We start from the raw sequence: 57671 nt of genomic DNA, 5'->3' as shown, positions 1-57671 counted from the left end.
CCTGATATTTTGCAGTTTTCGCATATAAATGCTGTATTTTCATTTTTTCCACTCACATCTTGTACCGGCCACTGTATCACGGCTGTCAAAATGGGAGCCATCATCCACTGGTAAGTGTCACTAGATTGTCACTGGCAAGTCGGTATCGTCCCCAACTAAACGCAAGTATTTTTAAGTGTTGATTTAACATAAAACCTCCTTTTATCAGTGTATCACGCCCTAAATATTAGGTGGATTTAAAGAACGATTAAAATCGAATATTATCATTTGATTGATAAAACGATTCTTTATACACAAATGGTAGGATAAATGTTGAAATTGGGCATAATAGGTAAAAATATTATTGTATAATGAATACATCAACACGCTTCATCACGCAGCCGTTATTTAACAAATGACATACACACTACAAAGTTGAGGACCGAAATGAGAAATATCATACTAGAAGATTTTTTAGATTTTGAAACGCATTTTGTCGAGTTTGTTAAACGCACTTCTTTTTTTCTTGATATCACCGATCCAAGGTTTTGCATTTTCAACGATTCAGGGTCAGAGATAACCTATACCTTTGGGAGTAGTCAGTTCTCTGAAATCACAATTGATGAGTATAGGAATCACATCAAGAACACAAGAGTGATACAGAAAGATAACATCGCCGAATTGCGCAAAAGTAATGGAAAGCTTCTAGCAAATAACCCGACTTATATGATAAACATCTTTCATCCTAGCCTAGAAAGAAATGTTATTCTCGGGAGTTTGATTTTTGACACCTCAAAACCGGCACTAAATCTTGATGACCATCGTAATTTCAATGTCCATTATTTTCAGCAGCTGGTGTATCACATACAAACTGTAATCTCAAACTACGAGAGGATTTATTTCTTGATCGATACCTTCACTGAGCTTATGGTGGCAAGAGACATCTTCATGCCTTACCATATGACAAATGTGGCGAATATCTGCATCAAATTAACCGCTCATCTGAACCTAGCCCCGAAAGATCAGATGATACTTTATTTTTCGGCACTCCTACACGATACCGGCAAGCTCTTTGTATCTGAAAACATCATTAATAAACCTGGTCAATTGACCGATGACGAGTTCGAACTTATCAAACTTCATTCACGCAAGGGCTCGGAACTAGTTTCGAACACCCTACATGGAATGACACTACTGCATAACATTCCTCAGACCATTAAACATCATCATGAACGTTATGATGGAAACGGATATCCTGATGGACTTATCGGCAAGTCGATCCCCTATCTGAGCAGGGTGCTAGGGGTGGCTGATGCCGTCGATGCCATGTCATCTAAACGCGCTTATAAGGATCTGGAATCACAAGAAAGAATCATCGCCGTATTGAGGGACCAAAGCGGCCAGCAGTTCGATCCAGAAATAGCACGCGCAATGGTCGATATCTTGATTCACGATACAAAACTGACCACCCCTGACCGATACGACTCAAACCTATTCATACCTAAAGGCTCGTTCAGCTTTAAATATCAGGTGGGAAATGTGATAAAATCACTCTCTGGTAATCTTCTTCTTACAAATAGACAAGGAAAGTTTATCATTCATGACGCCGATTCAACCATCTATTCTGTAAAGGCGATGCAAAAGGCGACAATCAGTTATTTTGAGCAGAATGATTTGATTGAATACCGGGTAACTGTCAAGCATTATGAAAACGGAACCTATTACTTGGACAACATCACCTACTTGCCTACCGACAAGACTTTTTCCATGGTTTGGGCTAGTAGCGCACAAATTTTTAATAAGGAGACGTTGGAGTTATTTGAGGCTCAAGTCATCAAACTTGGTGGTGATTCAATCGTATTTCAGCTAAATGCCATAGAAGGTCAAAAATATATCGATAACAGCCAGGCGGTGCATCAGGTTAAAATCGACGAGACTGTCGAAGCCGTATCCCTGCAAATGGTGCTGACGATCAAAGTAGTCAATTACTACAAGACCGATTTCGGATTTGCCTTCATTTGCCGTTACCAGGACATACAACCCGGTCAAAAGGATAGGATGCTAAGACTATTGTTCCGGAAGCAATCCATGCAAAAGCGCAGTAAAATGAATTCATAACACAGTTTAAAAGCCAAAATCTATTCGCGAATACGGAATATGACTTTTGGCTTTTTTTTGAAAACATCATTCTTTCAAATCGTGCCAGGCACGATTTGGGTCCTATTTCATATAAAGACCGATCAGCTTCATATTTTTATCATACGAGAGTGTGAATATCACCTTCTTATTCTCGTACTTGGCTTCAATGATGGCAACTGCGAAATCCTCATCCTCTTTCTTTTGACCGATAACCGTTGTTTTATTGATCGCTGTAAACTCGCCTGCGTCACCGTATGTCATTTCAACTGCATCTGCGATTTTTTGAGCGTTCAGTCTATCCTGCAAATCTTCTCTCAACATTGCCACAACGCTGTCATAGTCCTTGGCATTCAGTGCATCGACAACCCCTTGGGCACTGGATTCGACCACTGCGCTATCAAAATCACTCGACAGTTCAGTTGAAGTGCAAGCTGTTAGCAGCGCAAAAGTAAGTGTGACAATTATGATCATTATAACCATTTTATTCATATTCTAATCCTCCATAGAGTAAAGTTTAATTCCAAAGATGAGTGTAAAAATCGCCATAACGGCAAGATATGCTTCAAGTTGTAGGATACCGGCACCAAAAACCGCAGGTAGAATTACAATCATGCTGTCCAGCAGTAAGTGCAGGAGAACCGCATAGGTTGTAAAGCGAACCTGTTTTTGAACTCGAATACCGTAAAGTACAATCAGAGAAGCACCTATGTGAAAAATCATAGCAAGTACCCGCTCAAGTCCGCCCAGTAGAATCATCGTGGCGCTTTGACTTGATAAGTCGATGGTCCCTATAGGATAAAGCACCATTAAAACGAGGCTGTTAAGCCCCACAAGAAGCATAGCCTCTATTCCGCCATGACCAAATCCAAAGCTAATGCCTTCAATTAGCCCATTATTCCTATTAGATACGCTCTTTAGGGCGATAAGTCTACCAACCTCTTCAAAAACACTAGCAGTCAATCCTAGAAAAATTCCGTATAGCCACGGATTCGTTTGCATTACAGCATACCATGTGAATTGAGGAAGCACATAGCTGATTATAGGAATCCTAATCAGAATCTGACTTACGATAAAAGTAAGCATTCCGACAGAAAAAAACAGCATCTTGCCACCAAATCTTCGTTTCAGTATAAAGAGGGCTCCAAGGGGAACTCCAAAACTAATGATGACATTAGCCAGTAAGCATGACTCGCGTAATAAAATGAGCATCCCTCCATTCAAACTGCACATCTCCTTTATACGCCTCGACTACCCTTTTGACATTCTTCAGGCCAAGACCTTCATGATGAGGCTTCGTAGTAAGGAAGTCATCGTCTTTCTTTAAAGGTTTCTCAGCTGATGTATTTTTGAGCGTGATCGTGACAAAATCGTGCACGTGCGAGACCCTCAAATGAATTTTCTTTTCGTCACTCACAAGTGCCGCTTCAATCGCGTTGTCTAGAATATTCGAAAAGAGTGTCGTCATATCCACATTGCGGATAAAACTTAAGTCCACATCAGCAATCTTGATGTCTTCACTGATTCCCTGCGCACGCATGGTCTGTACTTTATCATTCAAGATGATATTGAGCATCTTATTGCTTGTATAGTAGTTCTGACCTAGTCGATTGAGCATCTCATGAATATCTCGGGTATACTGGCAAACCTAAGGCTGCTTCTCCATTTCATAAAGCTGTTGCATCGACTGTATGTGATTTCTAATATCGTGGACCAGACTTCGTGATGTATCGTACTTTTGCTCCAAAGCCTCATAGTAGCGCACTTGAATCTCCTGCTGCTGGTGATGAAGATTTAGTTCATTCTTAAGACGGTTGTTTCGGCTGATGGTGTCAAAGACACTCGTAAAATAAAGGTTTATGCAGATCAGCAGTCCGATATTGATAATTAATAGCGCAAAACGGTCCTCCGTGACAAAAATATCCATCAAATACATCAAGCTAAAAAGGTTCACAATACTGAAAGCAGGTAAGATAAAATAACTAAGCATTTGCTTCTTGCTGATAACACCATGCTTCATCCGCCTAATAATGCCGGTCAGAATTCTAAGTATGCTAAACTCGACAAACCGTATAGTAAATATAACGCCAATGATGGTTAGGTGCTCATTAGCAAAATAGAGGACACCACTGCTGAACAGATAAGTCAGACCAAATGCGGATAGCGCATCCACCAGATAAATGACAACGACAAACAGTACATAAAAGATAATATACTGCCGCTCACTATTGTAGTAGTAATGCCCGATCAACGGTATCAAAAACATCACAATTAGGTTAAGCACTCCACTGCCAAGAAAAGACACTACAATAGTAAGCAGAATGTACACGCAAACCACGACAGCCCTACTGGATAGGAACGACAGCGTCTGTTGACTTGATCGGATCTCCCTATTGGTTCCAATCTGGTTCATGCTGTAAAAGATCGCGCCCAGCATGAATACGCTCCCGAGAACAGGTAAAACAAAATAGGTCATGATATCCATCATCGTCTTATCGCCCTCCATCTGAGAGATAGTAATTCAACGCTTTTCGAAACGCCATCGATTTTTTTTGCGAGAGCGGGACGATCGACTCATCGACCAGATGAATGTCATACCCCTTAATCGTCTTGACCGCATATAGATTTACGATAAAGCTCTTATGTGGCATGCAAAATCCATTTTCTCTGAGCTCGGCTTCCAAATCCGAAATTCTTCGCTTTAACTCATACGTATGGGTCAGGGTACGCATCGACACTTTTCTGTTAGCGTACTCAAAGCAAAGGATCTCTCTCTGATCTAACCGCAAGACACCTTCGTTCGTAATAAACTCTAAAGGCTTTGACGCTGTGACTTTCATATATTCAAAAGCTTCGTCAAGTTGCTTGTAAAGCACCTCTGCTTTTAACGGCTTTAAAATATAGGCAAAGGCATGCACAGAAAATGCAAAGGTCGTATAATCGCTATAATTTGTAATATAAATGATTTTGACCTTCTTATCGCGTTTTCGAATGAGACCTGCAGTCTCAATGCCGTTCATACCGGACATATCGATATCAAGCAAGATAATCTCGTAGTTTTCTTCACTGGCAACCAGGTCTTCTCCACTTGTGAACAAATCGACTTTAAACTCCGCAGGGTATGCCTTCAGATAGCTTTTGGTTTGATGCAAAGTCGTCACTTCGTCATCGCATATCGCAATCCTAATCAAACGGTTCCTCCTTGTTAATAAATTCCAACAACGTTGTCTTTCCTAATTATAGTAAAAGGACGAAAAATATCAATACTCATAGCGCAAGGTAAGGCAAACTGTGCACAACTTACATCATCATGACACAAGACCCAGTCATAAAAACCCCAAATCGAATTCACAATGATTAACACATTGCGTTGCGATTTGAGGTTTGTATAAATCATCTATTTTCAATAAAACTCATCCAATTCAGCAATCACGGTTTACCCTCTAATGTCATCGCCTTTTTTCCTGATCATCCTTAATGCAGTCTACGGCAATCATAATTGCGACAATCAAATCCTGCTTGCTTTCATCATTGATAGTAAGCACGAATGTATCACCCCAAGTGAAGTATTCTTCTGTGATAGAACCTATTTGCGTATTGTTTTCATAAAGCGAAAAATTATGGTCAAAGAAATCGCCTTTTAAGAAGAGCTTTAGTCCGTCAGGATCAATATCTATTTCCTTATTGAATAGCGTAAACCTGCTTTTAAGAACCACTTCATTACCATTTGCAAATCGAACCACAAATCTCGGCAAGAGCGTAAATACTTCTTTGCTGACAACAAATAGTTCACTGCCATATTTATCACTGACCCGAACCGTGTTTCCGATCAGCTTGAAGTCCTGATCCACCTGATAAATTGTCTCTTGATTCTCATCGGTAATCGGATAATGGTCAGTGATTTTAAATACCTTTTGCTTGATAAAAAGTTTTTTCATTTTGACTCCTTTCAAAATAGGACATCTTCATTTCTCTTCGCTATAAACGCATATAAAAATACACCGTTCATCACGATAATCCTGAATACCTCAGACAAGTTCCCTGAATATAACTCACCGATGACAGGAACAAAGAGGATAAATAATCCTCGAAGCAGCACGACACCAATGAAGGCCTGTCCCACAGTAGCTCGTTTTATCGTGGCACCGCCTAAAATAAGTGCTGCTGCAGATAATAGTCCGACACCCATATGAGACCCGTATGTGCTTAAGACGCCAGTATTTTGTAAAAATATAATCTGCCCCCACGAAGCCAGTATTGTAGACATCACAATAGCCATGATCCTGACTTTTGATGCGTTCATATCGGTACCTTCTGAATTTTGCTTCTTCAAAGCGACAGCAATGAATTCTCGTCCCAGTTTAGTACGCATGAACCATAGAATAGATATCGCAGCTGCTCCAATCATCGCGCCTGTGATCAGTGGAAACCCTATGTTTTTAAGCATAGCGATCTCATTTGGGAGCCCGTCCGCATACATGACCACAGCACTTACCAAGACGACTAAAGTGGGCAGGATCATTCTTAGATAAGTTCTTAGCTTATCGCTTTCAACTTTACCTTTGTAAAACTGATAGGCCTTTATAATCAAATAAAGAACACTTATGATGATAAGCAGAACGAAAAATGGAACTTCAAGCAAACCGTCAACCGATTGAAACAGAGTATCACTAAGATCAATGCTGTTCCTTAGTCCCACACCGCCACTCAAAAGCAGTTGCTCAGCCCTAATCGGGATAACAGTTCCTATCAGAGCGAACAAAACCAGCTGGTATATGCCGTTTACGAAATATCCGATAAACAACGAGGTCACCATCTCATGCCCACGCGCCTTATCAATCAATACCCCCGCAAATAGCCCAAACAGAATTGCAAAACAGGTACCAAAAAAAGCTGCGAAGATAAAACTATAGAATCCTGTTAGACCCCAGTTTACTGCCATGATAATACCGATCTGACCTGCAATGGCTCCTACTACAATACTAAAGTTCAACCCCATCCCTGCCATAATCGGTAGTATGAGCGCAAGTGCAAGAAGGGAGTACTGCATGACGCTTTGCATAAGATTATTCAAATTATAAAATGGTTCCTGCTTAGAGATGAAGACACCAATTATGACAATCAACGTAAAAATCATCGTGATTTTATTACTTAAACCTTTATTATTCCTATCCACAGCTCCATCCCTTCTATATTCCATTTAACCTAACAAAACTTACACAAGCAGTTTTCTTGATTATACTAAAAAACACCAACAAAATTGGTGTTTTAAGGTAATTGTAATATTGTTTTTCGTTCACCGAACAGTACTGTCGTAAATCATTTCAGTTACACCGATTACTAAATACAGATCATTTTCTTATACTTTTCTGATGTATTGATGTACTGGACATTGAAGAAACTATTTGTGTTCAATAAAATAAAAAAAAGCGAGCCCTTACCCATTATTAATATGTCTATTCTTTAGTATTTAGTGAAACTACAAGAGTATTCTATGCTGGCGTTTCCATAGCAATTTTTAACAACTCCTAAAATAATGATCTAATTGATTCTTACTAGCCGAGATCGATTTTGAATTGTCTAGTTTGATATCAGCAATATTTCTTAACTTATCAATCCCTAATTTCCTCTTTTTAATGTCCTTACTTTTAAATTCATCAAGACTATCTAGTGAGCGTTTCTTCCTTTGATCTTCATCAACATCTATATATATCAACTTGTATTTGTCTTTCAACAAATCAGAAAACAAGCAATGAATCCTTTCAGAATAAATGCTCTCAATGACTAGTGACTGTTTAAAATAATGGTAACATGAAAATTCAAGCATCAATTGAATAGTTATAACTTCTAATAAGGGGGATATTGAGTGATCAACCAAACATTTAGCGACTTCAATGAAAGACCTAATCTTCAAATTCCACATATTGTACGTCAAATCTAAGTGATTGGCAAAATATGACTTTCCACTTTCAGTCATGCCTGTAACTCCATAAAAAAAGCAAGATGAATAAACAGTATTCTCCATCACTTTCTTCTGATACAACTCAGATACTTTGTTCATGACTTCCTTGTAAATATCCTCTATCTGCATAGTTTCAATCGCGATATGATTACTATCTATAGTTTTATTTTCATCGTCAGCACAGGTGACTAGCTTAATTTCTTCTACAAAATCACTTGATTCTGGTTCTACATCTCTGATAAGTACAATTTTATACGCTGAATTAGTAACACTGGCTGCTTGATACTTATCCATTATCGCAATGCCTGGATTGTTTCTCTGAATTAAATTCACACAATCATCAATAATTTTTCTGCTTTGACATCGGATAGAAAAGTAAAGTGATTCCATTTTAAATTTATTGATTCTTAAAAAATAATTTAGTAATTGGCTTAAGGCAGTTTTATCAACACCTGTGATTGTTTTTAGATTTTCTAAGTCAACCCACTCAAAATTCGTCAAATCACTACAATCTGCATTTAATAGCAAAACAATGTAATCTTCACTCTTTGCTATGGTACTTAAGTCAGATTTTATAAGCTTAAAACCAATAGTTTCTGATAAATGTGCCTGTAAAATAGTGAAGTAATCCTTATCTTCATCACACTTGATACTTACAAGATTTAACTCATTTTCATTATGTCGAATCAATACCTTGTTCATTGATTCATCGTATATAACACATATAATTTGCATGATTTTCTCCATATTTTAAAAGTATGCTCTTTGTTTTTTCCAAGTTGTGTCGGAAGGACTTGCTGCCAGATAATCACATCACAAATCGATTAATGTAAGTGTTTTATTACTTTTCCACAACCCAATAAAGAAACAGTGGTATCTTATTCAACCATGCAATAGGAACAGATTTATCCGCTTCTTCTCTCGTCGGACGAGCTTCATTTAAGTCAGTAATATTTAAACCATGTTTCACAAAAGGCTTCACATACTCTTCTAGTGTTCGATGTCTCCAAACAACTTCAATATTGCCACCCGGCAATGTTTGATTATATACTGCTGGATTAAAGTAGTCTTCAACTATTACTTTTCTGTCAATTCCTTTACCTTCTCTTCCAATATTCTTGCCTGTAAAACAAGGATGCAACACACTTGCAAATAACTTACCCTTAGGCTTTAATACTCTACTGATTTCTTTGATTGTTCCATCTAGGTCTTCACAGTCCATTAACATCATTGAACATAATACGATATCAAAATCACAACTTTCAATTCCATCAAGATCACTGCTGTTCTTTGTATAGTATTGTATGCCTAGTCCTTCTTCTAGTGATTGTTTCTTTGCGAATTCAATGGAATAGGCAGCACAGTCAATTCCAACAACTTGCGCACCCCTACGGGTAAGTTCTCGAGAGAAGCCACCTTCACCGCAGCCAAGATCCAATATCCTTTTACCAGAAACATCTCCCATTAACCTGAGCATATATGGCATAATAAAATATTGTCTTGTTTCATCAATGGGTGCTATTTCACACCATTCTTCACTAATAACATTCCAACTATGAGTAGAGCTATCTTGTATCATTTGACTCCTCCTTACGGGCACAACTTATCAACTGCTAAGTATTCATTTGCTCAAGTATTATAGCATAATTCCACAATAAAATACTGTAGTTACATTTTTAGGTGGGTTCTGATTGCTATCACGCTATGTTAAAAAACTCCTTCAATAACTGAAGGAGTTTGATTGATTTACGACACTCTAGTCTTCTTTACTTGATCAACTAAATCATTTCTAGGACTTTTTTGTCTTTGGGAACATCTCGGGATTCCTTTTCATTATCATAAAAATAACACCCCAAATTAAGAGTTGAGCAAATACAGCGGTTTTATACGAATCGAGTATCAGCATTCCTGCTATCAGTGGTATTGTATTGCTTGTCGCATGTAAAAAAACTGAAAACAAAACACTCTTGGTTTTAATAAAGAAGTAACTATGCACAACCGACATTGCTACAATACCGACACTAAACCCTACAAATGAAAAGAGCATTGCAAACATTGGCATTCCCTGTAGATAGAAGATATACATGACTATTGGCGTGTGCCATACAGCCCAAACTAGCCCTGTTTTAAAACTTGCTGTCCATACATCGTTTTCTTTTAAAAACTCGGGCAACATCAAGCCACGCCAGCCAAATTCTTCTGTACCTGAAGTCACTAGCTGTATTAGGAAAAACGTTATTAGGTAGAGTAAAATAGTACTGATCGGCGTTGAAGTAAAACCTTCAATGAAGATAAGCGGTATGGCTGGAATAAATCCTATTGCTAAAAATATGCCAATCACATGAAGATAGGGTTTACTAGATTTATAGATGAACAACCTTTGCTTAAATTCCTCTTTAAACACTGGATCAATAAGAGAAACTACACCTGCACCAACTAATGGACCAAGTGAGGCCAACAAGGCTATGACAGAGATTATCGCCACCTTGCCTGTTAAGACATTGGAATAAAGGGCTTCAACAAATCCTTCGTTCAAATAGATTTTCATTTGGCTATTTAGAGCTATTCCTATCGCTGTAAGCCACAAGCTATAAGACCATGCAAATGCAATACCTGTATAAATCAATACGTTCTTTTTATTCATTCACTTTAACTCCTTTCATAGGATAAGGATCGAATAACACTCATCTGTCTCTTTGATTATAGCAAATTTTGCAATTGTCACAAACGACTCATTATAAGTTATCTTACCAAAACACACTAATTGTTGAAGCAATCCAGAATTAAACAGATGAGAGTGCCTAACACCATCTAGTTCTCTAGTGCAGATAAAAAACCATTTAAGACAAAAAACCTAAATAAGACCAACTTTTATGTTCCGCTGAGCCAAATCGGATATAGAGTGGATATCCATTCCGATGCTTTTTGTCTGGTTTCAAATGCGACATATCCTTTGTAGCCATAATTATACTCTATTTTCCACTTGTTCTCTTCTACTTCTTTTTCTTTTAATAGTAGTTTCATAGAATTACAATTTTCGTCATTCATCAACTTTCTCTTTCCAGCAATGTAGACCAGATCAGATAATGACAGGAAATAGCTCTGCGGGAATGTAATATCCGTTATGTGTTTACTGATAGGTTCTGGCTTTGACAGTTGTTGAAACATTTTATGCATCAGCAAATAGTCAGTTCCTTCATTAATCAGGTTTTCAATTTCATGATCGTCATGATTTATAAATTCGCTGTAAGTAATAAGTGCCCTGACAGTTTTCCCGATTCCAATATAACAAGGTGTTTTTCCAAGACAACCGCCATGTTTACAAATTCCCTTATGTTGCCAAGTTGTTGTATGATTACGCTTAAAAAGTTGAAATTGTTTTATCCAATTTAATGCGTCCTGGGCTTCTTTACTTTCTCCAAGTCCTAGACGACAGTATGCTTCAAATAACATTGCATTATAACATGGAACAATTTCCTCTACCCCGCCCAAACAAGAGAAGCCCTGGCCAGTAGCCAACTTCTGATTGGCATAGTCAATCATTTTTTGAGTATAGGATAACGATTCAGCACAAGGAATTTCACTCAACCCCATCATACGAAATACTACAAACAAGGGGTTGTTCACAAAATCTTTTGTAAGTTTATTGACTAGCTTAGATGAGTGAAGCAGTTGAGAAACCACTTCTTTATCAAGTGTGTTTTTTTCTTCAAAAGCAATCCTAACCCTTAATGCTGTATCCACTTTGTACCCCCCTCAAATGAAGTAAAACTAGAATAATTTGTACCTATAAAACTTATACTAACTGCTTTAGTAGCAACACCGTGAAAATCTTAAATTACCATTCTTCATTACCTTCAATATGATCAGTAGTTCTTAGATAATCCGTAATGACAGGTATGCATTTTCCAACATAATACGCAGGTGGAACTAAGAAAAAGACCAAGACCGATAAGAGGAATGACACTTTCATATAAAGTAGTATGATGAAAATAGGAACCGAAACCAAGCCTATAGTAGCCCCTAATACCTCGGCCAACCAATTAGAAGTTTCCGCACTGCGTCCGAAAGACTCTCGAACCCTTTCTATGAAGGTCAGTGTGGCTACACCCTCTACTAATTCAGCATCGGCCAAAATCAAGCCGTTAATCAAGTCATCCACTGAGAACTCCAATAAATCTGAAAGCATTTTCATATTCTGTAAATCCGGTAAAGCTTCATTTCTTTCCCATTTTGAGATGGCTTGCCTAGTCACCTTCAAATAATTTGCCACCTCGTCCTGTGACATGCCTTTTCTTTTTCTTAATGTAGCAAGCGGTTGCCCAATTCTAATAGATTCGTAAGTCATAGATTCTCCTTGAACTTTTTCAATCATTCAGCATCTTATGCCTTATTATGACACTTTTCCGCTTCATTAAAAAGCAACACACCATTGCTCAGCGCAACAATGCGTTGCTACTCAATTTTATCAAATAAGATACGGACTATCTTCCTTTTAAGATAAACGTAATAATGTGATTCACTTTTAAGCCAATTAGAACTTGCTATTTGTACACAAATGCCTTCTCATTTTGCAATAACAAGGCTGAACAGGTTTCAATAACCGTGTATGAGGGTACATAAATAAGAGGAGGCGATGCTATGAAGAATATTAAATTAAAGTACAAAATATCTTTACTTGCTGTATTCATAATTCTAGTTTTTACTGCCTTAATCATGTTTTATATCATACCCAAGGCAAACAACGTTATTGAGGAGCGTACAATTGTAAAATAGCAACAATTGGTTGATATTCCATATTCAGAGATCACTCGCCAATACAAGCTCTACCAAGATGGAGTGAAGACCGAGGAAGAAGCACAAAATGATGCCTTAAGAGCCATAGAGAATTATAGATATTCAGAAGTTGAATACTTTTGGGTACACGACCATGAAACAGGCATCATGCTCATGCACCCCATTGCAACAGCCCTAAACGGCACAGATGCAACTGGACTTAAAGACCCAGACGGCGTCTTTCTGTTCCAGGAAATGATTAAAGTTGTCAAAAAAGACGGTGAAGGTGTTGTAAGGTACCAGTGGCCAAAGCCTAATGAGGATCCCGAAAAATCCTTTCCTAAGATCTCCTTTGTCAAGGGGTTTGATGAATGGAACTGGACAGCTGGAACAGGAATCTACGTAGACGACTTAGAGGAAATCAAGCAAGAGATATTCACTCAGGTGGTAATCTTTTCATTGCTAATCATTGCTGTATCCGTAGGTTTCATTTTGCTAATCGTCATACCGCTTAATAGCACTTTGAAGGCGATCATAAAAAGTACAGAACAGTATAAGGAGCTAGACTTTACAAGTCAGATAGATGTCAACTCAAAAGATGAGCTTGGAATGATTTCTGACGCCTTTAACAAAGTACGTAGTGGACTTCGAGAGTTACTATCAAGTATGATTAATACATCCAAGGAATTATCTGAAGAATCCCTAAACATGCTCAAAGACATGCAGGTTCTTGGCGAGAACATGAGTAAAACTAAGGACTCCACAGTTGAAATTACCGGCGTTATTGAAAATACGACTCAATCTACTCAAAATGTCGCCCTTACCATAGCTGAAATTCAGGATGCCATCTCAGAAGTTGCTGAAAAGGCTTCTGAAGGCGCGATGAAGGCGACCGATATCAATAGCAAAGCTATTAAACTAAAAACAGATGCGGTCAAGTCCAGTAGCAACGCCAATGATATCTACTTAAATGTTAAAAGTCGTTTGCAAACAGCCATAGAACGGGCAACCGAGGTTGAAAAAATCAGTAGCCTCCTAGATGGCATACTGAGCATTACCTCTCAAACCAACTTGTTAGCCCTTAATGCATCAATTGAAGCTGCTAGAGCTGGAGAAGCTGGTAAAGGTTTTGCAGTTGTAGCAAGTGAAGTCGGCACTCTTGCATCAGAATCAGAAAACTTAGTTGAAAATATCAAAGTCACCGTTTCAGACATTCAAAATTCAGTCCACCAACTCATTGACGATTCAAATGGCATATTGAACTTTATTGAAGACAATGTACTTAAAGATTATGACAAGTTATCAGATATCAGCGACCAATACAACCAAGACGCCGATATATTTAGCAATATCATGTTAGAACTCAGTGCTATTTCTGAGGAACTGACAGGCTCTATCAATACAATTTCAGTAAATATGGACTCAGTAAAAGAGTCATCCATCATTGAAGCACATGGTGTAGAAGATATACTTGAAATGACCAAGTCCGTTACAGAAAAGACCCAGCACGTCGACAGTATTATTAAAGAAAACATCAAGTTGGTTAAGGCCCTAGATGAATTGATCAACAAGTTTAAAATCTAGACAAATAAATGCCTTCCAGATTGGACTGCCATATGTCACATATCAACTATATAACCACTTGGATGTACCTTCAATATTTCAATCGGTTCAGCTGTCGCTGAAGTGGGTAAAGGAAGCAATTAGATAAACATGAAAAGACCAACGACTTGAGTACTGATCGTTGGTCTTTATTTTTGTGCCATATGTTCATTACACGGTTCATCCTATACTATACCAGGCACACATACCCTACAATTTAGTCTTAACTTAATGACCTTGCCCCATGGGTGGTTTAATCAACCCTTCTAACAGAATCCCTCTCAATAAGTTCCACCGGAATCCGAACAAGTTCTTCCGGTAGGTCTTTTTTAAAAATCAGTTTATAACGTGTATCTGCAAGGGTCATAACATCTGAACATACGAAGAGTCCTGTTGAAGGGTGTCCTTATCAAAGCAGTCAATATTAAGTTTACAGATCCGTTCATTGCCAGATGATGATACCTACTTTCGATTAAATAGTTACTCCGTAAGTCGTTTTACCATTTTGAGGACTTTTATGCCTTGACCTATTCTTAACTTTTTATTTATTAATTTGCTTGAAGCATCTAAAGTTCTAAAACTTAAAGAACCCTCTTCTACCAACTCGATTTCGGTGCCCGATACAGCCAGTCACACTGTTTTTAGACGCTTATTTTGTATCAAATACAATATAGCAAATAATTATTAGTGATACAAATTGAAAACCTGCCCAATGTAAGTCTTTAATCAAAAGTGCCCCATTTACGATCGTTAACAATACTAATGCAATTACAAATCGAAGTTGCTTGTTTGGAAATCGTTTAATAAACATATTCTTTAATTGAAGTTTCTCTTCAAAATATCTATCATAAATTACAATCGATATTATTGTTACAGTAATCAAAATTAGCATAGTAAACATTTTTTCCTCCTTATTCATCTAACTATTTCAATAGACTGTTTTTATCGAATTTATTGAAATAGTAGTTATTTATTATTCATGAGTTACTCTAAGTAATAAAAAATTAATAGCAAAATAGTACAAGTACTGTTAAATTGAGTACTTGCACTATTCTTATAGGTGTTTATTTCCTTAATCACCATATTAATTACAGAACTACAAAAGAGCTTTAGTCTAATAAAACAACCTCATTGGACTTCAAACTAGAAGATCCAACTCTTCACTATAGCTAATAGCTTTAACCCATTTCTAGTTCAATTTATTATGGTGCTGGTGCTAGTGCACCTACAGCCAAACCCGTGGTAGCACACATAACTGTTGTTGCTAATAGAGCATCTTCTGCTTTTTTCATATCACCAGTTTGAACTAAGACTACAGTAGCTGTAACCATTCCAGCATATGCACCAATTATCGTACCCGCTAAAAACCCAGCACCAGCAGAAAGTAGACCACCACCATTAACATTCTTAATTTCTTCGCTTTCCAATTCTATAAAGTTCACTTAATACTCCTTTTTTTAACTCCTAGCAACCCATAATAAACAAACAACGCATACACGATACCAGAAAGCATGTTTTTAGCTATAATCGTATCAATATATGATTTCACAATTAAGTTAACTAAAATTAATACCAACAATGATACAAGGATAACATTGCTTCTTTTATATCTGGATAGCAACTTCTTTTTCAAATCAATTTTTTTATCAATTATTGCAATTAAGAAATATGAAAACAACGTAAAGACAAAAGCACTAAGATTAGTTATCAAATGTCTTATTCCAAACAATATCTGCACCTAAACCACCAAGTGCACCTCCAACTGCTCCGATTACTAAAGCAGATTGAGAACCAACAGCAGCATATAGAGCATCATAGATTTTGATTTTATTCTTGAATATCATTTTATTACAACTTAATACTTTTTTGTTTATAGGTAATATTATTTCCATATCAATTCTACAATCATCAAAGACTCTATGTGTTGTTGTAACTACACTTCCATTCACTACCGCCCCACACTTTTCAATGTATTTACCGAGTTCAATCATTCTATCCTGTATTTCATTTGAATCCGTCAAATAGAGCCCATCTACAAAGTGCAACCTAGACATGATAAACTCATCTCAAATAAAAAAACGAGGTGAATTTTATCAAAAGTAAACAAGCAAATAAAGAAACCTGGGCTACAGCTATCCAAGAACAACAAGTCAGCGGGAAAACCCAAAAGGCATGGTGTCAAGAAAATAGTGTGAATATCCATAACTTTGCCTACTGAAACCACTCCGAACCAGGTATCGTCTGAGACACATTTATTACCAATTAACAGTAAATATGAAATGTAAATAGTGTAGTTTCATTTTTGCACAGTGTTCTACTTTATGATATATTTATATTGTACAATCTACTTAGGGAAATACCTCAATAAAGAATATGCAATGATTAGGAGAAGGTATGATAGAATCCAAATATAAAACACCAGACTTAATATTAGATATTTATTCAGAGTTTGGACAGATTGGAATATGGTATTGTGATAAGATTACTGGTGAGGAAGAAATATCAGAGGAATGGGCATCGATGTTAGGCTATCAAGCATGTGAGCTGAATCCTATGAGTGATAAGAAATTTGCCGAACTAATTCATCCCGAGGATTTGGAAAGAAGTGAACCAATCATTCATGCATTTTACTCAGGGCAAAGACTTACCTATGAGAATGAATTTAGATTGAAGCATAAAGATGGCTATTATTTTTGGGTATCTTCAAAGGCAAAGATATATTCATGGCAAGAGAACAGACCTAAATTAGTAATAGGTACTCATGTAAATATAGATCGTCAAATGAAAATGCAGGAAAAGCTGAAAACCCAGACGCATTCTATAGTAGCTGCTTTTTCAAAAGTTATTGAATTAAAAGATATGTACACAAAAAGTCACTTGGAGAATGTTGCAAACATATCAGTTAAAATTGGTAGATACATGAACTTGTCGGACTTAAATTTGGAATGCCTATATATCGCAGGTCACTTACATGATTTAGGAAAGGTACAAATTCCAAAAGAGATTTTGAATAAGACAGGAAAATTAACTGCTGATGAATATGAGATTGTAAAAAAACACTCAAATGATGCTTTTGTTATACTTAAAGAATTTGATTTTGGATTCCCATTAGCAACCATAGTGAGGCAACATCATGAGCGTATAGATGGCAGTGGATATCCTGATGGACTAAGGAAATCTGAAATTTTAATAGAGTCACAAATTATTGCTGTTGCTGATACAATTGATGCGATGTTAACGGATAGACCCTATAGATCTAAACGAAGTATTGAAGAAGTCATTGAAACCTTAATTTCTTCAAAGAATATTGAATTTGATGCTTCTGTAGTTAATGCTGCATTAAGTTACTTAAACTATCTTAGATAAGAAAGAATTATTATCTTGAGATAACAGAATAGAATAGAACAGAATAGAAGTACTTATTCCCAATAGATTAATTTCTATTGGGATTTTTCATTTTTGCACAGTGTACTAATTCATTAGAAAAATATCATGAAATTCACTAAAAAAATTTAACGATATCGCACCAGAGCTATGTATCCATCAAATAGAGCCCATCTATGCAAAAAATAAATCCTAGCACTGGTTCTGAACTCAGCTGCTAGGATGTCTACATCAAAGTTATTCATTTTTAGAATTCAGAGTACCATGACATGATTCAGGCAACTGATTTGACCAAGGTAACAAATGCTCCAAGGATAAATCATTTTCCAATCTTGTGTTTGGCAGTTCTTCAAACAAATAGGTCAGATAGTTAAATGGGTTCAAACCGTTTAACTTAGCAGTCTCGATGATGCTATAGATGATTGCACTTGATTTAGCACCTTGTGGTCCTTTACAAAACAAGTAATTTTTACGTCCAATCACAAATTTCTTAATGAGTTGTTCAGCCCGATTATTCGAAAGTTCACACTGTCCATCTTCAAATATATTTGTGAGGAGTTCCCAGTTTGATAAGCTGTAGTGAATAGCTTTACCTAGTTTGCCTTTAGGAACAACTTGAGGTGACGTTTTATGAAGCCATGCCAAATAAGCCTCAAATTCAGGCTTTAATGCTTTAATACGTGCTTCAAGGAGGTCTTTGGCTGACAAGTTTAGTTTTTGATACTCTGATTCTAGCGTAAAAATCACTTTGAAAAACTCAAGTGCTTCATGTGCATGAGTTGATTCGATTTTAGCTTCTTTTGGAAGCGCTTTTATCGCATCAGTAAAGTATCGCCTTGCATGTGCTAGACAGCCTACTCGAGTCACATTTTCAACAGAGTTATATCCAGAAAAGTCATCCGTTTGGAGGTGCCCACTGAAGCCTTCTAGGAAAGCTTTAGCATGTTTGCCTGCTCTTGAAGGCTGGTATTCATACATAACTAAAGGTTTACCATACTTTCCTGTTCGATACAGCCACATGTAAGCTTTGGAATCTGTCGGTTTTCCGTCTTTTGTCAGTACGCGCATTGGCGTTTCGTCAGCCTGAACAAAAGTCTCTCTTATCAAATGACGCCTCATCGTATCATACAAGGGTTCCAACCAAAGGTCTGAACTCTTAATAATCCAGTTAGCCATATTTTGTTTTGAGAGTTCAATGCCAAAATCATTAAAGCTTTTTTCTTGTCGGTCAAGAGGCAATGCAGCGGCGTATTTTTGATACATTAAGTATGCCACTAGGCTAGGTGAGGCAAAACTCCCAGCTATGACTGGCGCAGGCATTTTTGCAGTAACAATTGGTGTTTTTTCACCTGTTTGTTGACAAGTTTTACACGTATAGACCTTTCGGATGTGTTCAACAATGCAAACTTTTGCTGGGATAATCTTAAGTTCTCTTCTAGTTTCTTCCGAAATTTCACTGATGGAGGTATGACAAGTTTCACATGCTTTTTCTCCATCTGCAAGTTCATAAATAATACGTTCTACAGGAAGATCTTTAAAGGAATCTTTATTTGTACCGCGTTTTTGTTTGCGTTTATACGTAATGGTTTCAAGTGTTAGCTCTTCAGCGTTTTTTGACACAGTAATTTCAGCTTCGTTAAAAAAAGAAAGCTGCTCAGCCGGTACAGTATCACTTGATTTACCAAAGCGCTTTGTTGCATTCAAACGGAATTGTTCTTCATACCATTTGAGTTTGGCATTGGCAATTTCGAGTTCATGTTGTAGCTTGGCATTCTCGTTTACGAGGTCATCCAGCTCACCTGTATTCTGTTTTTCCCTAAGTGCTTCAGTTGTTTTATCCATGCTTTATTATAACATGTTCGGCGAAACAAAAAAAGCTTTTTAACGTTCAAATTCCAATGTTTTATCAGATTAGAATGCGTTCTTTTGAGGCCTTGTGGGCACTTTCTTGAGAGATAGTTAAACCATCTAAAAGCCAATGAAATTGTCTTTGGCTGATGGAGACAGAGGTGCCTAAACCGATAGGAGGCCACTTAAAGGAGCCACTCTCTAGACGTTTATAATGAATCCAAAAACCGTTGTTATCCCATACTAAAACTTTAATCAAATTTTGTCTTTTGTTGCAAAAGGCAAAAAGATGTGTTGAAAACGGATCAAGTTTTAGGACATGGAGCACTATGAGGGACAAACCATCAATGCTCTTTCTAAGATCTGTTGCGCCAAGTGCTAAATGAACTTTTTCAATCTCAAAACGGTTAATCATATCAATTGCAGTGTTTTGATGAGCTTAACTAAAAGCTGCTCATCATAATCTGACTCAAGATAAATACTTACAGCACCAACTTTAATTTCAAGTCTACTTGCCCTTGTATTATTTTCAACGATCACACTTGCCCATTCAAAAGCACTACCTGATTCAAAAGTAGTTTCTTGAATCGATGTTGAAGATAATCTTTTTTTCCAGTAGGCAAAGTTATGTATATTCACACTATTTTCTTGACACCATGCCTTTTGGGTTTTCCCGCTGATTTGTTGTTCTTGGATAGCTGTAGCCCAGGTTTCTTTATTTGCTTGTTTACTTTTGATAAAATTCACCTCGTTTTTTTATTTGAGATGAGTTTATCATGTCTAGGTTACACTTTGTAGATGGGCTCTATTTGACGGATACTTTCATTTGGATTAATAGCACCTCGATAACAAATAACATTTTCTATTGATAACACTTTTCCTTCTTCAATCTTAATCATATTTTCCTCCCCTAATCCCACAAATCAATCTTTTCAAGCAAATAATGCAAGACACTTTTACTCTCTGTAATCACTTGTGCTTCTAAACTCATGCCTACTTTTATTGTTGCCTGTGTACCTTTATAAGAAACCATTGGCTTGTTTACTACTGTGCTTTCTACCAAGTAGTAACTAGTGCCTTGTGTTTCGTTATAACTGGCATCTACTGATATATTTTTGATTTTGCCTTCTAGAACGCCGTATTCTTTGTATGGCAGGGCATCAAATCTGTATTTGACTTGATCACCAACATCGATATTTGAAATATCTTTGTTGGGTACATACATTTGAATTTTAAAACTTTCGCCATTTTCTGGTATGATGGTGGCTACTTCTTTACCTGGGCTCATGTAATCGCCTACTGAATACAGGCCATTAAAATTCACATAACCACTAATTGGTGCTTTTAGTTCTGTATCGATCATGTTTAGGTTAAGTGATTTCATTCTGGTTTTTAAGGCATTTAGTTCTTTATTTTTGTTTTGTACTTGACTGTTAATGTTAATCAGCGTTTGTGTACTAAAGTTAGATTGATTGCTTAACTCGCCCTCAAAGTTATGCAAGTTTTCAGCATATCTTTCAAGTTTTGTTTTAAGGCTGAGTTTGGTATCAGAAACAAACTTGCTGTACTGATTCCTTGCGGTATCCAAATTCAGCTTTGCTGTTGTCAGTTCTGCTTCGGCAATTCCACCACTAGCTAGTAGTGATTGCTTTATTTCATAGTCATTTGAGTAATTAGTAATCGAAATATTAATTTCGTTTAACTGTAATAAATACGATGTATATTCTTGATAACTTTCTGTTGCCATTAGCTCTTGACTAAAGCTATTGTTTCCACTTTCGATTGACTTTAAAAACGCATTGGTGCCATCGAGTTCGGCTTGTGAATCATAAAGTTTCGCATCGAACATTTTAGATTTTTCTAATAAACTGTTGCGTTCCATTTCGTATTTTAAGTATACATAATGGTAGTTTTCTTCTAACCTAGTCCCATCTAAAGCAAATAAATTGGTGTTCGTTTGAACTGCTTCCTTGTATAACTCAAGGAGTTCAAGTTCTTCTTCAAGTTCAGCAAGTTGTACAAGCAAACTGTTTTCTTCAATTTCAAATCCTTCGATATCTAGTTTTAAGATGGTTTCACCTGCTTGTACAAAATCACCATTTTGAAAATAGACTTCTTCGACTCTACTAGTCACCATATTAGATATGGTATTGACATTTTTATAGGGTCTTACTACTCCACTGGATTTGACTACAACGTCTATTTCACTCATCCCAGCCCAAACAATTGACGCTACTAAAAGGAGTAGGATAATATAGATGGTATAAATCCCCACTGGAAATGGTCTTGTTTCATATAACTTCCATACCACTTTTGCCCGGCATATCAATATCTAAAAAAACGATATCAAACCTTTCATCACTTTTTAAAAGTTGATTGCCATGGTTAAACGATTGAACTATAGCTTTTATGTCTTTTTCTTGTAAGTATTCCTTTACAAATCGTTCATTCACTTCATTGCAGTACTTGTTGTCATCACAAATCGCAATTTTCATCATAACTACCCCTAAATTCTGTATAAACTTATTGATAAACACTCTACTTACATTTTAACATACTTTATTACTGGAATATCACTTGAATATAGATGTTCAAGTAACTCTGCCCTTTGTTGTCAGCTACTTCAAAAACTGTTTATAATACGTCTTTTCAGCGGCGTGGAGTAGTGGATGTCAATCCTATGGAAGCAATCATTTCTGCGATGCTGTTTTAGCTGTATGGAATCATTATAACTTTGTCAAGTATCTAATCTCACACTGATTTAGCCTATTAATGAAATATGACAATGAATCACTTCTAAAGAATAGAGTGCCTTGTATTGAAAGCTTTTTTTATTCGGTGAACCTATAAATCTTACCCTGTATATCAAGTATATAGATTTGACCACTGGCATCCTGACCAAATGATGCAATACTAATACTAGTATCAAAGAGGTCATGGTTTTTTACAACTCCTCTTTCATCTATCCATAGTGCCCAAATCTGTCCACTGACAAAGTCACCGTAAATATAGTAACCATAAAGATCTTGCCACATGGTCCCATAGTAAGTAAAACCTCCTGTGATAGACTTGCCGATAGGGTGCATATATTCCCATATGGGGTCAATCAATTCATCATCGCTTTTAAGATTTTTATAGACTTGTGTACCTTCTTTAATAGGCCAGCCATAATTACGCCCAGTGTAAATGATATCAATCTCTTCAATGGCACCTTGGCCAACATCGGCTGCAAGTATGATCCCTCTAGTCTTATCAAAAGAAAACTTCCATGGGTTTCTTAAACCATAGGCAAAGATCTCGCCTCTTGCATCATGGTTAATAAAGGGATTATCATCAGGTAGTCCATATTCAAGGCCTTCTTCTTTTGAGTCAACATCGATTCTCAAGATCTTACCAAGTAGATTTCCTAGATTTTGACCATTATTCTGAGGATCTCCAGCAGAACCGCCGTCACCACTGGCAATAAACAAATATCCGTCAGGTCCGAACTCTAAGTGACCTCCATTGTGGTTACCAAAGGGTTGGTCAAAGCTTAGTAACACCTTATGACTGCCCTTATTGATTTCTCCATCGTTAGCCTCTAAAGAAGCGATGATCGAAGAACTTTGATTTGTGTAACTTATATATACATAAGGAGTATCTGGGTAGTTTGGATGAAAGGCAAATCCCAACAAACCCTTCTCGCTTTTGCTAACGTCAATCTTGTCACTCACATCCAAAAATAGAGTAGAACGATCATTCTTCGTGTCTACTTTTAACACATGACCATTTTTTTGAACCACATAAACAAACTCCGGTTCACTTTTCAGATAAGTCATATGAAGGGGTAAAGTAAACATGATTGATTCAAATACTCTTTCATAAGTATATTCACCAGGCGCACTATAGCGCTGATATAATTCTTCAAGTTCAGTTCTTTCTGGCTCCCCTCCATTCGAAGTAGTCGCAGTAGTTGTAACTGTGGTAGTCACAGTGCTTGTTGTAGTTTCAGTAAACACTTCCTCACTTGTCGATTGACTTTCAAAGCCATTGTTTTGATCTGACTCAGGCGAACATGCTGCTATTAAAGCTAATACAAGTAATAAAGCAATAATATTGATATATTTGAAATTCATAATGACCTCCTCTTTATGTCTATATGTACCTCCTGTAATTACGTTTAATCGATTTGAGATAAAGTGAAATAGACAGATGAAATTAGTTGTTCTCATGCCTATGAAAAAACCTCAAAATGAATCTACTGAATTCGACACATTTTGAGGTTTTTTATATTTTATTTAGACTGGTGACTCTTCATCTTCCATAGGTAACCACCCATGATTTCTTATAATCACATCATTTAAGGCCTTTGGTATCATTAATGCTTCATCATCAGGCCTGTAGTATAAATTGGCCCTCTCTCCCCTCGACCACTTTTCAACGGTTTTGGGATCCACGAGTAATTGTCTGCCTAGGGCAACCAAATCTACACCATCTTCCATAAGCGCTTGCGCATCCTCGATACAGAATACACTTCCAACTCCAATCAAAGGTTTTCTATTTTTTATCATTTCAAGAACACGATTCAATACGTTAACTGGCTCACCTCTCAGACTTTCTTGTCTGAAATCACCTAATGAAATATGCAGGTAATCTAAATCTGTTTCACACAATCTATTAACTAGATACTCGGTATCTTCTAATGTAATACCTGGGGTATGGTTCTCTTCCGGGCTAAAGCGATAACCGACAATAAAAGCATCATCACCAATATCTTCTTTGGCCTTTAGTGTAGCCTTAACAATTGCAAGAGGTAAGCGAGCTCTTTTCTCTAAACTTCCTCCCCACTCATCAGTCCTAATATTGGCATGGGGAGAAAAGAACTGCTGAATAAGATAAGTATTGGCCCCATGAATTTCAATACCATCAAAACCAGCTTTTTGGGCCCTTAAAGTTGCATCATAGAAGCTATCGAGAAGGCTATTGATTTCTTCCTTTGTCATGGGAACAGGTACATTTTCTCCAGTTCTGTTACCCGGTACATCAGAAGCCGATCGCGTATTGCCATCAGGCATGTCTTCGACGCTTGACTTTCTTCCAGCATGAAACACCTGTAAAATTGCTTTTGCCCCACCCGATTTAATCGCGCTGGCCAACTTAGAAAGGCTTGGCAGCATTTGATCATCACCAGCATAGAACTGTCCTTTAAAGCCCTTACCGTACGGATCAAGATAGGTAGTGGCTGTAATGACCATACCGCAACCTTCTGACCTGATTTTATAATAAGCAAGCTCTGCTTCACTTATTGTCCCATCACTATTCCCTGACCATGTCGTCATTGGTGCCATAACAATTCTATTACGTAGCTCTAGTCCATTTAGTTTATAAGTCTCAAAAAGTGACATAACTCCTCCTTTTAATAATCATTATCAATTACATTCTACACTATCTTTCTTTTGTTTTCATTAGTTTATTAATCCTATCCACAACTTTATCTGGAAGATTTCCATGAAGACTTCTAGTTAAAACCCCCATATGACTAACTCCCTGTTTAATCAAGTAAGCCTCTATCAATTTCACCTTATCCTCTCTATCAGGAATAATCTGGTAAAGTAGATACCAATCCTCTAAACTTGTAAAAGGGATAGGAACTCCATTTATTTGCTTGGTGTCTACAACAGATTTATTATCAAATATATATGTATACTCACCTTGTGCATGATGTATTGTAAGGCCTGCCATGACATCAATTTCAACATCATTAATAATATACTCATTAAAATGCCGGGTTGAATAGTGTTCAGATGGCTCACGAGGTATCTTTTGTCCTAATGTCGAAAGAAGTTTATCAGAGACTTCGATATCATCAAGATGAACAATAAGATCGATATCATTTGGCTTATCGATGAGACCGTATTGACTTAAGAGTATTGATGCGCCAACAGCCCAAGTTACATTGGCATCATTAAGTTTGCTTCCAATTTTAGAAAGTACATCATACATGGTGGTTCTCCCGTTCATTCTTATAAAATTCTTATCAGTGCCGATATTATTACTTATACCGTAGTAAGATGGGTCCAATAACATCCAACATCAGTGTTAAGCGGCCAGGTCAAATTTGATAGCCTTTACATCTATTTTTTGATAGGTTTAATCTTTAATCCTACTTCTTTAAAACTATCACAAGAAGTTATCTCTCAGTACAAAGCAATTTACAAAATTTGCAGAAAAGCTTAGGATATCCGGCACTGAGAACTTTTGCAATTTTTTCAATAATACTTCTATTAGCTACAGCTTCACTCCGACCAATATAATGATCTAGGTCTATCTAAATAGTATGCAAAAAACTATTAAGAGCCATCTGATGAAAATAAATGACTAGATGACTATTATACTTGTCATTATGTATTTGTAATCATGGGTCATAAGACTCTCTCTTAGCCTGCCACTGAAAAGTTTAACTCTATAATGGTCCATTTACGAAACGACTTTATTTCTTCCAGTATTTTTGGCCTCGTAAAGCTTTTTATCGGCTTTCTTCACTAGTTCTTCAAGTGTCGTCACATTTTTTCCGCTTTCCATTCCGGCACTGAATGTAATCTGAACTTTTTCGTCACCGAAAACCAGTTGACTGACTTGCTCTCTTAGTCTGTCAATGACAGCGTATGCCGATTCCAAATCTATACCATATTGCACAATGATAAATTCCTCACCGCCATATCGTCCAATCACATCTTCTGATCGTGTATTTTCTGTCATGAATCTACCAAATTCAATTAAGACTTCATCCCCCATCATATGCCCATAATTATCATTAATGTCCTTAAAATAATCTAAGTCTATCATGACAATACACATTTCGTTTTTATTTTTTTTATCAAAGTATTTTTGTGCAATCTGATGAATCGTTCGATAATTAAATAGCCCTGTTAGACCGTCGCGTTGTGACATATCCTTTAATAAGCTATTTTTTTCTTCAAGTTCCTGGGTTCTTTGTTGGACTCTTCTTTCCAGCTTTTGATTAAACTCTTCAAGCATTGTATTCTTTTCTATTAACTCGTTTTGAAGCCGTTCTCGAATCAATACATTTTCTCTATTATCTCGATATCCAGCAAAAATCATAATATAGGTAAAAATAAGAAACCCCAATTCAGTAATATCCGCACCTAATACGCCATCAAATTGAATGAAAACATCAAGGATTACAGCACTCATCAAGGCAAATAGTGAATAGAGTGAAAATCTTGTCAATAACCGTGTATATAACTTAGCATAAAAAATCCTAATAGTAACAACTACAACAGATAGAATAATGACATATAAAAAGTATTTTGTATAACCCATAACAACATTTGGCGGAAGAGTGATTAAGGTTATTAAAAGACCCCTTGCTAACCAGCTGATTCCAATAGAAAGTCTGATAATCAAAGCATCTTCAACACTATATCTGATTATCCTTAAGATGACAGCTGCAATCAGGACAATGGATATGTTTTCTATTCGATAGATGCTTGTCCAAGACAAATCATCCATCACATAAAGAATCAACCGTTCTCCAACCGTTATCGCCCTTATTGAAAAAACAAAAAGAATGAAAATCAGACTTCTATTGACAAAAGAGCTACCTCCTGTAGCATTTTCAAGCATCAAAACAAAGAATAAGGTAATAAAGGTTCCTACAATAAACAGTGTCATAGCAATATTTTCAAAAGTTGATAAGTCTAATGCAGACTTACTCCCGACTTTTATAGGATTATTAATCCCGCCTTTTCCTAAATGGTAATCTGAAACTTCAATGACTAGTTCATTTACAGGTAGAACTTGACCTATCATATAGGTGCTTGGTCTATTCATGGGAACAGAAGAAGCCTCATTTTCACCTATTTGACCAAGGTCACCCAAGAGTCTTCCATTCCAATAAAGACGATAACTCGTCAGAACATCTGATAATTTGATCGCCAAGTTATCTACTGGCTCCATCTTAATCATCATCCTATAAGAGCCGTGCCCTTTACCATCCAATTCAGCATTATCCTCTTGATTCCAACTGCTATCCAAAGAAATAATCAATGGATTTTTTTTTGATTCCTCATTGTCCGAATAAATGAACTCATTCCAATAAAACTCACTTTCACCGGTAATACTGGCAAATGACCTTTCATTGAATTCAAAACTAGTCAAATCAATCGCACCTGACGTAGCAGTAACATTCATACCTCCTTCATCTAAGATTGCGAAAAAGATGAAAATATAGGTTATGAAAATTATTGTAAAAATAATAATTGCAGATAAGTACTTTTTCATAAATGAGGTATCCTTCCATTTGTAATGAAAAGTCGTCTGTATAAATGATCTATTCCCAAGTGACTGGTTACTGATACTATATTCCTATACCCATAAATACGATGAAAACTGCTAAGTAAATCATATAATTGCACTGCTTTATCAATTGGATTTATCAATTGGTGCTTTCAATCTGTTGTAACCTTCTAAAACAAAATATTTGGTGGTACCAGGGACTAGTAATCGTGAAGTACAAAGAGTATTAAAAACCATCTAATCATTTATTTTGATCAGATGGCTCTTGTACTTGTTATTCAGATTATTTGAACCTACTATTCAAAAGCAATGTCTTTATAAGTAAAATGCTTTTTTAAAACATCAATTAAATTTTCGTTAGTTCTTAAATCACCGACTTTGGCCCAAATCAATTCAAGTTTATCATCATCCACCGCTTCGATATTGATATCACCACCCGTGTGGTGATATAGTCCCCAGTTACCGTAGTTAGAGGTCACTTTATAGGTCCAAGACGTCCAGTGGATGCCTGCATCATTAAGCAGTTTTACTCCCTCGTTCCAAGCTTCATAACTGTCAAAGTAAGAAAACTCGCCCATAAAGGATGGAACGTCATAGTTGGCCTGTTCAATTAGATTTACTTTTTTGCGCATGTTTTCTATTTGTTTTCCCTCTTCATTCTTGTAATCGTCAAAGAGGTAGTTATGGTACTCGTACATGACATTGGTCCAAGCAAATTTATCAGGATGGGGCAAATCTATTGGGTTCCATGTAGCTTCCATGATGATGATATGGTCAGAATCAATCGCGCGAATCCTTGTATAGGCTTCATCATAAACCTGCCATAACAACTCATGCAGTTCATCTGCTGTACGTTGTGAGGTGTAGCGATAAGTACAGTAGGGTTCATTGAGTAAATCATAACCTGCGACTACTGGATTATCCCTATAGCGGCCTGCTATCTCCTCCCAAATTTTATAGTAAAGGGCTTGGTTGCTCCTAACGACTTCGTCAGGACCAAAAAAGAATTCTGAAGCTGCTTCTTTATGGTCTTCTCCATCTACCCCTGAGTGATCACTCCCATTTTGAGACCCCGGCGCTCCATGAAAATCAAGTATCACATAAATGCCCCGCTTGCCTGCCTCACTGATAAACCAATCGAATCGCCTAAACCAATCAGGTAGGAACTCTCCACTTTCATCAATGATATTCATGTACCAAAAGGGCAATCTCACAACATTAACGCCTAAATCATGCAAATTGTTGAAGTCACTTTCAGTAAAATAATTCTCCTGATATACAGCGATCAGTTCTCTCATTCTATCCTTGCCGTACGTATCACTTAGATATCTGTAAATATCCAGTTCAGCTTTAACATTTTTGCTGGGTTTTGTGGGAGTCATCCAGAATTCTTGGAAGAGGTAACCACCGATATTGACACCCTTTAGTTGAACAAGGTCACCTCTACCAAAATCATTATAGATATTCTTCCCCTGGGTTTTAAGAAAATCCGTATTTGCTATGGCTTTTCTTTTACTCATTACTTGCACCTCCTCAACCGATTCCTCACCAATGGAAGTTGAATCAACCTCTCGGTAGGTACAGCCCTGTAAGAGTAGAGTCATTAAAATAACGATAAGAATTTTTTTAATCATTGTTTACTCCAATAGAATTTGATAAGACAGGTAGAGTTAAAAAAGTGCTAGTTTTGTAATTGAAAACATAGCTCTTTTATCTTACTTAGCAGCGATATGTACGTTATCAAAAACAAACTCATTCTCACCTGATACTTTTCCACCCAGTTCACCAAATAGCAATTTTAAAGATACTGGCTCTTCAGGTACTTGAAAATCGAGTGTGAAGGTCTGCATGACACTTGTTAACCTAACCGTCTCACTGACATGACGATCATATTTTGAGTTCTCAAGAACCACCAACAGGTCATGCTCCTGTTTGGCCATTGCATCAAACGTCAACGTGTAGGTTTTGGTATCATCGAGTGTAAACTGCCCCTGGTAGAGGTGAATCGAATAATCCTCATCACCATCTCGCTCGACTTTGATCATAGCTTGACCAGCTACGACTTCAAAAACTCCGGCTGCGTCAAAATGAAAGTAGGTCGACCAATTCTCTTGCCCCTTCTCAAAGTCTCCGTTCACAATAGGTTCATGATTAAAGGCAACCTCTGACTTTTCTTCAGCCTTAACTTCAGCTTCTTCCTCTACAACCTCTACCACTACTTGTTCCGTTGTTTTCTCCACCTCTGTGTTTGATATTGCATCCTCTTTTTCTGCTCCACTACACGCCATAAGAAGCATAATAAGTGACAGGATCAGTAGAACCAAGATAAGTCTGTTGTTTTTCATAAAGCTCTCCTTTTTACGAAATCGATTTCTTTATCCATCATAACGAATTTGAACCCATCAATCAAGCCATAACTGGCTAGATGTCGTAAAATCTAATTACTTGAAATAAATGTATGTTGATTCAATGACAAATGGATATTCAAATGCTAAAGTTATATTGTAACGTCAGACGGCATAGGGAATCTATCTCTGATAACGGATGTATTTCTTATAATATGAAGCGAGGTGCGATATGATTATCACTGCAGATCAAAGCAATATTGATAAGTTAGTCGAACTAGGACTTAAACTATGGCCAGACAATGAGAATATTGAGTTAAAGGCTGAATTTGAGGAATCATTGTTAGCGGAAGATGAAGCTATGTTTTTATACGAGGATGATAAGAAACACTTGATAGGGTTCATGCAACTCTCTTTAAGAAATCACTATGTTGAAGGTTGTGAAACAACTCCTGTTGCCTATCTAGAAGGAATATTCGTTGAGGAGCATGCAAGAAGAAGCGGCATCGCGCAAGAAATGGTACGCTTTGCAGAAGAATGGGGAAAGGCTAAAGGTTGCAAGGAGCTGGGGTCAGATTGTGAATTGGAAAACACGCTAAGTATAGATTTCCACAGCGCAGTAGGATTTGAAGAAGCTAATCGTTTAGTCTGTTTTATAAAGACCATTGGATAACGTATCACTATACTAACAAGGGGCTGTTGCAAAACAGGAATATAATTCCATAAGCGACTCACCCGATTAACTCAAGGTATTCCATGCGAATACCTTGTTTTTATTTGCACTTTAGTCATCCTCAGTTGAATCATTCGTTACTTATATTTATGGGTAGTAAATTCAACCAAAAACGAAAAAAACAGGCCACAAGTGGCACTGTTCTTCCTGGTATAATATAGCTTCTAAGACAATATTACACACGAGGAGTATACCACAATGACCACTGCAATTCAACTCTCTTTTCACTATGATCACGGATATGACTTACCTAAAGACGCACCCGTGCGCGTTTTTCAACAAATCATGAACGAACTTTCCATGCATCCCTACTACGACCTGCACGCTGGTATCGGACGTCCGCCATACCCACCACGAATACTTTCAAGAATCACACTCTTTGGTCATATGATTGGTATCACAAGCGGTCGTGCGATTGAGCAGGCTTGTCTGTATGACCTTCGTTTTAAATGGCTCCTTGAAGGTAATAAAATTCCTGACCATAGTACAATCAACCGTTTCATGTCTGATGAGAATCTAGAAGCCATGGGTTTTAGACGCGTCACAAAACGAGGGATAAAAAACACCCATATGCAGTGTTTAATGTATGCCTTCTCTATGAACGTCAACAAGCTACTCTCAAAAACCGCTCGTGGCAAGAACGGTCAAATGCTCATCTACCCCAAGGCGGCTTAAACTCGGCACCGTCAGTCTCTTGTCAAGATGGTGAAGGGGATGCCTCTGTCTGATGGGAGTAGTTCTAGTGACGAAGCCGCGATCTTTAGGAATCTGCGAACGGAAGACCCGTGCGTAGGGCAGGACGCCCGAAGAGCCCAGTTCGACATGGATGTCGAGTCTGGGCGTTAGGGTCTGGAGTGAGCTGTATTCAGGTTTGTGGCCCGAGGAGCGCTGCTCCTATCAGACAGGGGCAGGACCGCATCTTCATTGACTCTTCAAGTGCACCCCTCGTGTGCTCTTTTGACATGCCTAAAAAGCACTTAAACCGTTCTTGTCACGAGCAACGATGATCAATTGAGTGTGACTTTGATGGATAAAAACAAAAAAACTGTCGCAAATGATTTATTTATCATTTTGCGACAGCTCCTTATACTTGTAATAGGAAATCATTGGTCAAAAGCACTCCGTATCTGGCACCGAGAACTTTCTATTCCGTCTTAAAGGATGTCAACATCTCACTTAATTCCAACGATAATTCTTTTAATGCCGCTGACGCTTCTGAAACCGCCTTTACATTACTCGCTTGCATTTCCATCGAAGCTGTTACCTCTTCAGATGCAGCTGCTGTTTCCTCAGAAACCGATGAAATGTTTTCATTTGACTCAAGCATTTTTTCTTTCATTATCGCAATTTCATCTACCTTTTTAGCAGTTACAAGAATAGACGTGCTGATTTCCTGAATTCTTTCAAAAATAAGACCAAAGGTATCTTTTACCTCATCCACTGCTTTGTTTTGCAAAACACCGCTTTGGTTTACAGAAACCATTAACTCCGATGTTTCATTACTTTGTACCTGAATATCTTCAATATTTGATTGAATTTCTTTTGCCGCCTTATTAGAATCCTCAGCAAGCTTTCTTATTTCCTCTGCTACAACTGCAAATCCTCTTCCATGCTCACCAGCTCTTGCCGCTTCTATCGATGCATTTAGTGCAAGTAAATTGGTCTGATTGGCAATCATGCTGATTGTATCTACAATGTCGCCAATTGTAAGTGACTTCATTTTTAAAGCATCTATCGCCAATCCGATTTGGTTGATTGCCAATTGGCTTTCTGCAGTTCTATCAGATAATGTACCAACCGTCACATTGCTAGTATTATTTTGGTTTTGAATATCATTGGCTTTTGAAGACATCGTGTGAATCAATTCCAATAGTGTTTCAATCTCTTCATTCAGCTGATGCGCAATCATTGCTCCTTTTTCAGCATCTTCCGCTTGGGAACTTGCTCCTTGCGCGATTTCAGTTACAGTTTGTGAAACTTCATCTGCCGACTGTAGCGCATTGTCTGCGTTTGTTGCCAACTCAATAGAGGAATAATTAACCGATGAAGCGGCAATTTTTGTTTTAATCATCATATCTCTAACATTTTCAAGCATATTATTGAACGAGTTGGCCATTTCACCAATTTCATCTTTTGAAGTTACAGTTGCATTTGCTGTAAAATCGCCATTCCTTACCTTTTCCAAACTAGATTTCAGCAGATTAACAGGTTTGGTTATTTGCATTGCGAAAAGTACACTTACAAGTGCAATGAACAAAATGACGATGAAACCAATGATTAGGATTTGATTTAATATTGGTATCGACTTAGATTCTAGAACCTTTTGATCAATTGTAACCAAGACTTTCCAATTCGTCTCTTCAATCGTAGTATAGATCGCAAATTTCTTTGCACCGCTAAAGGTATACTCCACTTCACCTTTTGAACTAGTAGCAAGCGCACTTGCAATAGCATCTACAGGAATTGGATTTCCTATGAGTTCTGTATTTTTGTGAGTCATGGTATTTCCAGTAGCATCTACAATTACCGGGTAACCGGTATCTAGAATAACGATCTCATTCATTTCCTGAGCCAATTGCGTCAAATTGATATCGACCGCCATAACACCAATTGGCTGTGTCTTATTATTTCCATCATAAACAGGCATCGCTAAAGATACGATTAATGTATTGTCCGTAGCGTTGAAGTAGGGATTTGTCCACACAATACTATTTTCTTTCATCGCATCTTGATACCAAGGTCTGCTTGTCGGATCATAGTCTGATGGTAAATCTACAGATGGTGAGATATAAAAGGATTTGTCTTTAAAGCCAACATAAATATTAGAAACTTTAGGGAACTCAGCTACATAATGAGCAAATAGTTTTTCTAACTCTTTTCCCTCTTTTGTGCGATAGGTTTCACCAAAGAAATTTGACTTGCCTATCAGAGTAGCTGAATTTCGATACGTCTGCATTTGATAGGATAAATTCTCTGATAATTGGGATACAAACGTATTTGTCATTGCTCCGACTTCAGCACTAAGAATCGTTTGTGATTTGAAGTAAGTGAGTGTTCCAAGTATTGAAATTGAGAGAATAGTGAGTGCGACGAAGACTGTGATCAGTTTGAATTTTAATTTCATAATTGTTAAGGCAACTGCCTTATTCCTCCTTGTAATCAAATAATAAGTTGATTTCTCTATCTTGATACTTCGAGTATCCAAATAAATATATCAAATATTCAATTGATATATAAGAGAGAATTAAATGAGCAAACAAAAATGAGACTAAAGTCCTATGAAATAAAAAGTGACAGTCATGGTCAAGCTGATTTTAAATGTTCCAGTCCATATGGTCTCAAGCCGCTCAGTTAAGAAAATCAGGTCAACACTTAAATATCACTCAAAATTTGGCTATTCCTTTACATGTCATTCAAGGTGATTATGATTCGCATGATATCAAGGGGGTTATTGAACCCTTTCAAAAGTCGAACATAACTTTTGAATATCATCTGCTACCTGAATGTGGTCATCATCCATGGCAGGAAAAACATGCAAAGGATTCCTTTCTTGAAATCATAAAGGTCTTAAGTCTTGATTAATAAGAATGCTAAAAGAGATAACTCTTTTAGCATTTTTCGTTGGCTTTCAATTCATATAACTTCTGAAGAACATCTAAGCAGTATTTCCTGTCATTCTCTGACTCGCTAAACTTAAAGCCTTCAACCATTCTGTACCCAAAGAAAAGGAGTATTTGTTCATAGATATAAATGTCCTGATACTTTGACATATCGATAAACTCAGACAAACCTTCTAAGTAAGCAGGAACACAAGTCTTATAGTAATCATGTATCATGTCTGGGGCTGTTTCATCAATGATTAAACTAGCAATATCTTCACCAATTGCCCCCCAACCGGTTGTATCCCAATCAATCAGTCGAATTTGATCCTTCACATAAAAAATGTTTGTCACCCAGTAGTCTCTATGACTTAGGGTAACTGGCAGATTCTCAATTGCCTGCCATAAGTCCTTAGCGCTTTCGTCATTCTTAATCAGCATTTGACAGATATGATGAGGTAGTTCACAGGTTTCAGACCTTATATAGTCATATGTTTCTGGCCACGATATGTAGGACTGGTAAACTTCCTTTATCATGGACTCTCGGCTTAGGTTACTAAGGTCATTTAACAAGGGTGGCTTGTCTCGAAGTAGTCTGCCCTGAAATCTACCCATCTCTTTTGCAGCAAGTTTAAACATATCAAGGGTTAGGTCGTGTCCAGTTACACCATCTATGAATTCCATCCATATCTGGACTTGGTCCACCTGTTGTTCTAAGTGATAACAGGTTGGCCACCTCAAATCATCGGTCATGTGACTACTGAGTTCTGACTTGTATAAATCATATTCCCTTCTCCAAGAATCCTCGTCAGCCCTGCGTTTCCACTGCTTTTGTATTTTATGCACGAGCTTGTAGGGAATTTCATCATGGGTGTCAGTCGTTGCAATCCCCTGTACAAGCAACACTTCAGCGACTGTTCCCCCATGGAGCTTCTTTGCTTGAGCAGTGGCTTCTATTATGTTTTTTTGAAGCATGTTTTCTAAGGCTTTGTTTAAGCCTTTTTCATTATTATAAATCGATCCCTGCTTTTTGGAAGTAATGTGTTGTTTCAAATCTGATGACAGAAGTACCTTATTTCCATAGGTACTAATGAGGATAAGCAACTATTACTCAAATATGTCCTTAATGACCCTTACATAAAAACAGACCGCCTCTAAGTTTTCACCCGAAACGGTCCATAACTCTGTTTTCAGTGAGAGCCCTCTTCATCAAGGATTTGAGTCAGATAGAGCATGAAAAGGTGACAATCTTGACCTTCGTAATTGTATTTCAATTCAAACGAAAGTAATTTAACTGCTACAAAATGCGACATGAACAATTCCAATCCAGTGAGTTTCCGCGATGGAACCATGAGATGTGGATCAAATATCTTCTTTGTGAAATCATCAGGAATATTGTTATTCAGAACATGAATTTGAAGTGCGGTAATCTCATTGATGGTGACAAAATCAAATACAATATCGCAGTTTTTTTCACGATCTGCAAATTCGCTGAAAAATATCACGATATTTGAAATCACTTGTTTGAGTAAGGACTTGTTGCAAACAATGACTACGGTTTCAGGTACGCTATTTATGAATCTAATATAATGCTCATCCATAGATTCGGTTATCAGGTCATTGATGAAATTACAAATAATGATTGGCTCCAGTTTTTGATTCAAGTTTAAAAAAGAGATCGTTTGGAAATTTGATACAATTCTAATGGCTTTATCTGTGCTGTTCTCAATTATATCGAGGCTATCACTTAAAGACTGGGCCCATTCTTGATGGATTAAATGATCTGACGTTTGACTGCTTTCAAATATTGACTTAACATATGATAGCATCAGCTTGATATTTCCAAGGGGTGTATTGAGTTGATGAGCTATGCCGTTCATCATATCGTTAATCACTCTGATTTTTTCCAGTGATACGACTCGTTCTTGTGAGTATCTAAGTTCTATGATGTTTTTTTCCAATTTTTCATTCATGATTTCGAGCATGGCCTGCTTCTCTTCATTTTCCGCAAGACTGTTTTCAAGGTAATCATTCGTATCAACCAGAGTTTTCGTTCGCTCTATAACTGCATTCTCGAGAAATGCATTTTTTTTGAGCAACCATAGTGTAAATGCAGTCAGCAATCCAGTCATTGTCACCCACAAAATCACTAAAAAAACCATGACCTCATATCGAATTTCCCACCCACCCTTTGGATATATGGATATTTTCCAATGTTGATCAACTGGATAAATGTCCATATTTATAAAATCATAAGATTTACCTTCCGTCGTATCTATAATTGCATTTTCTTCAAGATCCTGCTGTATATTCGTGATTTTAACATAGTGGGTCTCTATCAGACGGCTTATACCGGATTCCTTAAACAGTTCCTCATCATTGATCGTAAGTGTCATAAGACCTGTCACCTGATTTGAATTACTTGAGTTCGCATAAATTGGGGAGAGATGTATAAGTGCTTTCCAATCCTGTAGAACCTTTAGAGGCCCTAACAAAGTATTTTCTCCTGTCTGAAATACCTTAGCGGTCTGCACCTTTTGGGATTTTACTTTAAGAAGATCGATCCCGATCACCTGTTCATTTCCTTTTAACGGATAAATAAATTTGATGACACCAGCATCCGTTATCGCAACAGTTTTGGCTAATTTCCCGAAGTTATCAAATATTCTTGCTGCCATTTTTTCTAACGCAATGCTTTCAAAATCTGGATTTTCCTCAAAAAAGAACTTTAAACCTTGCAAACGATCAATAGGTTTCGAAATCAATTCACTGAGACTCACGCTGACTAATTGCAAATCCTTCTGAGCATTTATTTTTTCCGAAGAAACTTCGTACTTCACTTCTTGAACTAGAATCAAACCAAACAAGGCTGACATTATTAAAACCACTAGCACTGGTAGATTTTTTTTAAATTCACTTGAATTTCTATACATTCTCATAAAGTTCCTCCGAGTACCATAACCGCCATTTCCTTGAGGATATATCCCCTAAAATGAGACCTTAAACCGTGCCTCGATTTTTAGGTAACTTCAGCACTTGTTTCTCAACTATCAAATTAATCTGCAAAGTCTGTTAAAGGTGCAGAAATTCGTGAGCAATTGGCTCAAAAATTCATTGCCGAAAGCAACCTTGAGTGGACACCCTCAAGGTTCTTATATTTCGGTTGATTGAAAAACTAACTTCCGTTTCTATACATCAGTTGCTGTTGCAAGAGCAAACGCCGTTTTATTAGCTGCAATCTAGGTTGAAAATGGTACTTAAATACACCGAATCAACGTAAAATCACCGTTTTTTGACAACTCATTTAGACCATCGGGATACTTCTGCAAGAGCAACTTCCGCCGGTCTCGTTTTCGAAACACTAAATTCCGGCGATATCTATCCGAGTTTTATGTTGTTTTCTGTTTCAGCCATAGTGTCCAACTTCTAAATGTAGTTTATCATTTAACGAAATAAGATTCTAATGACTGCGACATTATTCAGGTTAACATATCAAAATCAGAAATTTGAAATCTAACGAGCGTTAAATTGTAAATTTTGACAATTCATTATTTAAGTTGATGGCAATTTCATTCAGTATCTCCGCCGCTTTGGCAACTTCCTCTACCGCTTCTGATTGTTGCTGCATCGAAGCCGTCACTTCTTCCGAGGCTGCGGCGGTTTCTTCAGAAACGGATGAAATATTCAGTATTGAAGAAGTAATGTTGTTTTTATCGTGAATCACTTCAACCATGTACGATGAAATATGATCGATTTGATTGGCGATGCCATCTATCGAGGTGCTGATGGAATCAAACGACTTGGCAACATCCGCAACGGCGGCGGTTTGTTCGTTTGAGATCACTTTCATTTCGTTCATGCTCTTAACAGATTTCACACTGTCCTCTTGGATGTTTGTGACAATCACTCGAACCTCGTCGGCAGATCGTGACGATTCCTCAGCAAGTTTTCTTATTTCTTCCGCGACAACAGCAAAGCCTCTGCCATGCTCTCCAGCTCTAGCCGCTTCTATCGAAGCGTTTAGGGCCAAGAGGTTTGTCTGGACAGAAATCGCGGAAATTGAATCGAGTATGCCTCCGATTTGTGTTGTCTTTTCATTTAAGCTTGAGATGACTTCTTCAATTTTTAAATTGGATTCGGTGCTCATAAGTGTTTTGGCCTTTAAGCCATCAAGTGTTTTAAAGCCCAGATTATTCGAACTCATGACCTCTTTCGCTTGTTCCATCATGTCTTTGACATTGGTGTTGAGTTTCTCGAATTTAGTGGATAGGGACTGGGCTAAAACAACCGACTGCTCCGCTTCTCCAGACTGATTGTTTGCGCCTTTCGCGATGTCATCGATTGCTTTGGACACTTCATCAGCCGACGCGCTCGTTTGTTCGGCAGTCGCAGCCAGGCTGCTTGCGGACTCGGATAGATTATCTGAAACCACTTGAATGTCACTGATCAAATGCGAAAGCGCTTTTGTCGTATCATTGAAGTACTGTCCCAAGAGGCCAAACTCGTCTTTGGATTTGATAGAAAGTGTTGAAGACATATCGCCTGTTCTCATTTTGCCGAGCACTGCGACGATCTTTTGAATGCTGCCTTTAATGCTTCTTGCATAGAAATAGGAAAGAACAATTGAAACCACTAGGGCAATAAGACCTATGACGATGATGTTGATTAGAATGTTTCGGCTGTCATCGATTATTTCGGCTTTGACGGAGAAAGCGGCACCTATCTTCCAATTGACTCCTGGGATTGTGGCAAAGGTGGTGAACTTGTCTTCTGATTTCCCCTCGCTATTCTTGTACTTATAATTCACAACCGCTTCGTCATTCTTTTGCATCGCATCATAGATTTCAGCGACAGGCATGGGTTGGCCCACAAGGGTTTCATCGGGATGAACGATGATGTTGCCAACATTGTCGACCATATAAACGGCCCCTGACTTGCCGATTTTAACGTTATGGATTTTTTCGGCAAGAGTATTCAACCTTAAATCAAGCGCGACAACACCCAACAGTTTGCCGGTGTCGCTTTTGACCGGTTTCGCTACTGTCACGACCACTTCTCCTGAGCTCGCGTCGGCATACGGAGGGGTCCAGACCAAAGCGTCCGCTTCAACAGCATCTGTGTACCACGGTCTTGTACGAGGGTCGTAACCGGCTGGCAGTGCTTCATCCGGTATCATGTACATTTTTCCGGTTGATGACCCGACATAGGCATACATGATGTCAGGGTCTTGGGCAATGAATCCCTTAAAGACATTGAGCATCCATATTTTGTCGGTGTCATCATTGACGTTCTTCACATTTGCATCAGATGCCAAATACGACACGACAAGCTCATATTTGCCTAAGTAGTATTGCAGTTCGTTCGAAATCTCCAGGTTTAGAGCCTGAGAATTCGAAACCAAATTGTCTTTAATGATTTTCTCTGCGCTTATGTAAGACCTTAACCCTACTGCCAATAATACAAATACGATGATTAAAGAGAAAAACAACATCAATTGATTGCTGATACTGAATCTTACTTTTGTTTCATTTGCTCTATAAGACTTTGTCTGTTTCTCCATTTTTTACTCCCCTTCAACTTGTGCTAGTTTTGTTATGACAACATAGTATTTTAACGATACCCATTTGCTAAAGCATATAACAAAAGAATGCTCTAGTCTCCACACCCAATATATTTTGTACTTGTACATCATCATAACCACCCTCTTTTAAACACAAAAAAACACCCAATAAATTGAGTGTTCTTTCACTTATGGTTGTGAGCAAACCTATAAGCCGAGTTCTGTATTAGACGATCATCTATCTGGGCCCGTTGTTGCCATCCGGGCTCTAGCGACCTACCTACGGGAAGCGACGAGCAGCCGCTCTTTTATATCCCTGCTTGGTCTTGCTCCAGGTGGGGTTTACATAGCCATGCAGTCACCTGCATGCTGGTGAGCTCTTACCTCGCCTTTCCACCCTTACCTGATAAATCAGGCGGTATCTCTCTGTTGCACTATCCTTGAAGTTGCCTCCACTGGGTATTACCCAGCACCCTGCTCTACGGAGCTCGGACTTTCCTCACAGTTGCCTGTGCGATCATCTGGCTTACTCACTCTGTGATTATACGAGGTTAAACGTCTAAAGTCAAGTGAAAGCGCTACTGGACCTATCTTTTAGTAAAACTCGAAAATTGGTTTTTCTGCGCTGCTTGCCTCTACCCTTAAGTCGTATCCCTGTTCGTCGATCATTCTATCAAGAATCGCCTTTACACCTTTTGAAAAGACGACTTCGCTTTCAAAGTGCCCTACGTCGGCTATGGCGATTCCAAAATGTCTGGACTCCATAGTCTCATGGTACCTGACATCTCCTGTGACAAAGGCGTCAGCGCGCGTATGGGCCACATCGGCGATGAAGTCCATGCCTGCTCCTGAAATCACAGCGACTTTATAGATTTTCTTATCTCTTGGCACACTCATCTTGAGCGTCTCTAAACCATAGCAGTTCTTCACATGCTGCGCGAATTCAGTTGGGCTCATAGGCTCGTCGAGGTAGCCTACACGGCCCAGACTTTCAGTCATGCCCTTATTCATCAGGGGTATCAGGTCATAGGCGACTTCTTCGTAGGGGTGCGCCTTGATCATCGCTTCGATGACATGCGATAAGTTAGCAGCCTGTACGATCGTTTCAAGCTTCACCTCTTCAGTTACTGCGAGCTTGCCGATTTCACCGATAAAGGGATTCGCTCCCTCGGTGGCCTGGTAAGACCCGAGTCCGCTGCTTTTAAAGCCACAGTTGGAGTACTTTCCAATGTGCCCGGCACCCGCTTCAAAAACGGCTGTCTCGACAGCATCCACATGGTCCGTAGGAATATAGACGATGATCTTGACCAGTTTTTCTGAATGCACTTCTTTCAAATGTACTGTTCTGCTGAGCTTCAGCTCGCTTGCCATCAGGTCTGACAGACCGCCTGTTCCGTGGTCGAAGTTGGTATGCATCACATAGAGGCCGATATTCTCTTTGATGAGCCTTGTCATCAAGTGGGCTTTTGGATCATGCTCCGACAAGGTCTTTGGAGCTTTGAAGATCAATGGGTGATGGGCGATGATAAGACCCGCGCATTTTTCAACCGCCTCATCGATCACAGCATCTGTGACTTCAAGGCAGGTGAGGATCACATCGACCGCACTGTCCTCGTTGCCTATTTGAAACCCTACATTGTCCCAGCTGTCCGCTAGAGACTTGGGAAACTGCTGTTCTAGTTTCTGGATTATCTTTTTTGAGTTAACGCGCATGACTTCACCTCTTCTATGGCTTTAAGTTCTGCTTCTACTCGACTTATGGCAGCCTGGTCATTGCCTTTTTTGACGCCGGCCAGTATGCGTTCATGCACTCTTATCTTATGGTCTAAAAATTCGTAGTAGTTCTCATCCTGCAGCATGCTTGTACCGAGTTCGGTTTCTGCCCATGTCATATGGGTGCCTTTACCGGCTTTTACTTTGATAACCTCATAAAACTTCTCACCCTCGATTGCGATTCTTTCTTCGAGGATTTCATAGGCGTTCTCAGACAGCCATTTTCTTAGGTCCGCCCTACCCTGCATGGGCTGAAGGATCAGATAGTCCGCTAAGTCTGCCAGTTCTTTTGATGTTGTGAGTATGTCGATGATGAGCATGCCACCCATTCCGGCGATGACATAGGCGTTAGCCTCACCAAGGTGATAGGGCTCGATACCGCCACCAAGCCTTGTGGTGATTTGGTCTGAGAACCCTGCCTCTTCAATGGTGCCCACAGCGTTTGCAAGCGGTCCCTCGTTGATATCTGTCGCAAAAGCCCTTTCACAGATGCTATTTTCAACCAGCCATACCGGTAGATACGCGTGGTCCGTGCCTATGTCGCCTATTATAGAACCCTTGTCTACCATGTTTGCGATGGTCTGCAGTCTTGGGGTTAGTTTCATGATATGCTCCTTTTGTTTGGGGAATTTGCCTTTTGCCTTTTGCCTTTTGCCTTTTGCCTTTTGCCTTTTGCCTTTTGCCTTTTGTCTTTTGCCTTTTGCCTTTTGCCTTTTGTCTTTGGAAGTGCAAGACTTGTATTCGTCGGGTTATGAATTTCCCAAAGGCTAACTACCAATAGCTAAAGGCTAATCGCTAGTCCCTATTATATAACAAAAGCTGCTTCTCTCGAAACAGCTTAAGTGATTTATTCTAAATAATCTTTTAGTTTTTTACTTCTTGAAGGGTGCTTAAGCTTTCTTAGGGCTTTCGCTTCGATTTGTCGGATACGCTCTCTTGTTACTTCAAATCGCTTACCGACTTCTTCAAGTGTTCTTGCTCTACCGTCTTCAAGACCGAATCTAAGTTTAAGCACCTTTTGCTCTCTAGGTGTCAAGGTATCAAGCACCTCTAAGAGCTGCTCTTTTAGCATTGAAAATGCAGCAGCATCCGCTGGAGCTGGAGCGTCTGTGTCCGGGATGAAATCTCCAAGATGAGAATCTTCCTCTTCACCGATCGGAGTCTCAAGCGATACCGGTTCTTGTGCGATTTTTAAAATCTCACGAACCTTTTCAACAGTCATGTCCATCTCAACAGCGATCTCTTCAGGTTTAGGGTCACGACCCAGATCCTGCAAAAGCTGTCTTGAAACACGGATCAGTTTGTTGATTGTTTCAACCATATGCACCGGAATACGGATAGTACGGGCCTGGTCGGCTATCGCACGAGTGATCGCCTGTCTGATCCACCATGTGGCATAAGTGGAGAACTTGTATCCCTTACGCCAATCAAATTTTTCAACAGCTTTGATAAGACCCAGATTACCTTCTTGAATAAGGTCTAGGAACAGCATTCCTCTACCGACGTATCTTTTTGCGATACTTACCACAAGACGGAGGTTCGCTTCGCAAAGCTTTTTCTTAGCTTCGTCGTCGCCTTCTTCCATTCTCTTAGCAAGTTCGATCTCCTCAGTACCAGAAAGTAGCGGCACTTTACCGATTTCTTTAAGATACATACGAACCGGATCATCGATGCTCACGCCTTTTGGAACAGACAAATCAGCTTTTGAAGGCTTAATCTCGTCTTCATCGTCATCGACGTCATCATCCACTTTGCCAGTCATTTCGATCACACCATCACCGATGATGTCGATACCAAGGTCTCCAAATGAAGTATAGATATCTTCGATCTGGTCTTTATCTAGGATAAACTCGGATAAGGCGTCGTTGATATCATCATATGACAACGATCCATCTTCTTTACCTTTTGCAATCAGTTCTTTTACTGCCTCTACTTGATTAGGTTTTTTTGTCATCAGACCTAATTCTCCTTTCAAATGCTAAGTCAAACCACACTGTATACGGGGCTATAAGCCTCAACTCACCCCTGTAGCAATTTGGTGACCTGAGAAAGTTCCTTTTGAAGTTTTATTCGTTCAACTAGTTTTTCACGATACTTCAAATTTGCATCATCGCCGGGAGTCATCTTCAACTTTTGAATAAAACTGTCCACTTCTTTGATGCGCGCTTCGTAGTATAGTTTTTTATGAAGCTTTAATAATTTCTCAACATCTTGACTGCTTCCGACAAAAGCGACATCAAACAGAATCTCTTTGAGTTTCTTAACTTGCTCAATAGCGAAATATTCTGCTGCCTGCATGATCTCGAATGCGTCGAACGATGAATAATATCGTTTGATTTCTGTAAATAAATCCGCATTTGCTTCGTAGTAAAATCCATTTTGAAGCTGCGTTTCTATAATTTGCACATATCCTTTGGACATTAATGCGCTTTTTAACACAGCTTTCTCTATTGTAAGCAATTTTGAAGTATTAATCAAGGGGGTATCGGATATTTCGTAGGATAAGTCCTCCCCATCAAGATCTTCAGGAGGTTCGAAATCAACTCCATACCAGCCGTCGTCCTCACCCTCATCAACGTCGTGGTGATGTTCGCGGGCGGTTTCTTCGACTTGGATGGCCGACCCCTGTTCCCTATTGAAATCGGCGATGACGTTTCCAGCGCTGAGCCCTATCCTCTCAGCCAGATGGTTAAGATAGACTTCACGCTCCGAATCGGATGTCAGACCTGCGATCATCTTATAAGCTTCTGATAGGAATTGCAGGCGATCTTCGTCATCTTTTAAGTTATACCCTTTTTCAAGCCTTTTTACCGAAAACTCTATCGTGTTCATGGCTAGGTCGATTTGCTTGTCGAATCCCTCTTTTCCATGAACCTTTAACAGCTCATCCGGATCCTTGACATCGCCCATGTCTAAAACCTTCACCTTTAAATGGTAGCCCTTAAACACATCCAGCGACTTGATAATGGCGTTGCGTCCTGCCTCATCCCCGTCATAGGCGAAGATCACTTCCTTATATAATCGACTCAACTGTTTGACATGTCCTTCAGTCAGTGCAGTACCCAAGGATGCGACCGTGTTGACATAGCCGTACTGATGCAGGGTGATCACATCCATATATCCTTCAACGAGGATGACCCTGTTCTCCTTGGTGTTCGATTTTCTTGCTACATTCAAACCATAAAGCGTATTTGATTTATAAAATATGGGAGTCTCTGGTGAATTGAGGTACTTTGGAACACTGTCATCAAGTACCCTACCGCCAAAGGCGACCACTCTTCCCCGATGATCGAATATCGGAAACATCACACGGTTTCTGAACCTGTCGTAATATCCGCCGTTCTCTTTTTTAACGATTAGTCCGCAGCTGAGCATCTGCTCTTCTTTTATTCCGTACTTCTTCAAACCCTTAAGGCAGAAATCCCAGCTGTCAGGAGCGAATCCCAGACCGAACTGTTTCATCACCTTTTCTGAAAGTCCCCTATCCTGAAAATAGGCCTTGGCTTCCTTTGATTCTGTAAGCGACTGATAATAGAGCCTTGCGGCCTGTTTCATCACATCGTACAGGTCTTTTGTGTTCGCTTCTTTTTTAGCAAAATCAGTTTCTAAAAACTGAGCGATATCCACAGAATACCTTTCCGCCAATTGTTCAAGCGCGTCCAAAAAACCGAGGTTTTCGGATTGCATGACAAAATTGATTGCAGATCCTGAAGCGCCGCAACCAAAACAGTGATAGGTCTGACGTTCGTCAGATACCACGAAGGAAGGTGATTTTTCATTATGAAAAGGACACAATCCCTTGTGATTTCTCCCTGCTCTTTTCAGGGGAACAACTGAACCAACCACATCGATCACATCTAGATGATCAAGCAAATATGCTGTTACTTCACGTTTGTATTTCCCCACTTTTTTCCACCATCTATCCGTGCCAGTATTTTGGCACTGTAATTTCTTTATATAGATTGACAGCATAACGGTCCGTCATGCCTGCGATAAAATCTTTTACAGCGATGATACCTTCTTCTTCAGCATAAGTTTGCTGCTCGATCGGTAGCCGATCGGGATTCTCACCAAAATACGTATACAGATAATTTATCAGTTTACGCGCTTTTTGCTCCTCGCCTTTGGCTTCGTCATTCAAGTATACGTTTTTAAACATGAATGTTCGGATAATCTGCATGATCTCCCATGCGTCCTCACTCATTCTGATACTGCGCTTTCCATCACTTGTCATGATCACATCTGTGATCATCTTATCGATTCTGAGGCTATGGGTCGCACCAAAATAATCTACAAACACACGTGGCAAGGTATTGACATCCAAGACTCCTGCGCGGGTAGCATCGTCGATATCGTGATTGATATACGCTATCCTGTCACACAGACGGACAATTTGTCCTTCGAGTGTCGCAGGTTCTGTAGAGCCCGAATGATGAAGTATACCATCTTTGACTTCCCATGTCAAATTAAGTCCTCTTATGTGGTCCTTGCGTTCTTCAAGGAGTTCGACCACCCTGAGGCTCTGCACCCTGTGTTCAAAACCTCCCGGGTGGATCCTATTTAGTTCCGATTCACCGCAGTGGCCAAATGGAGTATGTCCAAGGTCGTGACCAAGGGCAATCGCCTCTGTCAGGTCTTCATTCAGCTGCAAGGCTCTCGCTATCGTCCTTGAAAGTTGCGCGACTTCGAGCGCATGGGTAAGTCTTGTGCGGTAATGGTCACCTTCTGGCGATAAAAACACCTGCGTCTTATGTTTTAACCGTCTGAATGATTTGGAATGAATGATGCGGTCGCGGTCCCTCTGAAAAGCGGTTCTGTAATCGCACGAGTCTTCAGGCACGCTTCGCCCCTTTGAATCCACCGACTTCATGGCAAACTCACTCAGCCAATCTCTTTCTCTTTGTTCCATCCGTTCTTTTAAAGACATCCGATCACCTCGTTTCGAGTCAGGACAACTTCTTCTATTATAGTTAATTCGTCATAACTAAGAAATCACCTCTAAATTTATTTTATTTTATGTTAAAACATACGGCTTATAAAAAAGAAAAACCGCCTCAGCGGTTTTAGTCTTGTTTTTGTTCCATTAGGATCTGTAGAATGATATTGGCAGTTTCTTCTATCGCTTTGTTGGACACATCGATCACCGGGCATCCGATAGCGCTCATGATTTCTTCTGCGTACTCAAGCTCCTCGTTTATCCTGTTCATGTTCGCATAAATCGCGTTAGACGTAAGCCCAAGCGCTTTCAATCTTTCTTCACGTATTTCGTTCAATTTGGCAGGCGTGTTCGTAAGACCCACGATCTTCTTAGAACTGATTTCGTAGACTTCCTTTGGTACGGGCACTTCTGGGACAAGTGGAATATTCGCCACCTTGATGTTCTTATGCGCAAGGTACATGCTCAGCGGCGTTTTCGAGGTTCTTGAAATTCCAAGGATGACGACATCCGCTTTCTTTACACCGCGCGGATCCTTACCGTCGTCGTATTTCACCGCAAACTCAACGGCTTCGACACGATTGAAGTATTTCTCATCCAGCTTGTGAATCGTGCCCGGTTCGTTGATCGGATCCTCGTTTAAAAAATGCTTGAAGGTATGGATCAAGGGGTTCATCACATCGATGAAAGGCATTTTATGCGCTTTGCAAAAGCCTGTAATCATCTCTCGTAGATGCTGAAGCACGGTAGTAAAGACAAGTATCGACCTTCTGGTGGCGGCTTCTTCCAAAATCTCTTTGATCCTCTCCACATCTTCGATATAAGGATACTTCTTTACTTCGAACTCACTATTTTTAAACTGTCCGGCAGCCGCTCTCGCTACGTGCTCTCCTGTTTCACCAACAGAATCGGAAATGATATAGATATAATATTTGCCCATAATTGCCTCCAAATTTATTTGATATCTTAATTCTACCCCATAACATCTGAGTTTAAAAGCCTAGTTTGTTTTACACTGGCCTGGGCAGCGGCAATTAAGGCTCCCGGTACCCTGAACGGTGAACAGGATACGTAGTCTAGTTTGGTCTCAAGACAGAAGGCTATGGTTTTCGCATCTCCGCCCTGCTCTCCGCAAAGCCCCAGCTTTAGGTCCTTATTGGCGCCTTTTCCTAATTTCGCTGCAGTCGCGACAAGTTTTCCAACGCCTTCTATGTCAAGGGATTCAAACGGATCCGCATCAAAAATTTGCTTGTCCTTGTAGACGTGTATGAACTTACCCGAGTCGTCTCTTGAAAATCCGAGTGTCATCTGGGTAAGGTCGTTGGTTCCAAAGGAGAAAAAGTCGGCATGCTCCGCTATCTCGTCGGCGCATAAGGCCGCCCTTGGCACTTCGATCATGGTTCCGATCTGATAATTAAGTGTCGTATCGTGTGTTTTGCAGATGTTCAGTACCTCTTGTTCGACCAGTTGCTTGAGTATCTTGAACTCCTTCACAAAGCCTACAAGTGGAATCATGATACCCACATCCACCGGAGTTCCCTGTTCCTTCACCTTAATCGCAGCTTCTACGATCGCCCTTGTCTGCATTTCATAGATTTCAGGGTAGGTGATCGCAAGCCTGCATCCCCTGTGGCCGAGCATGGGATTGACTTCTTCGAGCCTGCTCAAAAGGCTCTCGATTTCAGAAACCGGTCTGTTGAACTCCTCGGCAAGCAAGACGATATCGTCGTGCCCTGTCGGTAAGAACTCGTGCAGCGGTGGATCAAGCAGTCTAATGACGATCGGCTTACCATTTAGCGCGCTGAACATTCCCATAAAGTCTTCCCTCTGGAAGGGTAGCAAACCCTGGAGCGCTTCTTGTCTCTCTTCGAGACTTTCTGCAAGTATCATTTGTCTGACAAGCTTGATTCTGCTTTTCTCAAAGAACATATGCTCGGTCCTGCAAAGACCGATCCCCTGGGCGCCGAAGTTCAGAGCGGTGATCGCATCTTTTGGCGAATCGCAGTTGGACAGGACTCCTATCTTTGATAGTTCCTTCGACCACACTAAGAAGGTTTCTAGCAAATCATCCTTAAGGCTTGATTCCTTCTCGATTTCACCGATGAAGATCTCACCCGTGCTACCGTCGATCGAAAGGATTTCTCCTTTTTTAACCGTGATATGCCCCACTTCTATGATTCCAAGCTCTTCATTCACGTTCATCTCGGAGCATCCCGCTACGCAGCATTTTCCCATGCTTCTTGCCACCACAGCGGCATGCGATGTCATCCCGCCCCTTGCTGTGATGATTCCCTCGGCATGGAGCATTCCTTCTATATCCTCAGGAGATGTCTCTCTTCTTACAAGAATCGCTTGCTCACCCCTTTTTTTGGCGGCAACCACATCTTCAGAGTAGAAATAAACTGCCCCCACCGCTGCCCCTGGTGAAGCCGGCAGACCGGTTGTCAGCGCGACACGAGGTTTTGCGCTAGTTTGCACGAAGGTCGGATGAAGCAGCTGATCGACGTATTTAGTATCGATTCGTGTGATCGCAGTTTCCTTATCGATCAGGCTCTCATTCACAAGATCCCTTGCCACCCTAAGCGCCGCTCTCGCTGTCCGCTTACCGTTACGGGTCTGTAGCATATATAACTTTTCACTTTCTATCGTAAACTCGATGTCCTGCATGTCCAGGTAGTGTTTCTCAAGGCGCCCGCATACCTTCGACAGCTCTTCAAAACAAGCTGGCAGAAGCTCTTGCAGCTTTTCGATCTTATTAGGCGTTCTGATACCGGCCACAACGTCCTCACCCTGGGCATTCAGCAGGAATTCACCATAAAGACCGGGAGTACCGTCGGATGGGTTTCTCGTGAACACCACGCCTGTACCCGAGCTTGAATCGTAATTGCCAAACACCATACGCTGCACATTGACAGCTGTGCCCATATCGTCTGCGATATCGTTGATTCTACGGTACAGCACTGCACGGGGATTGTTCCAGGATTCAAATACAGCCTCTATCGCTGTCATCAGCTGATCCCAAGGATCAACAGGAAAACTGATTCCCTTTTCGACTTTAACGACATGGAAATAGCTCTTGATGATCTCTTCCATCACACTTAAGTCAAGTTCGATGAAATTGTCGACCTTATGGTGGTTTAAGCGGCTGTTGAGCACGCCGTCAAAATGATATTTAGGGATATTGAGGACCACATCGCTGTACATTTGAATAAAGCGTCTATAGGTATCGTATGCAAAAGACATGTTACCTGTGATTTTACCGAGCGCTTCTGTGGTCTTCTCATTCAGACCAAGATTTAAGACAGTATCCATCATACCCGGCATCGAAACCGGGGCACCCGAACGCACTGAAACCAAAAGAGGGTCCGTCTCGTCGCCAAAGCGTCTGCCGCTTACCGACTCAAGTCGTGCGATTGCCTCTTTGATCTCGCCTTCTATCGACAGAATATGCGATTTGCCGTTTTTGCTATAGGCCCTGCAAGCCTCCGTCGTGATCGTGAAACCCTCGGGCACGGGAAGACCCAGTTTGCACATCTCTGCCAAATTGGCCCCTTTGCCACCTAAAAGGTTCTTCCACGACGCGTCCGCCTCAATAAAATCAAATACCTGTCTCATTCAGCACCTCCAAATTATCGGTTGATTCCCACTAATTCTCACTAAATGTTTCACAAAATAATTTTGACACTACCGTCTTAGAAAATCTTCCAACCACACGGTAGACGGTCTTCCCTTCCTCTTTGAGCACTTCAACCACCGGCAAACTGTCGATCTGATGCGAGATGATCAGCTGAGCGGCCGACACGACAGTGGTGTTGGGCGTCACCCATACAACATTGGGCATCCTTGTCATCACAATGCCCACAGGGAGCTTGCTTATGTCGGCTCCTCCCATCATGGACTTGATCATGTCCTTTCTGGATACGACGCCTACAAGACTCTTGTTCTTGTGAATGTAGATGGAACCCACATTCGCTAAAAACATCGTCGCGATCGCATCGTAAAGGGGCAAGGACTCGTCGATCACTTCCGGGACCGCCATCACTTCGGATACCTTCATCTTGGCAATCTCTGAATAGGTCTCGGTCTCATTGTTCTTCTTACCCAGCAGGTAACCTACCTTCTGTCTTGCGTCCAAATAATCCATATGGCTTAAAAAACTGAGATCCGAGCGGATGGTGCTCTTGCTTAAATCCAGCTTGCTTGCGATTTCATCGCCACTGATCGGTTCGAACTGCGAAACAATCGAAATAATTTCTTTTTGTCTCTTCGTCAGCACTAATAACACGCTCCTTTCCTTACCTTTGATTATATAATACGTACTATATAAATAATCGTCAATATATATGTTGGTTTTTTATATATAAATATTCCAATATGTTAATATATCACGATTTGAGGATTTACTAAGGCGCGTGAAAAAAAAAGAATCGGTGTCAACTTCTGACACCGATTCTTACTTGTTAAAATGCGATTCGCGTTCTGATATATTCCACTAACTCATCGATCTTCACACGTTCCTGTTCCATCGAATCTCTGTGTCTGACCGTTACAGCGCCGTCTTCCTTCGATTCAAAGTCATAGGTGATGCAGAAAGGAGTTCCTATTTCGTCGTGTCTTCTATAGCGCTTACCGATTGAACCGGCATCGTCATAGTCCACTGTGAATTCTTTTCTTAATGTAGCAAATACTTCTGATGCTTCATCGTTGAGCTTTTTAGAAAGCGGGAAGATCGCCGCTTTGAAAGGTGCAAGCGCAGGATGGAAACGCATCACGATGCGTGTGTCCTTCTCATCGATCACTTCTTCGTCATAAGCGTCTACCATAAAGGCGAGCGTCACCCTATCGCAACCTAGTGCCGGTTCGATGACGTAAGGAACATACTTCTCATTCGTCACCGGGTCCACATACTTAAGGTCCACGCCACTGTGTTCCATGTGCCTGTTGAGGTCGAAATCAGTACGAGAGGCGATACCCCATAGCTCACCCCAGCCAAACGGGAACAGATACTCGATGTCAGTCGTCGCATTCGAATAGTGAGAAAGCTCGTCCTCGTCGTGGTCTCTAAACTTGACGTTCTCGTCCTTAAGACCCAACTCAGACAACCAATTAAGGCTGAACTGCTTCCAGTAGTCGAACCATTCGAACTCAGTGCCCGGTTTACAGAAGAATTCCATCTCCATCTGTTCAAACTCACGCGTTCTGAAGATGAAGTTACCTGGTGTGATCTCGTTTCTGAACGACTTACCGATCTGACCGATACCGAAAGGTACTTTTTTACGCGCTGCCCTTTGAATCGCCTTGAAGTTGACAAAAATTCCTTGCGCAGTCTCCGGTCTCATGAAGATTTCTGTTGAAGAATCGTCAGTAACGCCCTGATGCGTCTTGAACATGAGATTGAACTGTCTGATTCCGGTATAGTCATGCTTGCCGCAGTTTGGACAGTCGATTCCTTTTTCCGCAACATAGCTTTCCATCTTTTCGTTAGACCATCCCTCGACATTCTCGACAATGTCGTTTTTGATCATGTATTCCTCGATCAGCTGATCTGCCCTGTAACGGGTCTTACAAGCCTTACAGTCCATGAGGGGATCGTTGAATCCGCCAACGTGTCCTGAAGCGACCCAGACTTTTGGATTCATCAGAATCGCAGCGTCCATACCTACGTTGTAGGGTGATTCCTGAATGAACTTCTTCCACCATGCCTTTTTCACATTGTTTTTAAGTTCTACGCCAAGCGGACCGTAATCCCACGTGTTCGCCAGACCGCCGTAAATATCAGAGCCCGGGAATACAAAGCCTCTATTCTTAGTCAGCGCAACGATTTTCTCCATTGTTTTTTCAGTATTCTTCATATGATCCTCCTTCTACTTTCTTCTTCTTTTCAAAAAATAAAAAACACCCGCTCCCTGGAAAGGGACGGATGAGCTCCGCGGTTCCACCCTAATTGAATTAGATCCACCTTAATTACAGACTGCTCCCAGATGCCCCTCATCCGCTTTCATGACAACTCACACCAACCGTTGTCTCTCTAAAATGAATCTGGATGATTCTTTCTGTTCTTCGCACTGCCTTATGGGTTAAACACCATTTGTAAGAGCATCATAGCATAAAGTCACCTCTTTGACAAGTTCTCATCACAAAAAAACGAGCCGGCTACCCGCCGGCTCGTCCTACCCACTTTAGAATTCGTCTTCGTCAAACTCGTTGACTTCTTCTTTTTCTTCCGCTTCTTCTTTTACTTCTTCTTTTACTTCTTCTTTATGAGCATGGTGTTTGCTTGCCGCTTCATTGATTTTTTCTTTTACGTTTTCAAGCGTGTCTTTTGTGACGTCTTTGACATTGATCACTTCACCGTCTTCTTTGACGATTTTAAGCTCACAGCCAGTGGCAAGCGCTGCGATAATCGCAACAACCGTTGGTCCTGCAAAGAAGACAGCACCTAGAGCGCCAGCAGTGACAGGGATATCAACCACAGTCTTACCATCTTTGTCTAGGTAAATTCGTGTCACATTACCTTTTTTAATCATGTCTTTAAGTGATGCGATGATGTCTTGTCCAAACTGGTTCATTGTCGATGCTTCGCCTTCTTCACCTTGCTCAAGATAGACGATAGCTTCTAAAACGTCACCATTCGTATGCTCTAGCGCTTCTTTTGCTTCCTTATAAGAAACACCTGTACGATCAATCACTTGATCAACTTGCTCTAATGTAATGTTCATATGAATCCTCCTTTTACAGTAGCGAATTTTCGCTCACATTTGTTTTAATACCTCAAGGCTTTTGAGTGGACGTCTCACAAGATGAGCCTCGATAAAACGATCCACAAGAAAATCTATCTCTGTAATCATTCTATCACTAACATTTAAGTCTTGAATAGTACTAAAGGGGCTTTTTAATGCAACGTTAATCCATTTCAAATGTTCTAATGTGATTTTAGTAATACCCGTTAAATGCCCTGCGCAATCACCACATAACACGCCACCAAGATTAACACTGAAATTAGGTGTGAGATTCTTCTGCGTCCCGCATGAGCTGCAGGAGAACAACACCGGTTCAAACCCCATCTTCTGCGCGATCTTAAGACCGTACACCACCTTCAGCACCTTAAGGTCCGTGGCGGTCTCAAGCGCCCTGATCGCATAGACGACCACATCGTACAATTTATTGATATGGTCTCCGTCCTCAAGGGCTGCGTCGATCAGCTCGAGCATATAGCTCCCAAGAAAAAGACGGTTCATATCCGACCTGATGCCCACGTGGGCGTCCTTGATGGTTATTTCATTCAAGGAGGATAAATCCTTTTTAATGACTAGTGCGAACTCACCCTCTACAAATGGTTGCGTGCCCGATGCGAATTTCGATTTCGGATGCCGTGCTCCATTTGCGTAAACCCTAAGCTTTCCTTGGGTCTTGGTAAAAAGCGTAATGATCACATCGCTATCAGCGACTTTCTTACGACCTAGAACCAACCCTTGTGTGTTCATTAACATTTAGTCACCCACAGTTTTTAAAGTAAATGCGCCATCATCAGTGTCGCCAGTGTAAAGTAGATCGATAATCCAGTGATGTCGATCGTTGTAGTGATAAAAGGGGCGGACGCTACAGCAGGATCGACTCCGATTCGTTTAAAGATAAGCGGAACAAGCGTACCGATGGTTGCCGCTGTCAGGATGTTTGCCCACATCGCAAGCCCTACAATCAAACTTAGCATCATTCTTCCCTTCATAAGGTAAGACATGACACCAACAATCGCTGAGCACACAAGACCGACCATGAATCCTACAAAGACCTCCTGAAGGAGAGTCCTGCCGACTTCTGACCCCTGTATGTCGTTGATGGCGATGTTCCTGACAGTAAGCGTCGAACTCTGCGTTCCCACATTACCTCCCATACCCGCAAGGAGCGGCATGAATAGGGCGATGGTCTGATCCGCCGCCAAGGCTTCAGAAAAGCCTGAGATCACAAACGCCGACAGCATTCCTCCGAATATGGTAACGATAAGCCAGGGCAGCCTGGCCTTCACTGAGTAGAGCACGCTTGTGAAAAAGGAGTCCTCGTAGTGGTCGAGTTCTTCATCACCGATACCGGCGATCCTTAGGATATCCTCTGTCGCCTCTTCTTCGAGTACATCGATGATATCATCGACTGTGACGATACCGACAAGCAGTTCATTGTCATCGATGACTGGAACCGCAAGCAGGTTGTATTTCGATACGATCCTTGCAACTTCTTCCTGGTCTGTGGATACATGGACATGAATCACCGATTCGATCATGACATCTTCCACTTTCACAGCAGGATTCGCAACAATCAACTCACGCAGCGAAACGATACCAGCAAGCTTATCGCCCTCGTCTGTGACATAGACATAGTAGATGGTCTCTGCCTCTGGAGCCGTAGTTCTCAAATGCCCGATGGCATCACCAATGGTCATCGTACGCTTCACGTCGATGTAATCCTTGGTCATGATACCGCCGGCAGTGTCCTCGTCGTAGACAAGCAGTTCTGCAACATCCTCCCGATCCTCCTGATCAAGAAGAGAGATGATTCTATTTTTAAGGGCGTCTGAAACTTCGCCCAGGATATCAACGATATCATCCTGACCCATCAGGTCTAGGATGGCAATTTTCTGTTCGTGCTTTAAGAGCGCGAACAGGTCTTCAAAAACATCCGAGTCGATATTGCTGAACACGGCCGCCGCTTGATTTCTGGTGAGCAGGGTGAAGAGCCTGTTCCTCTCGTTGTCTTCGAGTTCCATCATTATTTCAGCTAAGTCAGCGTAGTGAATCTCTTCGATTGCGCTGATTACCGTCTGATCATCGCTTTCCAATAAGTGATGAAGGACCGTATCGTGCAGCTGACTGAACCGCTCTTTATCATCCATGTACATTTTCATGCTGTCACCTCGTACTTTCTTATAAGAAAACCCCTGTCATAGACAGGGGTCAAATTACAAATCCTTAGAATCGTAACCGTAGTTTTTCAGTTGGCTGGAATCATTTCTCCAACCTTCCTTGATTTTAACCCACAGCTCTAAATAAACCTTTGTACCGAGGAGTTTTTCAATATCTTCACGGCTTGATTTTCCGATACCTTTTAGTTTTCTGCCTTGCTTTCCAATAATGATGCCTTTATGGGATTTCTTCTCGCAGATGATCGTCGCCTGTATGTCCACAAGCGGTTTACCTTTTCTTTCCTTGAAGGACTCGATTGACACGGCGACGCCATGCGGAATTTCATCTTCTAGGTAAAGAAGCAGCTTTTCTCTGATGATTTCAGATACGATCGCCCGTTCAGGCTGGTCAGTCACCATGTCGTTAGGGAAGAACATGGGTCCTTCGTTCAGCGTATTCACTACAGCCTTCATCAGCCCGTCGACATTGGATTTATGTAGTGCGGATATTCCGTAAACTTCTGTGACTTGCGGAAGTGCCATGTATTGATTATAGATTACTTCGAAGTCTTCTGGCATCAATAGGTCAAGTTTGTTGATAACGACAAACACCGGCGTCTTCACTTCTTGGAGCATATCAAGGATATACTGGTCCCCAGGTCCGATTTTAGCCGAATCGTCCACCATAAACAGCACTAGATCGACTTCGTTGAAAGTCGTCTTTGCGGCATTCACCATGTATTCGCCCAACTTATGTTTTGGCTTATGGATACCAGGAGTGTCCATAAATACAACCTGAGCCTCTTCTTCATGATAAATCGCACGTATGGTATTACGTGTGGTTTGCGGTTTGTTTGTCATAATTGCGATTTTCTCGCCTACAATACAGTTAAGCAGTGTCGACTTACCAACGTTGGGTCTGCCGATAATCGATACAAATCCTGATTTAAATGCCATCTTAAACTCCTCCTGGACGATTAGTCCAACAACTCTTCTTTAAAAAATCCTAACGGTAGTAATTCAGTCACCTTATGGACGGTGTAGTCCTTCTCATCACCCAAAATGATTTCGATGTTCGAACCGAATTCGGCGATGACCTGTCTGCAGATGCCACAAGGTGTGATCGGGTGATCAAGACTGCTTGCTACAGCAATCGCTGTAAACTCGAGCTCTCCCTCAGAAACGGCTTTAAATATCGCAGTACGTTCCGCGCAGTTTGTCGCTCCGAACGATACGTTCTCTACATTCACACCCGTATAGACCTTACCTGATTTACCAAGCAGGGCCGCACCAACTTGCACTTTTGAATATGGCGCATAAGCAAGTTTTGTTGTTTCTATCGCCATATCCAGTAATTTTCGATATTCCATATGATCCCTCCAGTTATTCTACAACTGATAATCAGACGTAACCATTTGAATCCACAGTTTACCCGGTTTTATCTTTAGTTCGTTTCCGGTAGTGTCATAATAGACCGTTCTCTCTCTATCTGCTGATTTTTTCCAGACTATCTCCACTGATTTTCCATCAGCGATATAATAACCTGTACCTTCACCCACGACATCGATCGCCAATCGACCGTATGAATCGATCACCTTCGTGCCGGCTCTTTGAATGATAATGCTATCAGCATACAATCTCTCACCCGTCGCTTCGTCTAGATGGTCTTTGCCATTGACAGAACGAAGGTAAGACTTGCTTTCTTCATTATATACGAAGTCAATAAAATAACCTAATGAATCTTTTGCAGAAGGCGCTTTGTAGACAACTTTTACCTTAAGTTGATCCCTAGAAGTCTCCGATGCTTTTAGCTCATAGTCAAACGCTCTGCCATCAAAGGTGGCTGT

The 57671-nt window shown here is 40.0% G+C and carries 50 protein-coding genes and 1 other RNA gene (1 of these 51 only partly in view); 6 read left to right on the top strand and 45 right to left on the bottom strand.

The features are described from left to right. Positions 1-426: 426 nt before the first annotated feature. Positions 427-2097 carry an HD-GYP domain-containing protein gene (locus DWB64_RS02805; protein ID WP_129486668.1) on the top strand — a complete coding sequence of 557 codons (1671 nt, stop codon included), beginning with the start codon at positions 427-429 and terminating at the stop codon, positions 2095-2097. A gap of 102 nt (positions 2098-2199) precedes the next feature. Here the strand turns inward: DWB64_RS02805 and DWB64_RS02800 are convergent, their stop codons facing one another. The 12 genes from DWB64_RS02800 to DWB64_RS02745 form a co-directional block, all read right to left on the bottom strand. After that, a complete protein-coding gene (locus tag DWB64_RS02800; protein ID WP_129486667.1) occupies positions 2200-2607 on the bottom strand; it encodes a DUF3887 domain-containing protein in 408 nt (135 codons plus the stop codon). 3 nt (positions 2608-2610) lie between these two features. Then, positions 2611-3327, bottom strand: coding sequence for a YhfC family intramembrane metalloprotease (locus DWB64_RS02795; protein WP_164980199.1), 717 nt, complete (start codon positions 3325-3327; stop codon positions 2611-2613). After that, positions 3290-3733, bottom strand: a complete 444-nt coding sequence (locus DWB64_RS02790) for an ATP-binding protein (protein WP_129486665.1) — start codon at positions 3731-3733, stop codon at positions 3290-3292. Before DWB64_RS02790 ends, DWB64_RS02795 begins: the two co-directional genes overlap by 38 nt. A 30-nt stretch (positions 3734-3763) precedes the next feature. Beyond that, positions 3764-4603: a hypothetical protein gene (locus tag DWB64_RS02785; protein WP_129486664.1), complete on the bottom strand. Its 840-nt coding sequence runs from the start codon at positions 4601-4603 to the stop codon at positions 3764-3766. A gap of 4 nt (positions 4604-4607) precedes the next feature. After that, positions 4608-5306: a LytTR family DNA-binding domain-containing protein gene (locus tag DWB64_RS02780; RefSeq protein WP_129486663.1), complete on the bottom strand. Its 699-nt coding sequence runs from the start codon at positions 5304-5306 to the stop codon at positions 4608-4610. A 258-nt stretch (positions 5307-5564) separates the two neighbouring features. Continuing rightward, positions 5565-6053: an LURP-one-related/scramblase family protein gene (locus DWB64_RS02775; protein ID WP_129486662.1), complete on the bottom strand. Its 489-nt coding sequence runs from the start codon at positions 6051-6053 to the stop codon at positions 5565-5567. An 11-nt stretch (positions 6054-6064) separates the two neighbouring features. Further along, positions 6065-7291, bottom strand: coding sequence for a hypothetical protein (locus tag DWB64_RS02770; RefSeq protein WP_164980198.1), 1227 nt, complete (start codon positions 7289-7291; stop codon positions 6065-6067). A 342-nt stretch (positions 7292-7633) separates the two neighbouring features. Then, positions 7634-8812, bottom strand: coding sequence for a hypothetical protein (locus tag DWB64_RS02765; RefSeq protein WP_129486660.1), 1179 nt, complete (start codon positions 8810-8812; stop codon positions 7634-7636). A gap of 106 nt (positions 8813-8918) precedes the next feature. Next, positions 8919-9656 carry a class I SAM-dependent methyltransferase gene (locus tag DWB64_RS02760; RefSeq protein WP_129486659.1) on the bottom strand — a complete coding sequence of 246 codons (738 nt, stop codon included), beginning with the start codon at positions 9654-9656 and terminating at the stop codon, positions 8919-8921. 210 nt (positions 9657-9866) lie between these two features. Beyond that, positions 9867-10721 carry a CPBP family intramembrane glutamic endopeptidase gene (locus tag DWB64_RS02755; protein WP_129486658.1) on the bottom strand — a complete coding sequence of 285 codons (855 nt, stop codon included), beginning with the start codon at positions 10719-10721 and terminating at the stop codon, positions 9867-9869. Between the two features lie 227 nt (positions 10722-10948). Further along, positions 10949-11821, bottom strand: a complete 873-nt coding sequence (locus DWB64_RS02750) for a hypothetical protein (protein ID WP_129486657.1) — start codon at positions 11819-11821, stop codon at positions 10949-10951. Positions 11822-11915: 94 nt separating this feature from the next. Continuing rightward, positions 11916-12452 carry a helix-turn-helix domain-containing protein gene (locus DWB64_RS02745; RefSeq protein WP_129486656.1) on the bottom strand — a complete coding sequence of 179 codons (537 nt, stop codon included), beginning with the start codon at positions 12450-12452 and terminating at the stop codon, positions 11916-11918. 407 nt (positions 12453-12859) lie between these two features. On the opposite strand from DWB64_RS02745, the gene DWB64_RS02740 reads away from it, so the two are divergent. Then, a complete protein-coding gene (locus DWB64_RS02740; protein WP_129486655.1) occupies positions 12860-14437 on the top strand; it encodes a methyl-accepting chemotaxis protein in 1578 nt (525 codons plus the stop codon). A 1220-nt stretch (positions 14438-15657) separates the two neighbouring features. On the opposite strand, the gene DWB64_RS02735 is transcribed toward DWB64_RS02740, so the two are convergent. Continuing rightward, on the bottom strand, positions 15658-15897 hold the full coding sequence (locus DWB64_RS02735; RefSeq protein WP_129486654.1) for a hypothetical protein: 240 nt from the start codon (positions 15895-15897) through the stop codon (positions 15658-15660). 258 nt (positions 15898-16155) lie between these two features. Then, positions 16156-16509, bottom strand: coding sequence for a hypothetical protein (locus DWB64_RS02730; RefSeq protein ID WP_129486653.1), 354 nt, complete (start codon positions 16507-16509; stop codon positions 16156-16158). 340 nt (positions 16510-16849) lie between these two features. Here DWB64_RS02730 and DWB64_RS02725 point away from each other — a divergent pair, with 340 nt between their 5' ends. Beyond that, entirely contained in the window at positions 16850-17821 is a 972-nt protein-coding gene (locus tag DWB64_RS02725) for an HD domain-containing phosphohydrolase (RefSeq protein WP_129486652.1), read from the top strand. 255 nt (positions 17822-18076) lie between these two features. On the opposite strand, the gene DWB64_RS02720 is transcribed toward DWB64_RS02725, so the two are convergent. The 11 genes from DWB64_RS02720 to DWB64_RS02670 all read right to left on the bottom strand — a co-directional run bounded on the left by DWB64_RS02720 (position 18077) and on the right by DWB64_RS02670 (position 30330). Further along, entirely contained in the window at positions 18077-19681 is a 1605-nt protein-coding gene (locus tag DWB64_RS02720) for an IS66 family transposase (RefSeq protein ID WP_129486651.1), read from the bottom strand. Between the two features lie 64 nt (positions 19682-19745). After that, positions 19746-20102 carry an IS66 family insertion sequence element accessory protein TnpB gene (gene tnpB / locus DWB64_RS02715; RefSeq protein ID WP_129486650.1) on the bottom strand — a complete coding sequence of 119 codons (357 nt, stop codon included), beginning with the start codon at positions 20100-20102 and terminating at the stop codon, positions 19746-19748. Then, positions 20099-20434: a hypothetical protein gene (locus DWB64_RS02710; RefSeq protein ID WP_129486649.1), complete on the bottom strand. Its 336-nt coding sequence runs from the start codon at positions 20432-20434 to the stop codon at positions 20099-20101. The genes tnpB and DWB64_RS02710 overlap by 4 nt, the downstream gene beginning before the upstream one ends. Positions 20435-20597: 163 nt before the next feature. Beyond that, on the bottom strand, positions 20598-21899 hold the full coding sequence (locus tag DWB64_RS02705; RefSeq protein ID WP_129486648.1) for an HlyD family efflux transporter periplasmic adaptor subunit: 1302 nt from the start codon (positions 21897-21899) through the stop codon (positions 20598-20600). Between the two features lie 79 nt (positions 21900-21978). Further along, positions 21979-22182 (bottom strand): response regulator, encoded by a 204-nt coding sequence (locus DWB64_RS02700; RefSeq protein ID WP_164980197.1) that lies wholly within the window; start codon positions 22180-22182, stop codon positions 21979-21981. A 336-nt stretch (positions 22183-22518) separates the two neighbouring features. After that, positions 22519-23802 carry a sorbosone dehydrogenase family protein gene (locus tag DWB64_RS02695; protein ID WP_164980196.1) on the bottom strand — a complete coding sequence of 428 codons (1284 nt, stop codon included), beginning with the start codon at positions 23800-23802 and terminating at the stop codon, positions 22519-22521. 162 nt (positions 23803-23964) lie between these two features. Next, positions 23965-25071 (bottom strand): NADH-dependent flavin oxidoreductase, encoded by a 1107-nt coding sequence (locus DWB64_RS02690; protein WP_129486645.1) that lies wholly within the window; start codon positions 25069-25071, stop codon positions 23965-23967. A gap of 40 nt (positions 25072-25111) precedes the next feature. Next, positions 25112-25669, bottom strand: coding sequence for a hypothetical protein (locus DWB64_RS02685; RefSeq protein WP_129486644.1), 558 nt, complete (start codon positions 25667-25669; stop codon positions 25112-25114). 474 nt (positions 25670-26143) lie between these two features. Further along, positions 26144-27970 carry a GGDEF domain-containing protein gene (locus tag DWB64_RS02680; RefSeq protein ID WP_129486643.1) on the bottom strand — a complete coding sequence of 609 codons (1827 nt, stop codon included), beginning with the start codon at positions 27968-27970 and terminating at the stop codon, positions 26144-26146. 311 nt (positions 27971-28281) lie between these two features. Beyond that, on the bottom strand, positions 28282-29505 hold the full coding sequence (locus DWB64_RS02675) for a glycoside hydrolase family 5 protein (RefSeq protein WP_164980195.1): 1224 nt from the start codon (positions 29503-29505) through the stop codon (positions 28282-28284). 195 nt (positions 29506-29700) lie between these two features. Then, positions 29701-30330, bottom strand: a complete 630-nt coding sequence (locus DWB64_RS02670; protein WP_129486641.1) for a carbohydrate binding domain-containing protein — start codon at positions 30328-30330, stop codon at positions 29701-29703. A gap of 232 nt (positions 30331-30562) precedes the next feature. Here DWB64_RS02670 and aac(6') point away from each other — a divergent pair, with 232 nt between their 5' ends. Together aac(6') and DWB64_RS02660 are read left to right on the top strand one after the other, a co-directional pair. Continuing rightward, positions 30563-31003: an aminoglycoside 6'-N-acetyltransferase gene (aac(6'), locus tag DWB64_RS02665; RefSeq protein WP_129486640.1), complete on the top strand. Its 441-nt coding sequence runs from the start codon at positions 30563-30565 to the stop codon at positions 31001-31003. 258 nt (positions 31004-31261) lie between these two features. Continuing rightward, positions 31262-31738 carry a transposase gene (locus DWB64_RS02660; protein WP_129486639.1) on the top strand — a complete coding sequence of 159 codons (477 nt, stop codon included), beginning with the start codon at positions 31262-31264 and terminating at the stop codon, positions 31736-31738. A 469-nt stretch (positions 31739-32207) separates the two neighbouring features. Here DWB64_RS02660 and DWB64_RS02655 read toward each other — a convergent pair whose 3' ends face one another. After that, on the bottom strand, positions 32208-34187 hold the full coding sequence (locus DWB64_RS02655; RefSeq protein ID WP_129486638.1) for a methyl-accepting chemotaxis protein: 1980 nt from the start codon (positions 34185-34187) through the stop codon (positions 32208-32210). A 194-nt stretch (positions 34188-34381) separates the two neighbouring features. On the opposite strand from DWB64_RS02655, the gene DWB64_RS02650 reads away from it, so the two are divergent. Further along, the gene (locus DWB64_RS02650; protein ID WP_129486637.1) at positions 34382-34645 is read left to right on the top strand and encodes a hypothetical protein; all 264 of its coding nucleotides are present in this window, start codon (positions 34382-34384) and stop codon (positions 34643-34645) included. Positions 34646-34671: 26 nt separating this feature from the next. On the opposite strand, the gene DWB64_RS02645 is transcribed toward DWB64_RS02650, so the two are convergent. From DWB64_RS02645 to DWB64_RS02555, 19 genes are all read right to left on the bottom strand, one after another. After that, positions 34672-35766, bottom strand: a complete 1095-nt coding sequence (locus DWB64_RS02645) for a phosphotransferase family protein (RefSeq protein WP_206736641.1) — start codon at positions 35764-35766, stop codon at positions 34672-34674. A gap of 86 nt (positions 35767-35852) precedes the next feature. Then, positions 35853-37601, bottom strand: coding sequence for a CHASE domain-containing protein (locus tag DWB64_RS02640; protein WP_129486636.1), 1749 nt, complete (start codon positions 37599-37601; stop codon positions 35853-35855). A 584-nt stretch (positions 37602-38185) separates the two neighbouring features. Next, on the bottom strand, positions 38186-40222 hold the full coding sequence (locus tag DWB64_RS02635; protein ID WP_129486635.1) for a methyl-accepting chemotaxis protein: 2037 nt from the start codon (positions 40220-40222) through the stop codon (positions 38186-38188). 194 nt (positions 40223-40416) lie between these two features. Further along, positions 40417-40755, bottom strand: an RNA gene (gene rnpB, locus DWB64_RS02630) — RNase P RNA component class A. Between the two features lie 61 nt (positions 40756-40816). Continuing rightward, a complete protein-coding gene (locus tag DWB64_RS02625) occupies positions 40817-41935 on the bottom strand; it encodes a Nif3-like dinuclear metal center hexameric protein (RefSeq protein WP_129486634.1) in 1119 nt (372 codons plus the stop codon). Then, on the bottom strand, positions 41911-42600 hold the full coding sequence (locus DWB64_RS02620) for a class I SAM-dependent methyltransferase (RefSeq protein WP_129486633.1): 690 nt from the start codon (positions 42598-42600) through the stop codon (positions 41911-41913). Before DWB64_RS02620 ends, DWB64_RS02625 begins: the two co-directional genes overlap by 25 nt. A 242-nt stretch (positions 42601-42842) precedes the next feature. Next, entirely contained in the window at positions 42843-43949 is a 1107-nt protein-coding gene (gene rpoD, locus DWB64_RS02615) for an RNA polymerase sigma factor RpoD (RefSeq protein ID WP_129486632.1), read from the bottom strand. A gap of 65 nt (positions 43950-44014) precedes the next feature. Then, positions 44015-45901, bottom strand: coding sequence for a DNA primase (gene dnaG / locus DWB64_RS02610; RefSeq protein WP_164980194.1), 1887 nt, complete (start codon positions 45899-45901; stop codon positions 44015-44017). Between the two features lie 13 nt (positions 45902-45914). Further along, positions 45915-46922, bottom strand: a complete 1008-nt coding sequence (locus DWB64_RS02605) for a deoxyguanosinetriphosphate triphosphohydrolase (protein WP_129486630.1) — start codon at positions 46920-46922, stop codon at positions 45915-45917. 136 nt (positions 46923-47058) lie between these two features. Continuing rightward, the gene (locus tag DWB64_RS02600; RefSeq protein WP_129486629.1) at positions 47059-47871 is read right to left on the bottom strand and encodes a pyruvate, water dikinase regulatory protein; all 813 of its coding nucleotides are present in this window, start codon (positions 47869-47871) and stop codon (positions 47059-47061) included. Positions 47872-47903: 32 nt separating this feature from the next. Further along, positions 47904-50546: a pyruvate, phosphate dikinase gene (ppdK, locus tag DWB64_RS02595; protein ID WP_129486628.1), complete on the bottom strand. Its 2643-nt coding sequence runs from the start codon at positions 50544-50546 to the stop codon at positions 47904-47906. Positions 50547-50577: 31 nt separating this feature from the next. Continuing rightward, positions 50578-51207 carry a helix-turn-helix transcriptional regulator gene (locus DWB64_RS02590; RefSeq protein WP_129486627.1) on the bottom strand — a complete coding sequence of 210 codons (630 nt, stop codon included), beginning with the start codon at positions 51205-51207 and terminating at the stop codon, positions 50578-50580. Positions 51208-51391: 184 nt separating this feature from the next. Next, positions 51392-52783 (bottom strand): glycine--tRNA ligase, encoded by a 1392-nt coding sequence (locus tag DWB64_RS02585; RefSeq protein WP_164980193.1) that lies wholly within the window; start codon positions 52781-52783, stop codon positions 51392-51394. A 327-nt stretch (positions 52784-53110) separates the two neighbouring features. After that, on the bottom strand, positions 53111-53650 hold the full coding sequence (locus DWB64_RS02580; protein WP_129486626.1) for a DUF4342 domain-containing protein: 540 nt from the start codon (positions 53648-53650) through the stop codon (positions 53111-53113). A gap of 33 nt (positions 53651-53683) precedes the next feature. Beyond that, positions 53684-54421, bottom strand: coding sequence for a DNA repair protein RecO (recO, locus tag DWB64_RS02575; protein WP_129486625.1), 738 nt, complete (start codon positions 54419-54421; stop codon positions 53684-53686). A gap of 17 nt (positions 54422-54438) precedes the next feature. Continuing rightward, positions 54439-55827, bottom strand: a complete 1389-nt coding sequence (gene mgtE / locus DWB64_RS02570) for a magnesium transporter (protein ID WP_129486624.1) — start codon at positions 55825-55827, stop codon at positions 54439-54441. Positions 55828-55881: 54 nt separating this feature from the next. Further along, positions 55882-56781 (bottom strand): GTPase Era, encoded by a 900-nt coding sequence (gene era / locus DWB64_RS02565; protein WP_129486623.1) that lies wholly within the window; start codon positions 56779-56781, stop codon positions 55882-55884. 20 nt (positions 56782-56801) lie between these two features. Continuing rightward, positions 56802-57194, bottom strand: coding sequence for a cytidine deaminase (locus tag DWB64_RS02560; RefSeq protein ID WP_129486622.1), 393 nt, complete (start codon positions 57192-57194; stop codon positions 56802-56804). 18 nt (positions 57195-57212) lie between these two features. Further along, positions 57213-57671: the final stretch of a DUF3048 domain-containing protein gene (locus tag DWB64_RS02555; protein WP_129486621.1), read on the bottom strand. Its footprint extends 702 nt past the window's final position; 459 of the gene's 1161 nt are visible here — the last part of the coding sequence; the start codon falls outside the window, past its right edge; its stop codon occupies positions 57213-57215.

The organism is Fusibacter sp. A1, from assembly GCF_004125825.1.
Classification (GTDB): Bacteria; Bacillota; Clostridia; order Peptostreptococcales; family Acidaminobacteraceae; genus QQWI01.
The sequence above is the reverse complement of the archived record's forward strand: the minus strand, read 5'-3'. Positions and strand labels throughout refer to the sequence as shown.

Coding starts and splice junctions, on each gene's coding strand:
- DWB64_RS02805 (WP_129486668.1), top strand. CDS start 427: ATGAGAAATATCATACTAGAAGATTTTTTAGATTTTGAAACGCATTTT.
- DWB64_RS02800 (WP_129486667.1), bottom strand. CDS start 2,607: ATGAATAAAATGGTTATAATGATCATAATTGTCACACTTACTTTTGCG.
- DWB64_RS02795 (WP_164980199.1), bottom strand. CDS start 3,327: ATGCTCATTTTATTACGCGAGTCATGCTTACTGGCTAATGTCATCATT.
- DWB64_RS02790 (WP_129486665.1), bottom strand. CDS start 3,733: ATGCTCAATCGACTAGGTCAGAACTACTATACAAGCAATAAGATGCTC.
- DWB64_RS02785 (WP_129486664.1), bottom strand. CDS start 4,603: ATGATGGATATCATGACCTATTTTGTTTTACCTGTTCTCGGGAGCGTA.
- DWB64_RS02775 (WP_129486662.1), bottom strand. CDS start 6,053: ATGAAAAAACTTTTTATCAAGCAAAAGGTATTTAAAATCACTGACCAT.
- DWB64_RS02765 (WP_129486660.1), bottom strand. CDS start 8,812: ATGCAAATTATATGTGTTATATACGATGAATCAATGAACAAGGTATTG.
- DWB64_RS02760 (WP_129486659.1), bottom strand. CDS start 9,656: ATGATACAAGATAGCTCTACTCATAGTTGGAATGTTATTAGTGAAGAA.
- DWB64_RS02755 (WP_129486658.1), bottom strand. CDS start 10,721: ATGAATAAAAAGAACGTATTGATTTATACAGGTATTGCATTTGCATGG.
- DWB64_RS02745 (WP_129486656.1), bottom strand. CDS start 12,452: ATGATTGAAAAAGTTCAAGGAGAATCTATGACTTACGAATCTATTAGA.
- DWB64_RS02730 (WP_129486653.1), bottom strand. CDS start 16,509: ATGTCTAGGTTGCACTTTGTAGATGGGCTCTATTTGACGGATTCAAAT.
- DWB64_RS02725 (WP_129486652.1), top strand. CDS start 16,850: ATGATAGAATCCAAATATAAAACACCAGACTTAATATTAGATATTTAT.
- DWB64_RS02720 (WP_129486651.1), bottom strand. CDS start 19,681: ATGGATAAAACAACTGAAGCACTTAGGGAAAAACAGAATACAGGTGAG.
- tnpB (WP_129486650.1), bottom strand. CDS start 20,102: ATGATTAACCGTTTTGAGATTGAAAAAGTTCATTTAGCACTTGGCGCA.
- DWB64_RS02705 (WP_129486648.1), bottom strand. CDS start 21,899: ATGAGTGAAATAGACGTTGTAGTCAAATCCAGTGGAGTAGTAAGACCC.
- DWB64_RS02700 (WP_164980197.1), bottom strand. CDS start 22,182: ATGAAAATTGCGATTTGTGATGACAACAAGTACTGCAATGAAGTGAAT.
- DWB64_RS02695 (WP_164980196.1), bottom strand. CDS start 23,802: ATGAATTTCAAATATATCAATATTATTGCTTTATTACTTGTATTAGCT.
- DWB64_RS02690 (WP_129486645.1), bottom strand. CDS start 25,071: ATGTCACTTTTTGAGACTTATAAACTAAATGGACTAGAGCTACGTAAT.
- DWB64_RS02685 (WP_129486644.1), bottom strand. CDS start 25,669: ATGTATGATGTACTTTCTAAAATTGGAAGCAAACTTAATGATGCCAAT.
- DWB64_RS02680 (WP_129486643.1), bottom strand. CDS start 27,970: ATGAAAAAGTACTTATCTGCAATTATTATTTTTACAATAATTTTCATA.
- DWB64_RS02675 (WP_164980195.1), bottom strand. CDS start 29,505: ATGAGTAAAAGAAAAGCCATAGCAAATACGGATTTTCTTAAAACCCAG.
- DWB64_RS02670 (WP_129486641.1), bottom strand. CDS start 30,330: ATGAAAAACAACAGACTTATCTTGGTTCTACTGATCCTGTCACTTATT.
- DWB64_RS02660 (WP_129486639.1), top strand. CDS start 31,262: ATGACCACTGCAATTCAACTCTCTTTTCACTATGATCACGGATATGAC.
- DWB64_RS02655 (WP_129486638.1), bottom strand. CDS start 34,187: ATGAAATTAAAATTCAAACTGATCACAGTCTTCGTCGCACTCACTATT.
- DWB64_RS02650 (WP_129486637.1), top strand. CDS start 34,382: ATGTTCCAGTCCATATGGTCTCAAGCCGCTCAGTTAAGAAAATCAGGT.
- DWB64_RS02640 (WP_129486636.1), bottom strand. CDS start 37,601: ATGAGAATGTATAGAAATTCAAGTGAATTTAAAAAAAATCTACCAGTG.
- DWB64_RS02635 (WP_129486635.1), bottom strand. CDS start 40,222: ATGGAGAAACAGACAAAGTCTTATAGAGCAAATGAAACAAAAGTAAGA.
- DWB64_RS02625 (WP_129486634.1), bottom strand. CDS start 41,935: ATGCGCGTTAACTCAAAAAAGATAATCCAGAAACTAGAACAGCAGTTT.
- DWB64_RS02620 (WP_129486633.1), bottom strand. CDS start 42,600: ATGAAACTAACCCCAAGACTGCAGACCATCGCAAACATGGTAGACAAG.
- rpoD (WP_129486632.1), bottom strand. CDS start 43,949: ATGACAAAAAAACCTAATCAAGTAGAGGCAGTAAAAGAACTGATTGCA.
- DWB64_RS02605 (WP_129486630.1), bottom strand. CDS start 46,922: ATGTCTTTAAAAGAACGGATGGAACAAAGAGAAAGAGATTGGCTGAGT.
- DWB64_RS02600 (WP_129486629.1), bottom strand. CDS start 47,871: ATGGGCAAATATTATATCTATATCATTTCCGATTCTGTTGGTGAAACA.
- ppdK (WP_129486628.1), bottom strand. CDS start 50,546: ATGAGACAGGTATTTGATTTTATTGAGGCGGACGCGTCGTGGAAGAAC.
- DWB64_RS02585 (WP_164980193.1), bottom strand. CDS start 52,783: ATGAAGAATACTGAAAAAACAATGGAGAAAATCGTTGCGCTGACTAAG.
- DWB64_RS02580 (WP_129486626.1), bottom strand. CDS start 53,650: ATGAACATTACATTAGAGCAAGTTGATCAAGTGATTGATCGTACAGGT.
- recO (WP_129486625.1), bottom strand. CDS start 54,421: ATGTTAATGAACACACAAGGGTTGGTTCTAGGTCGTAAGAAAGTCGCT.
- mgtE (WP_129486624.1), bottom strand. CDS start 55,827: ATGAAAATGTACATGGATGATAAAGAGCGGTTCAGTCAGCTGCACGAT.
- era (WP_129486623.1), bottom strand. CDS start 56,781: ATGGCATTTAAATCAGGATTTGTATCGATTATCGGCAGACCCAACGTT.
- DWB64_RS02560 (WP_129486622.1), bottom strand. CDS start 57,194: ATGGAATATCGAAAATTACTGGATATGGCGATAGAAACAACAAAACTT.